We start from the raw sequence: 56,566 nt of genomic DNA, 5'->3' as shown, positions 1-56,566 counted from the left end.
GCAGGCCGTCCTCGGCGAGCGCGATCGTCATGGCGTCGAGGTCGACCGGCAGCGCCGTCTCGCCGCGGCGGGCGACGACATAGGGGATCGCCAGCGCCGAGAAATAGTAGAGCGACCAGAAGGAGGCTGCCGCCCGCCGGTCGACGCCGCCCTGCACCTCGGCGAAGCGGTCGAGCACCCGGTCGAAGCCGTCCCCGGCGAGGAAGTCGCAGAGCGGCACGGCACCGTCGAGATCGGCGGAAAGCCGCATCTTCTCGCCGCACCAGGCGTGCTCGCCGGAGAAGACCGCCCTCAGGCTCCGGGGCCTGAAGGCGGTCTCGCCGCTCTCCGGGGAAAGGCGGGTCAAGCCGTCACCACGTGTATTTCAGGCTGCCGATGACCGTGCGGCCCTGGTCGCGGTAGCAGAAGCCGGCCGAGCAGACGCTGTCGCGCCGGTCGAACAGGTTGGTGGCGTTGACCTGCAGCTTCAGGCCCTCGTAGGCCTTGTCGATCGCCGCGAAGTCGAAGTCGACCGACGCGTCGAAGAAGGCTCGGGCGCTGTTCCTGGCGGTGTTGAAGTCGCTGTCGTAGCTCTGGCCGGTGAAGCGCACGCCGGCGCCGAGGCCGAGGCCGTGCAGCGGGCCGTCCTCCGGCATGGCGTAATGCGCCCAGACCGAGGCCATGTGGCGCGGCACGGAGGAGATGTCGTTGCCGACCGTGCCGGCCGGGCCCTCGATGATCTTCGCCTGCGTGTAGGTGTAGGTGGCGACGAGCGACAGGCCGTTGTCGAGGCTGGTCGACGCCTCCAGCTCCAGCCCGCGCGAGCGCAGCTTGCCGCGCTGCACCTGGATGTTAGCCGGGCCGCTGTCGAGGTTGACGACCTCGTAGTAGAGCCCGTCCGTCTGGTCGATGTTGAAGAGGGCGGCCGTCAGCAGCGTGTTGCTGTCGGGCAGGAGGTATTTCACGCCGACTTCCTGCTGCTCGCTCTCGGTCGGGCGGAAGGGGTTGCCGGTGGCGAGGTTGACGCCCGCGTTCGGCGAGAAGGCGGTCGAATAGCTGGCATAGGGCGTGATGCCCCAGGGCGTCTCGTAGGTGAGGCCGGCGCGCCAGGTAAACGCGTTGTCCCGCTGCTCGACGGTGCCCGTGGTGTTGTTGACGAGGTCGTTGTTCTCGGTGTCGGTCGAGACGTGGTCGTAGCGGCCGCCGAGCGTGAAGGTCCAGGCGTCGTAGCGGATCTGGTCCTGCAGGTAGAGGCCGGCGATGAACTGGTCCTGCACGTCGTCGGTCTGGTAGGGGATCGGCGCGGTGTAGCGGCCGGCCGTCGGGTCGCGCGTGTCGAGCGGCGGCGTGGCGCCGTAGCCGTTGAGCGAGCGCCAGCGGATCTTCGTGAGGTCGAGGCCGGCAAGCAGCGTGTGCTCCAGCGCGCCGGTGTCGAACTCGGCCTGGAGCTGGTTGTCGATCGTGTAGGTCGTCATCCGCTCCTCGAAGGAGCCGGCGCTGCTGTCGAGAAGCAGCGGGTCGACGGCGTTCGGCTGGTAGGCGAAGGCCCAGTCGGCGCGCGTCTTCAGCGTCGAGATGCGGGCGTTCTGGCGGAAGACGAAGGTCTCGTTCAGCCGGTGCTCGAACTCGTAGCCGATGCGGCCCTGGTTCTGGACGGAATCGTTGAAGGCCGGGTTGCCGGCGAAGAAGTCGGCGACCTTCCCGGTGACCGGATCCATGTAGTAGGCCGCGGTGCCGCCCGTCTCGATGCGGGAAGCCTCGCCGAGGATGGTGAGGCGCGTATCCTCGTCCGGCTTCCAGGTGAGCGCCGGGGCGAAATAGAGCCGGTCGTCCGGAACGCCGACCTGCTCGGTGTCGGCGCTGCGCGCCAGCCCTGTCAGGCGGTAGTAGACCGGGTCCTCCTCGTTGAGCGGGCCGGAGAGGTCGAACTGGCCCTGGTAGCGGTCGTGGCTGCCGTGCTGCACCTGCACCTCGCGCAACGCCTCCTCGGTCGGGCGCTTGCTGATGAGGTTGTAGAGGCCGCCCGCGCCGGCCGGGCCGTAGAGCGCGGAGGAGGGGCCGCGCAGGATCGAGACGCCCTCGAGGCCGTAGGGCTCCGTCTTGTAGAGCGAGGAGCCGGCGCCGGGCTGGCGCAGGTTGTCGCGGAAGACGCCGTTATAGGTCATGTCGAAGCCGCGCAGCGTGAAGCTGTCGAAGCGCGGGTCGAAGCCGTAGGCGCCGATGCGGGTACCGGGCGTATAGGCGAGCGTCTCCAGCAGGGTCTGCGGATTGCGGTCTTCGAGCTGGTCCTCGGTGACGGAGGAGATCGATTGCGGCGTCCGGACGAAGGGCGTGTCGGTCTTGGCGCCGGTCGCGCTGCTCTTGCCGACATAGCCGTCGGCGGTGATCACGCCGCCGCTGCCGCCGTCGACGACGATGTCCTCCAGGACGGTCGCTTCCTGGTCCTGCGCATGGGCGGCAATGGCGAGAGCGAGAAGGGAGACGCCGGCAAGGGCGAATCGGCGGGAGAGGCTGGAATGTCCGGGCATGCGGTTGCTTTCTGACGGTCACGGAACGAATAACATGACCGTTTTTATCAGGATTCTTGCCGCGGCGGGACGTTACATGACAATTATCCTCATGTTTCCGCCCGTGTTGCAATGCGGCAACAGCGACCCCGTCAGAAGGCCAGCGTGCCGGCGGTGATGGCGAGCACGACGATGGCGAGGAAGATGAGGAGCGCGATCGCGAACAGCACCTTGGCGATCGTCGCGGTGGCGGAGGAGACGCCGGAAAAGCCGAGGAAGCCGGCGACCAGAGATATGACGAAGAAGATAAGGGCCCATTTCAGCATCTGCGCATCCTCCTGCCTCTGACGGGAAGACGCGCGGCACGGGAAAAGGTTCCGGAAAAGGGGCCGGCGGGGACCCGGTCCGCCGGCCCGGAACCGCTCAGCCGTGGGCGATCATGACGTGGCGGACGGCGGTGTAGTCCTCCAGGGCGTAGATCGACATGTCCTTGCCGTAGCCCGACTGCTTGACGCCGCCGTGCGGCATCTCGTTCGTCAGCATGAAATGGGTGTTGATCCAGGTGCAGCCGTATTGCAGGCGGGCGGCGGCCTTCATCGCCCTGGAGATGTCCTTCGTCCAGACGGAGGAGGCAAGGCCGTAGTCGCTGTCGTTCGCCCAGCCGATCACCTCGTCGGCATCGGAGAAGCGGGTGACGGAGACGACCGGGCCGAAGACCTCGCGGCGGACGATCTCGTCCTCCTGGCGCGCGCCGGCGACGACGGTCGGCTGGAAGAAGAAGCCCGCGTCGCTGCCGGCCCGCCCGCCCGCGGTGATCTCGACGTGCCTGAGGTCGGCGGCCCGCTCGACGAAGCTCGCGACGCGGTCGCGCTGGCGCCTGGAGATCAGCGGGCCGATCTCGTTTAAGGTATCGTCGGCGTCGTTGTAGCGGATGGTGGAGACGGCGGCGGAGAGATCGGCGACGAGCTTCTCGTAGATGCCGTCCTCGGCATAGATGCGGCAGGCGGCGGTGCAGTCCTGGCCGGCATTGTAATAGCCGAAGGTGCGCACACCCTGGACGACGGCGTCGAGGTCGGCGTCGTCGTAGACGATGACCGGGGCCTTGCCGCCGAGCTCCAGATGCGTGCGCTTCACCGTCTTGGCGGCGGCGGCGAGCACCTTCTTGCCGGTGGCGACGTCGCCGGTGATCGAGACCATGTTGATCTTCGGGTGGTTGATGATGGCGTTGCCGACCGTCTCGCCGCGGCCGAGCACGATGTTGATCACGCCCTCCGGCAGGATCTCGGAAAGCAGCTTCGCCATCTTCAGCGCGGTGAGCGGCGTCTGCTCGGAGGGCTTGAAGACGACCGTGTTGCCGCCGGCGAGCGCCGGCGCGAGCTTCCAGGCCATCATCATCAGCGGATAGTTCCACGGCGCGATCGAGCCGACGATGCCGACCGGGTCGCGGCGGATCATCGAGGTGTGGCCGGGCAGGTACTCGGCCGCGACCGGTGCGTGCAGGATGCGGATCGCGCCGGCGAAGAAGCGCCAGCAGTCGACGATGGCCGGCAGCTCGTCGTTGCGCGCCGCGTTGATCGGCTTGCCGCAGTTGAGCGATTCCAGCGCGGCGAAGCCGTCGGCGTCCGCCTCGATCGCGTCGGCGATCTTCAGGAGGTAGCCGGAGCGTTCGGCGGGCGTCGTCTGCGACCAGGAGACGAAGGCTCTCTCGGCGGCATCCACCGCCGCATCGATCTGCGCGTGCGAGGCCTCGGGCAGGTCGACGATCTTCTCGCCGGTCTTCGGGTTGAGGATGTGCTCCTCCGTCTCCGTGCCGGTCTCGAAGCGCGCGCCGATCAGCATTTTCGTGTCCATGGCATGTCCTCCGTTGTTGGGCGGAGCGAATGGCGAATAGCGAATAGCGAATAGGGCTTTCGGACAGGTCGGCTGTTTTCTTCCCTATTCGCTATTCGCTACTCCCTATTCGCTCATGTTTCATTTGCCGCCGCCGGCGACCTGGTCGCCGTCGCGGGTGAGGTAGTAGGCGCCGAGGATCGGCAGGAAGGTGACGAGCACCACGACCATGGCGACGACGTTCGTCACCGGCCGCTGGCGCGGGCGCACCAGCTCCTCCAGCATCCAGATCGGCAGGGTCTGCTGCTGGCCGGCGGTGAAGGTCGTCACGATCACCTCGTCGAAGGAGAGCGCGAAGGCGAGCATGCCGCCGGCGAGCAGCGCCGTGCCGATGTTCGGCAGGATGACGTAGCGGAAGGTCTGGAAGCCGTCGGCACCGAGGTCCATCGAGGCTTCGACCAGCGAGCCGGAGACGCGGCGGAAGCGGGCGACCGCGTTGTTGTAGACCACGACGACGCAGAAGGTGGCGTGGCCGAGGATGATCGTCCAGAAGGAGAAGGGGATCTCCGCAAACGAGAAGGCCGAGCGCAGCGCAATCCCGGTGATGATGCCGGGAAGCGCGATCGGCAGGATGACGAGCAGCGAGATCGTCTCCCGGCCGAAGAAGCGCGAGCCGCTGACGGCCGCCGCGCAGAGCGTGCCGAGCACCAGCGCGATCACCGTCGAGATCGCGGCGACGCGCACCGACAGCCCGAGCGCCGCCCACACGTCCGGCCTGTCCCAGGTGACGGCGAACCATTTCAGCGTCAGGCCGGGCGGCGGGAACTGGTAGCTCTTCTCCTCCGTCGTGAAGGCGTAGAGGAAGATCAAGAGGATCGGCAGGTGCATGAAGAGGAGGCCGCAGCCGGCGGCGATCTTCAGGCCGAGGGGCGCGGCGGTGTTCCTGTCAGAGCGCATCGAAGGCCCCCTGTCGCTTGGCCATCCAGAGGTAGAGGCCCATGATGACGATCGGCACGACGGTGAAGGCGGCGGCGAGCGGGATGTTGCCGGCCGTGCCCTGCTGGGCGTAGACCGCCTGGCCGATGAAGAGCCGCGACGAGCCGATGATCTGCGGGATGATGTAGTCGCCGAGCGTCAGCGAGAAGGTGAAGATCGAGCCGGCGATGATGCCGGGCAGCGCCAGCGGGAAGATGACGTGGCGGAAGGTCTGCGCCGGGTTGCCGCCGAGGTCGGCGGAGGCCTCGATCAGGTTGCCGGGCACGCGCTCCAGCGCCGCCTGGATCGGCAGGATCATGAAGGGCATCCAGACGTAGATGAAGACGATGAAGGTGCCGGTATAGCTGATCGACAGCGAGTTGCCGCCGACGACGGGCAGCGACAGCCAGGCGTCGAGCAGCCAGAGGAGATGCAGCTTGGCGAGCGCCCAGGTGACGATGCCCTCCTTGGCGAGGATCAGCTTCCAGGCGTAGACCTTGACGAGATAGCTCGACCAGAGCGGCAGCATGACGCCGAGATAGAAGACGACCTTCCATTTGCCGCGCGCGTAGCGGGCCGCGTAATAGGCGATGGGGAAGGCGATCGCCGCCGAGGCCAGCGTCACCAGCGCCGCCATGACGACGGTGCGCAGGATGATGTCGAAGTTCGAGGGGATGAGGAGCTGCCGGTAGGTCGACAGCGTGAACTCGTAGTTGATGAGCCCCGAAAAGTCGTCGATCGAGAAGAAGCTCTGGAGCAGCAGCGCGAAGAGCGAGCCCAGATAGATGACGCCGAGCCAGAGCAGCGGCGGCGTCAGCATCAGCAGCAGCAGGATCTTCGGGTTGCGCCAGAAGAAGTCGGAGAGCCGGCCGGCCGGTCCCGCGCGCCCTTCGAGGATGGAGCGTTCGGCGAGCGCGCTCATTGCTCACCGTCCATCGGATGCAGGTCCTCGGGCAGGAAGGAGAGGGTGACGGCCTCGCCCGGCGCCGGCACGCCGGCGGCGGCGGGCAGCATGGCGGCGATGCGGTTGCCGGCCGCCTCGACCGTCACGCGGGTCGCGGCGCCGAGGAAGCTCGCGGCGGCGACGGTGCCGGTGAAGCGCTTGCGGCCCGGGCCGTCGCCGAGCGCGATCGCCTCGGGGCGCAGGCTCGCATAGGTTCTCGGAAAGCCGAGCGAGGCGGCGAAGTCGGGCGTCAGCACGTTGGAGGAGCCGACGAAATCGGCCACGAACCGCGTCTTCGGCCGCTTGTAGACCTCCTCCGGCGTGCCGAGCTGCTGGATTTTTCCGTCGTTGAAGACGGCGATGCGGTCGGCCATCGACAGCGCCTCGCCCTGGTCGTGGGTGACGAAGACGAAGGTGATGCCGAGCGACTTCTGCAGCGACTTCAGCTCCTCCTGCATCTGCTCGCGCAGCTTGAGGTCGAGCGCGCCGAGCGGCTCGTCGAGGAGGAGCACGCGCGGCCGGTTGACGAGCGCGCGCGCAAGCGCCACGCGCTGGCGCTGGCCGCCGGAGAGCTGGCCGGGCCGGCGGGCGCCGTAGCCGGGCAGCTTGACCATGGCGAGCGCCTCTTCCGCCGCCTTCAGCCGCTCGGCCCTGGCGACGCCCTTGACCATCAGCCCGTAGGCGACGTTCTCCAGGATCGAGAGGTGCGGGAAGAGGGCGTAGTCCTGGAAGACGGTGTTGACGTTGCGGCGGTAGGGCGGCACGCCCTCGGCCGTCTCGCCGAAGATCTCGATATGGCCGGCGGTCGGCTGCTCGAAGCCGGCCATCAGGCGCAGGCACGTCGTCTTGCCGGAGCCGGACGGCCCGAGCATCGCAAAGAACTCGCCCTCGGCGATGGCGAGATCCACGTCGTCGACGGCCCTGACGGCACCGAAATGGCGGGATACTTGCTGGAACAGGACGGCGGTCATGGGAAGCTCCCGGTTCTGTCTTGGGCGATGGGCACAGGAAAACGGCGCGGTTTCCCCTTCTCCCCGGCGGGGAGAAGGTGGCCCGAAGGGTCGGATGAGGGGGCAGGGCACGCCTTCGGCGTTCCCCCTCATCCCGCTGCCGCGACCTTCTCCCCGCCGGGGAGAAGGGGAAAAAGGCACGGCCCTCATTTCCCACGCGACAATCCCTCAAGGGGGATCAGACGTATGCCGCGTCGTTCAAATCAACGCCCGCCGATCACGCCGATATAGTCCGACACCCAGCGGTGATAGGGCACGCATTCGCCCTGGCTCTCGCACTTGGTCGTGGGCGTGCGCCAGAAGCGGATCTTCTCGAAGTTGTCGAAGCCGTTGGTCGAGCAGCCCTCGTCGGTGAGGAGCGCATTGCCCTTGCAGGCCGCCGGGACCGAGGGGACCGCGCCGAACCAGGCGGCGGCGTCGCCCTGCACCTTCGGCGAGAGCGAATGCTCCATCCACATGTAGGCGCAGTTCGGATGCTGGCTTTCGGCGTGCAGCATGGTCGTGTCCGACCAGCCGGTGACGCCCTCTTCCGGGAAGGTCGAGGCGATCGGCTGGTTCTCGGCCTTCATCAGGTTGACCTGGAAGGGCCAGGAGCCGGAGGCGACGACGCCCTCGTTCTTGAAGTCGTCGATCTGGATCATCGCGTCGTGCCAGTAGCGGCCGACCAGCGCGCGCTGGCCGCGAAGCAGGTCGAGGGCGGCCTTGTACTGGTCCTCGTTGAGCTCGTACGGGTCCTTGATGCCGAGGTCCGGCTTGTGCGCCATCAGGTAGAGCGCGGCGTCGGCGATGTGGATCGGACCGTCATAGGCCTGCACGCGGCCCTTGTTCGACTTGCCGTCCGGCAGCGTCATCTCCTCGAAGACGACCTTCCAGCTCGTCGGCGCCTCGCCCTTGAAGGCCTCGGTGTTGTACATCAGCACGTTCGGCCCCCAGAGATAGGGCGTGCCGTAGTGGACGCCGCCCACCGTGTGCCAGGGCGCGTTCTGCAGGCGCTCGTCGACGGTCTTCCAGCTCGGGATGAGGTCGGTGTTGATCGGCTGGACGCGCTTGCCCGCGACGAGGCGCAGCGAGGCGTCGCCGGAGGCGGTGACGAGGTCGAAGCCGCCCTCGTTCATCAGCGCCACCATCTCGTCGGACGTGGCGGCGGTCTTCACCGTCACCTTGCAGCTCGTCTTCTCCTCGAACGCGGTGACCCAGTCGTAGGCCTTGTCCGTCTCGCCGCGCTCGATGTAGCCGGCCCAGGCGACGATCGAGACCTCGCCCTCGCCGGGGCCGAGCTCCTTCAGCGGCTCCTGGGCGATGGCGGCGGTGGCGAAGGCGAGCGAAAGGGTCAGCGCGGTGCAGGAATGCAGGGTTCGCTTCATGTCAGTCTCCCGGTTGATCCGCTTGTCTGCGGTATTGTTCCCGGAGGAGAAGGTGCCGCGATTTCGCCGCTTTCGCAAATCCATTAATCAGAAAGACGATATCGGAAAAACCGAATCCGCGGGCTTTCGCTACCGCCCGCGCCCGCTGCGCAGCGCCTCCGCCAGCCCGACGAAGTCGCGCGCGGCCTGCGGCAGGCTGGAGCCCTTGCGCCAGACCATGCCGACCTGCACAACCGGCAGGGCGCCGGAGACGTCGCGGCTCTCGATGCGGTCGCCTTCGAGCGACCACGGCCGGTAGACGAGGTCGGGGAGCAGCGCGATGCCCGCGCCGGTCGCCACCAGGCTGCGCACGGCTTCCACCGAGCGGGTGCGGAAGGCGACGTGCGGGCGGGCGCCGAGTGCTGAAAGCAGCTTTCCCGTGTTCTCCTCGATCTCGTCCACCGTCAGCATGATCAGCGGCTCCCGGGTGATGTCGTCGATGGAGATGATGTCGGCCGAGACCAGCGGATGGCCGAGCGGCAGCCAGAGGCGATAGGGCGAGGTTTCGAGGATTTCCGCCTGCAGCGCCATGCGGTCGCGCAGGTTCGAGATGACCATGACGGCGACGTCGAGCTCGCCGCCGACGAGCAGGTGCTCCAGATAGGAGCCGTTGTCCTCGATGGCGCTGACCTCGATGCCGGGGAAGGCGCGGCGGTAGCGCGAGAGCAGGTCGGAAAGCACGTAGCCGGCGACGAGCGAGGTGACGCCGAGGTTGAGCTGGCCCTTCTCCGCCGTCCGGTCGTCGGCGAAGGAACGGCGGGCGTCGGAGACGCTGGCGAGGATCTTCGTCGCGTGGCGCAGGAACTGGTGGCCGTTGTGCGTGGTGGTGAGCCCGCGCGGGTGGCGCTCGAAGAGCTCGACGCCGAGGTCGCTTTCAAGCTCCTTGATCGCCTCGGTGATCGAGGATTGCGAGATCGACAGGTGATGCGCCGCCCGCGTCACGGACCCCTGTTCCGCGACGGCGACGAAATACTGCAGCTGCCTGAGGGTGAACGCCATGGCGCGACTTAACAGGGCGGCGCGCGCCGAGGCAAGCGCCGAAAATTCGCCGGGGAAAACCGCGCGCCGCGTCGGCGGCGCGGTGCGGCATGCTATGATCGGCCGCACCACCGGGAATGAAGGGAGGAGCCGAATGCTCCGCAAGACGCCATGACCGAACGCCCGATGCCGAGCGAGGCGGGGATCCTCGCCTTCCTGAAGCGCTGCGAGGATTTCTATCCGGCCGACGCCGTCTCGGCCGACATCGCCCGGCAGCGGCGCTGGTACGACGCGCTCTGCGCCGCCTTCGACGCGGCCGCGCCCGCCGGCATGGCGAAGGAGGACGCCCTGGTGGCGGAGCGCATCCCCGTGCGCCGCTACCGGCCCGCGGCCGCCAGCGCCCGCGCGCGCGTCCTCTACATCCACGGCGGCGGCTTCGTCGTCGGCTCGCTCGACAGCCACGACGCGATCTGCGCGGAGCTCGCCGAGGCGGCGGGCGCCGAGCTCGTCTCGGTCGACTACCGCCTGTCGCCGGAGCATGTCTGGCCCGCCGCCTTCGACGATTGCTGGGCGGTGCTGGTCGATCTCCTGCTCGACGGCCGGCCGCTGGTCGTCGCCGGCGACAGCGCCGGCGGCAACCTCGCCGCCGGCATCGTGCTCAAGGCGCGCGACGCGGGTCTTACGGGCATCGTCGGGCAGGCGCTCGTCTATCCGGCGCTCGGCGGCGACCTCGTCTCCGGCTCCTACGTGGAGATGGCCGACGCGCCCGGGCTGTCGACGGCCGACGTCGCCTGGTACCGCGATGTCTACAAGGCGCCGGCCGGCGACGCGCATGCCTTCCCGCTCGGTGCGGAAGACCTCGCCGGCCTGCCGCCCGCCTTCGTCACCGCCGCCCGCTTCGATCCGCTGCGCGACGACGCGCGCGCCTATGCCGCGCGGCTGGCGCTCGCCGGCGTCTCGGTGGAATTCCGCGAGGAGCCGCAGATGGTGCACGCCTGGCTGCGCGCCCGCTTCATGAGCGAGGGGGCGGCCGCCGGCTTTGCGGCGCTCTGCAATGCCGTCGCCCGGATGGCCGCGTCGTGAGCGGCGGCACCGATCTCGACGCGCTGCTCGCTTCCATGGAGCCGGCGCTGGCGGACGGCGTCTTCGTCTTTGCGAGCGTGCCGGCGGACGATCTCCCGGTCTCTCCGATGCGCGAGGCCATCGGCTTCTTTCGGGAGGCGGAGGGCGTGACGCTGATCCTGCCGGCGGACGCGGCCGAGGGGCTTGCGATAAGCCCGCCGATGCGGCTGATCACGCTCACCGTCCATTCCTCGCTGGAGGCCGTCGGGCTCACGGCCGCCTTCGCGACCGCCTTGACCGGGGCGGGTATCAGCGCCAACGTGGTGGCCGGTTTCTACCACGACCACATCTTCGTGCCCGAGCGCGAGGCCATCCGGGCACTGGAGGTCCTGAGGGCGCTGTCGCTCGAACGGAGGAGGACGGCATGAAACGGTTCCTGCATCTTTCCGGCCTGCTCGCCGCATTCGGCCTCCCGCCGGCCGGAGCGGCGGAGACGGCCGCCCCCATTCCCGCCTGCGCGCTAACCGGCGCGCAGAGCGTCTTCATCGGCGGCGCGCCGGCGCTCAGGCTCTCCGACGTCGTCAACTGCCCGCCAGAGCTCTACGAGATCGTGCCGAGCATCATGATCGAGGGTCAGCCGCTGGTGAAGTTCCGCAGCGGCGCCGGCGAGACGGGCAATTGCGTCGCGCGCGGCGACGACACGGTAGTCGCGGAGGGCGAGGCGGCAAGCCGGCTCGGAGACGTGCGCTGCACGCAGGAGTGAGGGTGAGGCGCGGCATCGTCGGCGCGTCGAGGCCCGGCCCGCTCGCGGAGACTGCCCCTCATCCCGCTGCCGCGCCCTTCTCCCCGCAAGCGGGGAGAAGGGGTATGCCGCGCCGTTTTCCGAAGAAAGCCGTCGCCGCTCGTTTCCTTCTCCCTGCTTGCGGGGAGAAGGTGCCGGCAGGCGGACGAGGGGCATCTTCGCCCCTCGGCTGCGCAGGGCACCCCCACCTCTCCTTTGATGAGGAGACCGCCGCGAAGCGGCGGGTGAGGGTGAGCCGCGGACGCTGAGCTTGCCGCTTCACCCCACCGTCGAGGCCCGGTCCCTCGCGGAGGCTGCCCCTCATCCCGCTGCCGCGACCTTCTCCCCGCAAGCGGGGAGAAGGGGTATGCCGGGCCGTTTTCCGAAGGAAGCCGTCGCCGCTCGTTTCCTTCTCCCCGCTTGCGGGGAGAAGGTGCCGGCAGGCGGATGAGGGGCATCTTCGCTCCTCGGTTGCGTGGGGCACCCCATCTCCCCTTGATGGAGGCGGTCGCCGCGCAGCGGCGGGCGGGGGATGCGTATGCCGCTTCACTCCACCCCCCGGAGCTCCGCTCCGATCTTCCCCATCGAGGGGAGGGTAAGGCGCCTCAGTTGCCCGCGCTCTCCATCCGCCGGGTTTCCAGCACCCGTTCCAGCCAACCGATCTCCATTTCCGGCACCGACTTCAGCAGCAGGTCGGTATAGTCGTCGAAGGGCGGCGACAGCACCTTCGACTTCGGGCCGAAGCGCACCAGCCGGCCGCGGTGCATCACCGCGACGCTGTCGGCGATGGCGCGGACGATGGCGATGTCGTGGGTGATGAAGACATAGGAGACCTGCGTCTCCTCCTGCAGCTTGTGGAGGAGATTGAGGATGCCCTCCGCCACCAGCGGGTCGAGCGCGGAGGTCGGCTCGTCGCAGAGGATGAGCTCGGGCGAGGCCGCAAGAGCGCGGGCGATCGCCACCCGCTGCTTCTGGCCGCCGGAAAGCTCGGCCGGGTAGCGGTCGGCGAAGCGGCCGCCCATCTCGATCTGCTCCAGGAGCTCCTTCACCCGGGCGGTCTTCTTCTCGCCGCGCAGGCCGTAGTAGAAGGTGAGCGGCCGGCCGATGATGTCGCGCACCGTCTGGCGCGGGTTCATCGCCGTGTCGGCCATCTGGTAGATCATCTGGATGCGGCGCAGCTCGTCGTTGCTGCGGCCCTTCAGCGCCTTCGGCAGCGGCTTGCCGTCGAAGGTGATCCTGCCCTCCTGCGGCGGCAGCAGGCCGGTGATGACGCGGGCGAGCGTCGACTTGCCCGAGCCGGATTCGCCCACCACCGCGAGCGTCTGGCCCTTCGGCAGGTGCAGCGAGACGTCCTGCAGCACCCGCAGCATGCCGTAGCCGGCCGTGACGTTCTCGACCCTGAGGAGCGCGCCCGACTGGTCGGCGGCCTCCTCGCGCTTGGTGCCGCGCACGTTGACGAGCGCCCGGGTGTAGTCCTCGCGCGGCGCCTCGATGATCTGCTTCACCGGGCCGTATTCCACCATCTTGCCGTGGCGCAGCACGAGGATGTCGTCGGTGATCTGCGCGACCACGGCGAGGTCGTGGGTGATGTAGAGAGCGGCCGTATGCGTCTCCTCGATGGCGTGCTTGATCGCGGCGAGCACGTCGATCTGCGTCGTCACGTCGAGCGCCGTCGTCGGCTCGTCGAAGACGATCAGCTCGGGGTTCGGGCAGAGCGCCATGGCGGTCATGGCGCGCTGGAGCTGGCCGCCCGAGACCTGGTGCGGGTAGCGCTGCCCGAACGTCTCCGGGTTCGGCAGGCCGAGCACGCCGAAGAGGTGGACGGCGCGCTTCTCCGCTTCCGCGCGGCTCATGATGCCGTGCTTCAGCGAGGCCTCGATCACCTGCTCGCCGAGCCGGTGGGCCGGGTTGAAGGCGGCCGCCGCCGACTGCGCGACGTAGCAGACCTTGCAGCCCCGCACCTTGCGGATGCCGGCCGGCGAGAGCTTCAGGATGTCCTCGCCGTCGAGCAGCACCTCGCCGCCGGTGATCCTGACCCCGCCGCGCCCGTAGGCGAGCGAGGTGAGGCCGATGGTCGACTTGCCGGCGCCGGATTCGCCGATGAGGCCGAGCACCTTGCCCTTCTCGACGTCGAAGGAGACGCCCTCGACGAGGGTGACGGTGCGCGGCGGCTCGCCCGGCGGATAGCTCGTCGCCTCTATCTTCAGGTTCTTGACGGAAAGAAGGCTAGCCATCGCCGCGCCCTCCCTTCAGGCTGGAGGTGCGTTTCATCAGCCAGTCGACGACGAGGTTGACGCAGATGGCGAGGCCGGCGATCGCGCCGCCCGGGATGAGGGCGGCGGAGATGCCGAAGATGATCCCGTCCTTGTTGTCCTTGACCATGCCGCCCCAGTCGGCCGCCGGCGGCTGGATGCCGAGGCCGAGGAAGGAGAGGGTCGACAGGAACAGGATCGAGAAGGCGAAGCGCAGGCCGAACTCGGCAAGCAGCGGCGAGAGCGTGTTGGGCAGGATCTCGCGGAAGATGATCCAGCCCGTGCCTTCGCCGCGAAGCCGCGCGGCTTCCACGAATTCCATCACCGCCACGTCGAGCGCGACGGCCCGGCCGATGCGGTAGACGCGCGTCGAGTCGAGCACGGCCATGACGAGGATGAGGATCCACAGCTGCTGCGGCAGCACCGCCAGCACGACGAGGGCGAAGATCAGCGTCGGGATCGCCATCATCAGGTCGTTGAAGCGCGAGAACACCTGGTCGACGAAGCCGCCCGTCACCGCCGCCGTGAAGGAGAGCAGCATGCCGAGCGAGAAGGACAGGATCGTCGCGGCGAGCGCCACGAAGATCGTCGTGCGTGCGCCGAAGATCAGCCGCGAGAACAGGTCGCGGCCGAGATTGTCGGTGCCGAGCAGGTGCTCGCCGCCCATCGGCTGCCAGATGGCGCCGACGATCTGGCTTTCGCCGTAGGGGGCGAGAAGCGGGGCGAAGAGGGCGCAGATGACGGAGAGCGCGATGCCCGCCATGCCGATCCATGCGCTGATGGGGATGGTGGACAGTCTCATCGCGGATGCCTCAATCTCGGGTTCGCGACGATCGCGATGATGTCGGCGACCATGTTGAGGAAGATGTAGAAGGCGGCGAAGATCAGGCCGCAGGCCTGCACCACCGGCATGTCGCGCACCGTCACGGCGTCGACCATGTACTGGCCCATGCCGGGATAGACGAAGACCACCTCGACCACGACGACGCCGACGACGAGATAGGCGAGGTTGAGGGCGATGACGTTGACGACCGGCGCCACGGCATTGGGGGCCGCGTGCCTGGCGATGATGCGCAGGCCTGAGAGGCCCTTGAGCTCCGCCGTCTCGACATAGGCCGAGGACATGACGTTGAGGATCGCCGCCCGCGTCATGCGCATCATGTGGGCGAGCACGACGAGGACGAGGGTGGCGGTCGGCAGCGCGATGGCCGAGAGCCTTTGGCCGAAGGTCATCGAATCGTAGACCGTCGCCGGGAAGGTGGCGACGCCGAGCTGCACGGCGAAGAACAGGATCAGCAGGTAGCCGACGAAGAATTCCGGCAGCGAGATCGCCGCAAGCGAGATCACGTTGATGATCTTGTCCGGCAGGCGGTTCCTGTACTGCACCGCCAGCATGCCGAGGCCGACGGCGAGCGGCACGGAGATGGCGGCGGCGAAGAAGGCGAGGAACAGCGAGTTGCCGAGCCGCTTGCCGATCTGCTCGCTCACCGACTGCTTGGAGGCCCAGGACCTGCCGAAATCGCCCTGGAGCGCGCCGCCCAGCCATTCGAAGTAGCGTGTGGCGGCCGGCCGGTCGAGGCCGAGGTCCTTGCGGATGTTCTCGACCGCCTGCGGCGTCGCCGACTGGCCGAGATAGGTCGAGGCGAAATCGCCGGGAAGCGCTTCCACGCCCCCGAAGATCATCAGGGACACGGCGAAGAGCAGCATGACGCTGAGCGCGAGACGCTGGATGACGAGGGCCGCCAGCGGGCTCTTCTTCTTGAAGCCCGCCCAGGCCGAAGGCTTGCCTTCGCTGCCCGGGGAGCCCGCTCCAGTGGACGCAATCGACCCGGCGGCGCCGGACGGCTGCAAGGCTTCGCCTGCAACCGCCGCCGTCGTCAGTTCCGGACCGTGCGCCGGTCCGCCCGCCGCCATCAGGCGTCGAGCCACACGCGGGTTGCGACGTAGCCGTTCGACATGTCGTTGCCGATGTCGTGGACGTAGCCCTTCACGTTCTTGCCGCAGGCGTTCACGAAGTCGTTGAACATCGGCAGGATCAGGCCGCCCTCGTCGCGCACCATCATCGCCATCGTGCGGTACATGTCCTTGCGCTTGGCCTCGTCCAGCTCGGAGCGGGCCTCGAGCAGGAGCTTGTCGAAGTCCTCGCGCAGGAAACGGGTGTCGTTCCAGTCCGCCGTCGAGAGATAGGCGGTGGAATACATCTGGTCCTGCGTCGGCCGGCCGCCCCAGTAGGAGGTGGAGAAGGGCTGGACGTTCCAGACGTTCGACCAGTAGCCGTCGCCGGGCTCGCGCTTGACCTCGATCTCGATGCCGGCCTTCTTGGCGCTCTCCTGGTAGAGCACGGCGGCGTCGACGGCGCCCGGGAAGGCGACGTCGGAGGTGCGCAGCAGCACCGAGCCGCTGTGGCCGGACTTCTTGTAGTGGAAGGCCGCCTTGTCCGGATCGTAGGCGCGCTGCTCGATGCCTTCCGGGAAGAGCGCGTAGGTCTCGTTGATCGGGAAGTCGTTGCCGATCTTGCCGTAGCCGCCGAGCACCTTGTCGAGCATCGTCTCGCGGTCCATCGCGTATTTCAGCGCGAGGCGCAGGTCGACGTTGTCGAAGGGCGCGGTGTTGCAATGCATGATGAAGACGTAGTGGCCGCGGCCGGAGGTCGAGAGGATCTCGACAGTCGGCGCGCGCTTCAAGAGGTCCACGGTCTTCGGGTCGACGCGGTTGATGTAGTGCACCTGGCCGGAGGAGAGCGCGGCGATGCGGGCGGTCGCGTCGTTCATCGCGATCATCTCGACAGAGTCGACGAAGCCGCGGTCCTGGCGCCAGTCGTCCTGGTTGCGCTCGAAGGTGGCGCGCACGCCCGGCTCGAAGCTCGTCACCTTGTAGGGACCGGTGCCGATCATCGCGTCGGGATTGTCGAGGCCGCCGTTCGGCTGGATGACGAGGTGGTAGTCGGTCAGAAGCAGCGGCAGGTCGGCATTGCCCTCGGTCAGCACGAGGACCAGCTTGTCGCCGTCGGCGCGGATCTCCTTGATCGACTTCATGACGCCGAGCGCGCCGGATTCCGACTTCTCGTCGGTGTGGCGCTGCAGCGTCTTGATGACGTCGTCGACGGTCAGCTCCTTGCCGTCGTGGAACTTCACGCCCTTGCGGATGGTGAAGGTCCAGGTCGCGGCGTCGGCGGACGGCTCCCAGGATTCGGCGAGTGCCGGCACCGGCTGGCCGGTCAGCGGCTCGGATTCGACGAGCATGTCGCCCCAGTTGCGGCCGACGACGAACATAAACTGCGAGAGCGCCTTGGCGGGATCGCGCGAGTCGGTGGCCGACGCGCCCTCGAGGCCGAGCTTCAGGTGGCCGCCGCGCTTCGGTTCCTGCGCCCTGGCGGCGGTCTCGAACATGGTGCCGGCGACGGCGAGCGTGATGCCGAAGGCGGCCGCGCGGCCCATGAACTCGCGGCGGCTCATGCGGCCGAGCGCGACCTCTGTGGTGAGATATTTGGTGTAATCAGTCATTCCCCTGTTCCCTTTACTGGCCCTTGAGTGGGCAATTGTCGTTATGGTTGGCAGAATTTCCGGTTTTGGCCGCCGTGGCAACCTCTTGACCGACATTTATGCCGGCCGCGGCTCGATTCCTCCCGTCGCGTCCTCCTTTCCGTCCCCGCTCAGCGGCCCTTCCAGACCGGGTCGCGCTTCTCCGCGAAGGCGCGCGCGCCCTCCAGTTGGTCCTCGCTTGAATAGAGCACGTCCACCGTGCGGAACTGCCGGCGGGTGATGCGGTTCATCGTCGTCTGGAACGTCTCGCCCTCGGCGGCGCGCACGACCTCCTTGATCGCGGCGTAGACGAGCGGCGGGCCGCTTTCGAGGAGCCGCGCCAGCTCCCAGGCGCGTTCCATCAGCCTGTCCGCCGGGAGGATCTCGTTGACGAAGCCCCAGCGATGCGCCTCCGCGACGTCGAGCCAGCGGCCGGTGAGCAGCATGTCCATGGCGATGTGATAGGGGATGCGCTTCGGCAGCTTGATCGAGGCGGCGTCGGCCACCGTGCCGGAGCGGATCTCCGGCAGCGCGAAGGTCGCGTGCTCGGCGGCGAGGATGAGGTCGGTGGAGAGCGCGATCTCCAGCCCGCCGCCGCAGCAGATGCCGTTGACGGCGCAGATGATCGGCTTGTTGAGGTCGCGCAGCTCCTGCATGCCGCCGAAGCCGCCGACCCCGTAGTCGCCGTCGACCGCGTCGCCGGCGGCGGCCGCCTTGAGATCCCAGCCGGGACAAAAGAACTTCTCGCCCGCGCCGGTGACGATGGCGACGCGCAGCGTGTCGTCGTCACGGAAATCGCGGAAGACCTCGCCCATGATGCGGCTCGTCGCAAGGTCGATGGCGTTCGCCTTGGGACGGTCGATGGTGACTTCGAGGATGCCGCCTTCGCGGCGCTGGCGGATCGGTCCGGACATGGGCTCACTTCCTCAGACGGATCAGTGCATCGGCGGCGACGACGCCGTCGCCCTCCGGCAGCACCATTATGGGATTAACGTCAAGTTCTTCGACAATTGAAGCGTTTGAAACGACATAGGATGCCGCCGATGCGACGGCGGCGACGAGCGCGTCCATGTCGCCCTTCGCTCCGCCGCGATAGCCGGCGAGCAGCTTCGCCACCTTGAGGCCCGAGACCGCCGCGCGGATCGACGCCTCGTCCGTCGGCAGCGTCAGGATGGCGGAATCCTCCAGCAGCTCAACGAGGATGCCGCCGGCGCCGACGGTCAGGACGGGGCCGGCGACCGGATCGCGCATCGCCCCGACGATCAGCTCGGCGACCGGCCTTCCCACCATGCGCTCCACGAGGAAGCCCGAGGCGACGCCAGCCATGGCTTCCGCCGCGTCGAGCACGGCCCGGCGGCTCGCAAGGTTGAGCTTCACCGCGCCGGCTTCCGTCTTGTGGGCGACGCCGAGGCCCTTCAGCACCACCGGGAAGCCGAGTCTTTCCGCCGCGTCGGCGGCGGCCTCGGCGGTTTCGGCGGTCATCCCTTCCGGCACCGGCAGGCCGTGGGCGGCAAGCGCCCGCTTGGCCTCGTGCTCGGTGAGCGTGACGGGCCCGCCCTCCGCCGCTGCCGCCTTGAGGAGGGGGGCGGGCGCGGGCCTCGCCCAGGCCTCGCCGATGGCGGCCGCCGTCTCCGCGGCGGCCAGCGCCTCCTCGATGCCGAGGAAGGGCACGACGCCCTCCGCCATCAGGGCGTCGGCGGTCTCTTCCGGCATGTTCTCGGCCATGCTGGCAACGATGCCGGCCTTCGCGCCGGTCACTTTCGCGGCGTCGACGAGGGCGTGGCAGGTGGTCAGCCAGTCGGTCGCGTCGCAGCGGTCGAGGCGGGGGAAGTCGAGCACGACGAGGTTCAGCGCATAGCCGCCCCGCAGCATCGTCGTGAAGGCGTCGGCGAGCTTCTCGCGGTTGCCCCAGACGAAGGTGTGGTAGTCGAGCGGGTTGGCGAGCGTCACCATCTGGCCGAGCGTGTCGCGCAACGGCCGGCGCTGTTCGTCCCTCAGCGCGCGGTAGACGATCTTCCGCCTGACGCCGGCATCCGCCATCAGCGAGGCCTCGCCGCCCGAGCAGCTCATCGAGGAGATGTCGCGGCTCTCAAGGGGGCCTGCGACATGCAGCAGCTTCAGCGTCTCGAGCAGTTCCGGCAGCGTCTCCACCCGGCCGATGCCGAGGCGGGCAAGCAGCGCCGAGGAGACGGCGTCGTTGCCGGCGAGCGAGGCGGTGTGCGAGACGGTCGCGAGCTGCGCCTGTTCCGACTTGCCGACCTTCAGCACCACGACGGGCTTCTTCAGCGCGCGGGCGCGAAGACCGAGGCGTTCCAGCGATTCGAGGCTGTCGAAGCCCTCGACATGCAGGCCGACGGCGGTGACGCGCGGGTCCTCCAGCGCCGTCAGCGCAAGGTCGGCGAGGCCGGTCTGCGCCTGGTTGCCGGCCGTCAGAATATAGGCGAGCGGCAGGCCGCGCCGCTGCATCGAGACGTTGCAGGCGATGTTGGAGGACTGGGTGAGCACGGCGACGCCGCGCTCCGTGCGGACCATGCCGTGCTGGTCCGGCCAGAGCAGGGCGCCGTCCAGCATGTTGATGAAGCCGTAGCAGTTCGGCCCGAGGATCGGCATGTCGCCGGCAGCCTCCACCAGCGCGGCCTGCAGGTCGTCGCCGTCGGCAAGCTCGCTCACCGCCTCGCGGAAGCCCGACGCGTAGCAGACCGCGCCGCCGGCGCCGCGCGCGGAAAGCGCGCGGATGATCTCGACGGTGAGCCCACGGTTGACGCCGACGAAGGAGGCGTCGGGGGCGGCCGGCAGGTCGGCGACGGAGCGGTAGCACTTGCGGCCGAGGATTTCTTCCTCGCGCGGATGCACCGGCCAGATCTCGCCGGCAAAGCCCATCTTGTCGCATTGCTCGACGACGCGCCGCGCTTCCTTGCCGCCGAAGACGGCGATGGATCTCGGGCGGATGAGACGGTCGAGGGGGCGGGTCATGCGGATACCCCCCTCTGCCCTGCCGGGCATCTCTCCCTCAAGACAGGGCAATCTCCTCCGGAATCATGAGAGTGTCTCCTTCCCCTTCTCCCCGGCGGGGAGAAGGTCGCGGCAGCGGGATGAGGAGGTGAGCGAAGCGAAATACGGCGCGCTTGCCCCCTCATCCGACCCTTCGGGTCACCTTCTCCTTCTCCCCGGCGGGGAGAAGGGGAAAACGGCAGCGTTGCGTCATCTGCGATAGCCCTGCCCCCGAGGGGGAGATGCCCGGCAGGGCAGAGGGGGGTAGCGCCGGTTCCCATCCTCATGCCCCCAGCGGCCGCAGCAGGTCGCGGCTGATGATGTGGCGCTGGATCTCCGAGGTGCCGTCCCAGATACGCTCGACGCGCGCGTCGCGCCAGAAGCGGGCGAGCGGCAGGTCGTCCATCAGGCCCATGCCGCCGAAAATCTGGATCGCCTCGTCGGTGACGCGGGCGAGCATTTCCGTGGCGAAGACTTTTGCCGAGGCGATCTCGCGGTTCGCGGGAAGACCCTGGTCGAGCCGCCAGGCGGCGGACAGCGTCAAGAGGTCGGCGGCGTCGATCTCGGTGATCATGTCGGCGAGCTTGAAGGAGACGCCCTGGTTGGCGCCGATCGGCTTGCCGAACTGTTTTCGCTCCGCCGCGTAATTCAGCGCGTAGTCGAAGGCGCGCCGCGCCCGGCCGACGGAGGTGGCGGCGACGGTGAGCCGCGTGGCGTAGAGCCAGTCGTTGGCGATGTCGAAGCCCTTGTGCAGCTCGCCGAGGATCTGGGAGGAGGGGAGCCGGCAATCGTCGAAGGAGAGGATGCAGTTCTTGTAGCCGCGGTGCGAGACGGAATTGTAGCCCTCGCGGATCGTGAAGCCCGGCGTGCCGCGGTCGACGAGGAAGCAGGTGATCAGCTTCTTCTTCCCGCGCGGCGTCTCCTCCTCGCCGGTGGCGATGAAGACGATGACGAAATCGGCGATGTCGGCGTGGCTGATGAAGTGCTTGGTGCCGTTGACGACCCAGTCGTCGCCGTCCTTTCGCGCGAAGCATTTCATGCCGCGCACGTCGGAGCCGGCGTCGGGCTCGGTCATGGCGAGCGCGTCGAACCGCTCGCCGCGGACGGCGGGCAGCAGGTAGCGCTCGCGCTGCTCGCCCTCGCAGGCCATCAGGATGCCGGAGGGGCGGCCGAAGAAGACGGTGAGCGCCATCGAGCCGCGGCCGAGCTCGCGCTCGACCAGCGTGAAGGACGTGTGGTCGAGCCCGGCGCCGCCGACCTCCTCGGGGAAGTTGCAGGCGAAGAAGCCGAGCTCCCTGCATTTCCGCGCGATCTCGCGGCCGAGCTCCGGCGGCACATGGCCGGTGCGTTCGACCTCGTTCTCGTGCGGATAGATTTCCGTCTCGACGAAGGCGCGGACCGTGTCCACGATCATCTGCTGTTCGTCGGTCAATCCGAAATTCATCGATGGCTCCTCCCGTTTCTCATTGCCCCTCAACCGGCTGCCGCCACCTCTCCCCGCAGGCGGGGAGAAGGGATATGCCGCGCCGGTTTCCTCCATCCCGCACCCTGCGTTTGGCAGGTCCCCTCTCCCCGCTTGCGGGGAGAGGGTTAGGGTGAGGGGCCGCTTCCGTTCAGCCTTCGCTGTGTTTTTTCTGCCCCACGCTGCGCCCCGCCCCCTCCGGCAGCGGCAGTTTCGTATGCGCTTCCGCGATCGGCGCGATCCTCGCCAGCACCTCGGCCGGTGCGGAGACGCTCTTCCCAGCCTTGCTGTCCACATGCAGCATCATCTGCTCCGCCGTGGCGATGACCTCACCGGTCGCCGCGTCGTGAATGCGGGTGAAGAAGTGCAGGCGCTTGTCGTCGGAGGCGAGAAGCTGGAGCGTCGTGTAGAGTGCCTGCCCGAGCTTCGCCTCGCCGAGATGGCGGATGTGGGTCTCCACCGTGTAGTAGCTGTGGCCGGCCTCGACATAGGCGAAGTCGACGCCGATCAGGCGGAGCAGCGCGTCAGACGTGTCGCCGAAGAGCTGGAGATAGCGGTGCTCGGTCATGTGGCCGTTGTAGTCGACCCAGGCGGCGTTGACCCTGGTGTCGACGAGGCGGAGCGGCCCGGCCGCGGAGACGTCGACCTTCGCCTTGCCGGCCTTCGCCCAGAGCCCTTCCTCGAATTCGGCGAGCAGCTTGCCGGCACCCCAGCCGCGGCCGTCGTCGCCGGCCTTCAGCGCGTGCATGATGCCGACGAGGTTCTGGTCGCGGATGCGCTCCAGCTCGCGGATGCCGCGCGCGCCGGACTGGGCGTCGGACTGCTCGGCGATCTTCTCCACCAGCGCGTTGTTGAGGTCGACGACGTTGGTGAGCTTCGTCCAGGGCCAGGAGAGGCAGGGGCCGAACTGGGCGAGGAAGTGGCGCATGCCGGCCTCGCCGCCGGCAATGCGGTAGGTCTCGAACATGCCCATCTGCGCCCAGCGCAGGCCGAAGGAATAGCGGATGACGTCGTCCAGCGTCTCGGTGTCGCAGATGTCGTCCTTGATGAGCCAGAGACCCTCGCGCCAGACGGCCTCCAGCAGGCGATCGCCGACGAAGGCCTCGATCTCCTTGTTGATGATCACGCCCTTCATGCCGATGGGGGCGAGCTTGGCCTTGGCCTCCTCCAGCACGGCGCGCGACGTCTTCTCGCCGCCGACGAGCTCGGCGAGCGGCAGGAGATAGACCGGGTTGTAGGGATGTGCGACGAACAGGCGCTCGGGATGCTTCATGTCGCGCTGCAGGTCGCTCGGCATCAGGCCGGAGGTGGAGGAGCCGATCAGCGCCTTGGGGTCGGCGGCGGCGGCGATCGCGGTGATGACGCCGCGCTTCAGCTCCAGCCGCTCGGGCACGCTTTCCTGAATCCAGTCAACGCCTTCGACGGCCTCTTCGAGGCTCTTGCAGAAGATGAGCTTTCCCTTCGGCGGCAGGGGCGCCATGGTCAGCATGCCGTAGGCGCGCTCGGCGTTCGCCATGACCTCGCCGATGATGCGCTCGGCCTGCGGATGCGGGTCGAAGATGTTGACATCGATGCCGGCGAGCGCGAAGCGGGCCGCCCAGGCCCCGCCGATGACGCCGCCGCCGATGCAGGCGGCCTTGGTGATACTGGTCATTGTGGTTCCCCTGTCATTCTTCCATGGCGTCTCCGCCCCCTCATCCGCCTGCCGGCACCTTCTCCCCGGTGGGGAGAAGGGGACTTGCAGCGCCGCCGGTATTCCCTTCTCCCCACCGGGGAGAAGGTGCCCGAAGGGCGGATGAAGGGGCTTTGCTCAGCGCTTCGTCAGCTTCAATTTCTCGCGCACCTCGGCCGGGCCGATGACGCGGGCGCCCATGTTCTCGACGATGGAGACGGCCTTCTCGACGAGCTGCGCGTTTGTGGCGAGCTGGCCCTTGGCGATGTAGAGGTTGTCCTCCAGCCCGACGCGGACGTTGCCGCCGGCGAGCACGGCGGCCGCCGGGTAGGCCATGGCGTTGCGGCCGATGGAGAAGGCGGAGAAGGTCCAGTTCGCCGGCACGTTGTTGACCATCGCCATGTAGGTGTTGAGATCGTCCGGCGCGCCCCACGGGATGCCCATGCAGAGCTGGATGAGGACCGGGTCCTCGATGATGCCTTCCTCGGCGAGCTGCTTGGCGAACCAGAGATGACCGGTGTCGAAGGCCTCGATCTCGGGGCGGACGCCGAGCTCGGTCATCTTGCGCGCCATGGCGCGCAGCATCGACGGCGTGTTGGTCATCACGTAGTCGCCGAGCGAGAAGTTCATCGTGCCGCAGTCGAGCGTACAGATCTCCGGAAGGCACTCGGCGACATGGGAGACGCGCTCGGTGGCGCCGGCCATGTCGGTGCCCTCGGGCTTCAGCGGCAGCGGGCTCTCGACGTCGCCGAAGATCATGTCGCCGCCCATGCCGGCCGTCAGGTTCAAGACGACGTCGACCTCCGCCTGGCGGATGCGGTCGGTCACCTCCCTGTAGAGATCGTTGCGGCGGCTCGGCGCCCCGGTCTCGGGATCGCGGACGTGGCAGTGGACGATCGCCGCGCCGGCCTTGGCCGCGTCGATCGCCGCCTCGGCGATCGCCTTGGGCGAGCGCGGCACATGCGGCGACTTGCCGGCGGTGTCACCGGAGCCGGTGACGGCGCAGGTGATGAAGACGTCGCGGTTCATGGCTAGCGGCATGGGTTCCTCCCGAATTCCAGTCGCCCCATTACGGACCACGGCGGCGCGGCGTGCTTTCACTTTTCGGCACTATCCTTGACAATTCAGGCGGCCGACGCGCATGCTCCCGCCATGCTCGACCCGTCCTCCGAAAGCCTCGACATCGACATCCTGGTGCTGCCGGAGACGAACCTGATCCTCGCCGCCTCGGTGATCGAGCCGCTTCGCGCGGCGAACCGCATCTCCGGCCGCGAACTCTACCGCTGGCGCATCTTCTCGCCGGACGGGCTGCCGGTGGCGACGCAGAGCCGCATCCCCGTGCCGGTCGACGGGCCGTTCCGGCCGGACAAGGAGGAGGCGCCGCTCTTCGTGCTCGCGAGCTACCAGTGGCAGAAAAGCGCCACGGCGGCGCTGCGCATGCAGCTTTCCCGCACCGCGCGCCACCGCAGCCTGATGGCCGGCATCGAATCGGGAAGCTGGCTGCTCGCCGCCGCGAGCCTGCTCGACGGCCATTCCGTCACGGTCCACTGGGAGGACAGGGAGGAGTTCGCAAGCCGCCATCCGCAGATCGCGGTCATCGGCGAGCGCTACGTCATCGACGGCAAGCGCATCACCACCGGCGGCTCGCTGCCGACGCTCGACCTGATGCTGGAGATCATCCGCCGGCGGCAGGGCTATTCGCTGGCGCTGGAGGTGTCGCGGCTCTTCATCTACGAGCACGAGCGCAGCGGCGGGCTCTTGCCGGTGCCGGCGCTCGGCAACATGCGCGTCGCCGACCAGCGGGTGAGCCAGGCGGTGCGGCTGATGGAGGAGACGGTGGACGCGCCGCTGACGCTTGCGAAACTGTCGCGGCGCGTCGGCGTCAGCCCGCGCCACCTGCAGGACCTCTTCCGCGAGACGATGGACGTGGCGCCGCACCAGCATTACCTGGCGCTCCGGCTCAACGCGGCGCGGCGCAAGGTGATCGAGACGCGGCTCGACTTCGCCGACATCGCGGCGCTCACCGGCTTCAACTCCTCCTCCGCCTTCTCGCGCAGCTACCGCGCGCATTACCGAGAGAGCCCGACGGAGACCCGCCGGCGGCTGCGCGCGGCGGCGGCAAAGGGTTGAAAAGACTCAAGCCGCGTAAACCTTGCATTTAACATTTGGCGCTAACCTTCCGTTAGCAATTCCGTTCGCGGCCTTCCGCGGCGGGGCGTCGTCTTTGTCTTGCGTGCGAGTGCCCATGCGTCTGTTGGTCCTGTCTGTGGCCCTGCTTGCCTGTGTTTCGATGGCCGGCTGTGCGTCGAATTCCAATCCCGTGGCGGCCCTGTCGATCAAGCCGTCGGCGGAGACGACGAGCTCGGTCTCCAAGTCGGCGCCGGTTCCTGCCGTCGAGGTGGGCGAAAGCGCGATCAAGGGCGGGCAGGAGACGCTCGCCTGGGCGGGCGCCATGCCCGCGACGCACGCCTTCGACGCGATGACGGAGACGCAGGCCGTCGTGCCGGAGGAAAAGCCCGCGCGCGGCCTCCTCAACATGTCCAGGCCGCTGCCGAAGCGCTCGCGCGTCTACAGCCAGCAGTTCCGCGACGCCCATCCGATCAATTTCGGCAAGCGCGCGCCGAAGCACTACCAGGTGCACGGCGTCGACGTGTCGCGCTGGCAGGGCAATATCGACTGGGCCCGGCTGCGCACGCAGGGCGCCAACTTCGCCTATATCAAGGCGACGGACGGCGGGGACCACATCGACCCGATGTTCCGCAAGAACTGGGACGGGGCGAAGGCGGCCGGCCTGAAGCGCGGCGCCTACCATTTCTTCTACTGGTGCCGCACCGGCGCCGAGCAGGCCGACTGGTTCATCCGCAACGTGCCGCGCGATCCCGACGCTCTGCCGCCGGTGATCGACGTCGAGTGGAACGGCCAGTCGAAGTGCAAGAAGCGGCCGTCGCGCGCCGTCGTGCTCGAGAAGATGAAGGCCTTCATGGACAAGCTGGAGCGCCACTACGGCAAGCGGCCGATCATCTACACGGCGCCGGACTTCTACGAGGACAACCTGACCGGCGAGCTCAAGGACTATCCGTTCTGGCTGCGCTCGGTCGCCGCCCATCCCTCGGTGCGCTACCCGAACCGCCGCTGGGTGTTCTGGCAATATTCCGGCTCCGGCCTGTCGCACGGCGTCGACGGCAGGATCGACCTCAACGTCTTCGCCGGCAGCGAGGACGAGTGGCACAACTGGCTCGCCGGCCAGTCGAGCTGACGCCCGCCGCCGCCACCCGTGTCGCGGCGGCCACGCCCGCGCGACTTCGGCCGTGCGATGCCGAAGATGTGATCCCCTCCGCCTTGCCAGCATGCAGGACCCTTGGCTAGCCATCGGGTCCTCTATCGCTTGCAGGAATGGGTGTCGGAATGCGTGAGTCCGGTCTTTTGTCGCGAAGGGCGTTCGCCCTCGGTTCGTTCGCAGTGCTTGCCGGGTGTACGACCGGCACGGATTCGTCGCTGAAGCGGCCGCCGATCCCGCAGAGGGTCAGCTATCCGATCGTGCCGCCGACGGCGGAGGAGCTGGAGGCGCGCTATGCGGCGCTGGAGGACGGCGGCCATCTCATCCCCGCCGTGCCCTATACGAGGATGGACCCGAAATACTACCGCCAGCGGGTGAAGGACCCGACGGGCGAGCCCGCGGGCACCGTCGTGGTCGACACGCCCGGCCGCTTCCTCTACGTGGTCGAGCCCGGCGGCACGGCGATGCGCTACGGCGTCGGCATCGGCCGCGACGGCTTCGCCTGGGAAGGCGAGGGCATCATCCACTGGCGCCAGCCCTGGCCGCGCTGGAAGCCGCCGGCCGACATGATCGCCCGCCAGCCGGGCCTTGCGCGCTATTCCGTCGAGAACGGCGGCATGGAGCCCGGCATCAAGAACCCGCTCGGCGCCCGCGCCCTCTACATCTTCCAGGACGGCAAGGATACGCTCTACCGCCTGCACGGCACGCCGGAATGGGACTCGATCGGCAAGGCGACCTCGTCGGGCTGCGTGCGGCTCGTCAACCAGGACGTCATCGACCTCTACAAGCGCGTGTCGTATCACGCCCGCATCGTCGTCCATCAGGGGGCGCTCGGTGCCTGAAGCCCTCAGGCGGCCTTGAAGCGGGCCATCACCTCGGCGCGGGCGGGGTCCGTCAGCGTCACGGCCGCGCCGAATTCCAGCGGCGTCAGCGCCGCCTCGTCGGGATAGACGATCCTGTTGCCGGTGATCTCGGCCGGCAGCAGGGCGACGACGCGGCTGTCGGTCGCCGGCGCGCCGTTGGCGACGTGCTCGCGCACGGCGTTCTGCGGGTCCATCAGGAAGTCGAGCAGCGCGTAGCCGGCCGGCTTGTTCGTGGCACTCGCCGGGATGGCGTAGAAGTCCGACCAGATCTCGCCGCCGTCGGTGCCGAGCGTGAACTCGATCTCCGGCATGTCGCGGTTGAGCTGCGCGCCGTCGTTGGTCCAGCACATGGTCATCCAGGCGTCGGTCGCGCGCATGGCGGGCTGGTAGTCGCTGTCGATGGCGTAGAGATGCGGCTTGACGCCGACCAGCAGGTCCTCGGCCTTGGCGAGCTCCTCGGGCTTCACCGAATTGAAGGAGAAGCCGAGCGCGACCAGCGCGTTGCCGATGGTGGTGAGCTGGTAGTCGTGCACCATGGCGCGGCCGTCCGCCTCGGTGGCGGCGAGCTCGAAGAACTGCTTCCAGCTCGTCACCCTGGTGCCGATCTTGTCGGAATTGACGGCGATGCCGGTCGTGCCCCAGTTCTTCGGCAGCGCGTAGGTCTTGCCGTCGACGATGCCCTCGTTGGTGAAGCGGGTGTTCTGCGTCGCCGGATCGAAGTTCGGCACCTGGGAGAGGTCGAGCGGGTCGATCAGGCCGAGGCCGGCATAGGTGGAGATCGTGTAGTTGGTGGGCACGAACAGGTCCCAGGCGGCCGTCCCGGAGCGGAGCTCCTCCAGGAACGCCTCGTTCGAGCCGAAGACGCTCACCTCGATGGCCACCCCGGTCGCCGCGGTGAAGGCCTCGAAGCTCATCGGGTCGTGATAGTTCGGCCAGGTGGCGAGCGCCATGGCGGAGCCCAGGTCCCTGCCGGCAAGGGCGGGCGAGGCGAAGCCCGGCCGGCCGGCGAGGGCGGCGGCGGCGAGCCCCAGGCCGGTGATGCCGAGGAAATGGCGCCGCGTGACGGAGCCGCGCTTGAGGCGCATGAACTCCTCGGTCAGCCGGCGGGCGCAGATCGGCGCGTTGTCCCAATGACGCTTCGACATGATGGGCCTCCCCTCCCTCGCCATCCGGTCCGCCGCCGGGGCGCAGGGCCGGGCGGCGATCCGCTCGCGGCGATGATACGCAGCAGCCCCCTCCGGCGCAACGCGCTCGCCGGGATAAGATCAGTCGCGGATGATCAGCAGGTCGCCGGCGGTGAAGCGCAGCGTCACCGTCTCGCCGACGGCCGGCGGCACGAGGCCGGGGCTGTTGAACATGTCGAAGGAGATGACGCTCTCCCCGACCTTCATGCGCGTGCGGATGACCGAGCCCAGGAAGTTCGAGGAGACGACCTCGCCGGTGAGCGCCGTCTCGCCCTTGGCGTCGGGGGCGATCGAGCCCGCCTCCGGGCGCAGCGCCAGCGAGATCGTGTCGCCGGCCTTGGCGGGGGCAACGGGCTCGCGCAGCGTCACGCCCTGGTCGCCGATGGCGATGCGGTTTTCCCCGGGGTCGATCACCTTGGCGTCGATAAGGTTCAGCGTGCCGACGAAATTGGCGACGAAGCGCGTCGACGGGCGGTTGTAGATCTCGGCGGGCGTGCCGATCTGGTCGGCGCGGCCGGCGTTCATGACGACGATGCGGTCGGAGATCGACAGCGCCTCCTCCTGGTCGTGGGTGACGAAGACGGTGGTGATGCCGAGTTGCTGCTGGATCTGGCGGATCTCCTCGCGCAGCGACACGCGGATCTTGGCGTCGAGCGCCGAGAGCGGCTCGTCGAGGAGCAGCACCTGCGGTTTCGGCGCGAGCGCGCGGGCGAGCGCCACGCGCTGCTGCTGGCCGCCGGACATCTGGTAGGGGTAACGCTCGGCGAGATGGCCGAGATGGATGAGGCCGAGCATCTCCTTCACCCGCGCATCGATCTCCGCCTTCGGCTTGCCGGCGACCTTGAGGCCGAAGGCGACGTTCTCGGCGACGTTCATGTTGGGAAACAGCGCATAGGCCTGGAAGACCATGCCGATGTTGCGCTGGTTCGGCTTGAGGCTCGTCTGGTCGCGCCCGGCGACGGTGATCGTTCCGCCGGTCGGCGTCTCGAAGCCGGCGATCATGCGCAGCACCGTCGTCTTGCCGCAGCCCGACGGCCCGAGGAAGGAGACGAACTCGCCCTTTTCGATGGCCATGTCGAAGTCCTTCACGACCTGCACCGGGCCGAAGGACTTCTGGATGTTGCTGAGAGTGAGAAACGACATGTAGGGGAGATCCTCAGGCTTTCGCGGGCGCGGTTTTCTGGAAGCGGGAGACGAGCTGGAGCAGCCCGATGCTGAGCCAGGTGATGGCAAACGCGATGATGGCGAGCGCCGAGGGCTCGTAGGCCTTGTTGGCGCCGACGAGCTGGAGATAGGGGCCGAAGGCCGGGCGGTTGAGGAGCGCGGCCATGGTGAACTCGCCCATGACGATGGCAAAGGTAATGAAGGCGCCGGAGAGCACGCCGCTCATCACGTTCGGGAAGATGCAGCGGAACATGATGGTCGGCCATTTCGCGCCGAGGCTCTCGGCCGCCTCCGTCAGCGTCGCCACGTCGATCGCCCGCATGGCGGTGTCGACCGCGCGGTACATGTAGGGCAGCGACAGCGTCATGTAGGAGAACATCAGGAGCAGGTTGGTGCCGTTGGTGGAGTTGGTGAGCGGCAGCCAGGAGGAGGAGTTGTAGAGGCGCAGATAGCCGAAGACGATGACGATCGCCGGGATGACGAGCGGAAGCAGCGTCAGGAACTCGACCACGGGGCGAAGCTGCGGCAGGCGCAGGCGCACCCAGTAGGCGGTCGGCACGACGAGCAGCATGCCGAAGATGATGGTGAGAAAGCCCATCAGCATCGAATAGCCGAAGGTGGCGCGGAACTGCAGGTCGGAGAAGACCGACTGGTAGGCGTCGAAGGAATATTCGCCGCGGCGCATGCGCAGCGAGAACTCGAAGGTGCCGATCAGCGGCACGATGAAATAGAGGGCGCCGATGGCGATGGCGATCCAGGCGAGAAGGCGCGACGACTTCATTTCTGCCACCGTTCCGCGCGCGAGCGCAGCCAGAGATAGACGACGTTGGAAAGGCCGGTGATGACGATCATGCCGAGCGCCAGCGCATAGCCGAGGTTCGGATTGTGCAGCACGTCGCCGCGGATCTGCGCATAGAGCAGGATCGGCACGATGTTGAGCGAGGAGCCCGTCAGCGCATAGGCCGTGGCGATGGCGCCGAAGGCGTTGGCGAAGAGCAGCAGCGTCGTGCCCATCAGGCTCGGCCAGAGGATCGGCAGGCCGACCAGGCGCCAGTACTGCCAGGTTGAGGCGCCGAGGATCTCCGAGGCCTCGCGCCATTCCTTCTTCATCCCGTCGAGCGCAGGCGTCAGGATCAGCACCATCAGCGGGATCTGGAAGAACATGTAGGTGATGGTGAGCCCGAAGAAGGAGAGGAGGTTGAAGCCGGTCGAGTAGAGGTTGAAGCCGAACCAGTCGCGGAGCAGCACGGTGACGAGGCCGGTGCGCCCGAGCGTGGCGATAAAGGCGAAGGCGAGCGGCACGCCGGCGAAGTTGGAGGCGACGCCGGAGAAGGTGAGCAGCCCCGAGCGGATCCAGCGCGGCAGGCCGCCCAGCACCACGGCCCAGGCGAGGAAGAAGCCGATGACCGCGCCGCCGAGCGAGGAGGCGACCGAGACCTTGATCGACACCCAGTAGGCGCTGAGGATCGTCGGATGGGTGAGGTCGGCGATGTTCTTCAAGGTGAACTCGCCCTGCGGATTGAAGAAGGCGCCCGTCACCAGGTAGAGCGTCGGCAGGAGGAGGAACATGATCGCGAAGATCATGAACGGGGCGATGCCGAGCCAGTCGACGACTTTTCGGCGGTCTATGAGGGATGCGGTGCTCATATGGGGCGACGGTTCCGGCCTCGGGCGAAGGATTACTGAAAACGCAAAATCCCTCCCGCCGCAAGGCGAAGCTATCGCATATGGAATTGCGAGGGCGTCTCCTGCCCCTTCTCCCCGGCGGGAGAAGGGAAGCGGCAGCGGGATGAGGGGGGACGCCGCAGGCGAAATCGCCAACGGCGCGGTCACCCCCTCATCCGGCCCTCCGGGCCACCTTCTCCCCGGCGGGGAGAAGGGAAGCGGCGATGTCGCATTCCATATGCAATCGCCCTCCGCCGCAGGGCGGGAGGGAAGGGGCGGACGCCGTTACTGGACGTTGGCGCCGACGACGCTGTCCCAGTTGGCGGTGATCGCTTCCTTGCCGGCGGCCTGCTCCTCGAGCGTCGGGAAGACGGCCTTCTCGTAGGCTTCCGCCGGCGGCAACTTGTCGAGCAGCTCCTGCGGGATCTTGCCGTTCTTGGCGAGGTCGTTGAAGCGGATCGGGTGGCAATAGCCCTTCAGCCAGCCGAGCTGGCCTTCGTCGGAATAGAGATGCTCCATCCACAGCTTGGCGGCGTTCGGGTGCGGCGCATAGGCCGAGATCGCCTGGACGTAGACGCCGGCGACAACGCCGGAGGCCGGCACGACGACCTCGTAGGGCGGGTTGCCGTTCAGGCTCTCACCCCAGGACATGCCGTTGTAGTCCCAGGCGATGATGATCGGCGTGGAGCCCTGCGCGAGCGAGGCGGCCTTGCCGATGACCGGCACGAAGTTGCCCTTCTCGTTCAGCTCCTTGAAGAACTGCAGGCCCGCTTCGCCGGCCTTGGCGGCATCCCCGCCGGCGCGCGACAGGCCCGAGGCGTAGACGCCCTGCACGGCCTGGTTGGCGGTGCGCGGGTCGCCGGCGAGCGCGACCGCGTTCGCGTATTCCGGCTTCAGCAGGTCTTCCCAGTCCTTCGGCGATTCCTGGACGATGTCCTTGTTCACGAGGAAGGCGAGAACGCCGTAGTAGTCGCCGTACCAGTAGCCCTCGGCATCCTTGGCACTGTCGGGGATCGAATCCCAGGTGGAGACCTTGTAGGGCTGCAGCAGGCCTTCGGCCTTGGCCGACGGGCCGAAGGACAGGCCGACGTCGATCACGTCGGGCGCCTGGTCGCCGGTGTTGCCCTTGTTGGCCTTGATCGCCTCGATCTCGTCGCCGGAGCCGGCGTCGGGGTTGAGCTCGTTGATCTGGATTTCCGGATACTTGGCCTTGAAGGCGGCGATCACCTCGCCGTAACCGCACCAGCTGTGCGGAAGGGCGATGGTGGTCAGCTTGCCTTCCGCCTTGGCGGCGGCGATCAGCTCCTCGCTCGGCTCGGCAAGCGCGAACGAGGAGGAGGCCACCACCAGGGCGGTGGACAGCGAAAGCAGGCGTCGCGTATGTGACATCACGGGCGTTCTCCTTTTGTGAGTCATTCAGCTTCGGCGAAGCTGATACTGGCGGCTGATGAACCTTATGTGACAGTATCCATTTCGTTTTTTCGATCGTGTCAGGTCTTGCCCGGGGCCTCCTGTCGTGGTTTTCGGAAGAGGCGGCTGGCTTCGAAGAGACCCTCCAGCGTCTTCAGACGGTCGCTGGTCTCCGCCCAGCCCGAACTCTGCACGGCCTCGATGAGCGCCTCGACGATGAACAGCGTCACGACGGAGGAATCCCAGGCCGAGGGCGCCTCGATATGGACCCGGAAGACGTGCGCGGCCGCCTTGGCGACGGGCGACGCCCAGGGATCGGTGAAGAGCACGATCACCACGCCGCGCTCGCGGGCGGCACGGGCGAGCGTCTCCATCTCCTGCTCGTAGCGGCGGATGTCGAAGATCACCAGCACGTCGCCGGCCTGCATGTTCAGCACGTAGTGCGGCCAGGAGCTCGGATTGGCGGAGATCTGCGTGACGCTCGGGCGGATGACCTGGAGATGGGTGAAGAGGTAGTCGGCGAGCGCCTTCGTGATGCGCCCGCCGATGATGTAGATGGTGCGCCTGCGGTCGGCGAGCAGCGCGGCCACGCGGTCGAAGTCGGCCGTCTCCATCTGCGCGAGCGTCTGGCGCAGGTTCGTCATGATCGCGTCGGCGAAGCGGTTGAGGATGTGGGTGCCGGGTGCGTTGGCGGCCCAGCGGTCGTGCTTGGCGATCGGGTTGGAAAGCGTCGCCTCCAGCTCGTGGTGCAGGCGGGCCTGGAAATCGGGGAAGCCGCGGAAGCCGAGCTTCTGCACCATGCGCGCGACCGTCGGCGTCGAGACACCCGCGTTCTCGGCGACAGTGGTGATGCTGCCGAGGCCGGAAACGGGATAGTTGTCGAGCAGCGATCCCGCCAGCTGCTTCTCCGCGCGGGTCAGCGCATCGAAATGGGCGGCGATCACATCCGACACGGTCATGGATGCCTGGTTCAAGGTCGAATTGTTCCCCTGCGCTCCGGTCTGCGCCGGAGTATCGGAAAATTAAACATCGCCGTCACATTTCGAGTCAAATGGTTTTTTGAAGAGATTTGTTCATTCCCCGGTTGACACCGGAATGCGGGTGAAGAATTCTTTTCAGCAATAAAAAGCCGGTCGAGGGGATCAGGCAAGTGCAGATTCTGAGTACGGAGGAGGGCGACCCGGTCGCCCTGGAGAATGTCGTTGCGCGCGGACGGGCGATCGTCGTCTGCGAACACGCTTCGCGCGTGATGCCGAAGGCGCTCGGCACGCTCGGCCTTTCCGAGGAGGCGCTCGCAAGCCACATCGCCTGGGATCCCGGCGCGCTCGCCGTGGCGCGGCTGATCGCCGGAAGCCTCGACGCGACCCTCGTCCACCAGCGCTTCTCCCGCCTCGTCTACGATTGCAACCGCCCGCCGGACTCGCCGGCCGCCATGCCGGAGAAGAGCGAGGTCTTCGACATCCCCGGCAACCGCGGGCTCGACCGGACCGCGCGCGACGCGCGCACCGCGGCGCTCTACGAGCCGTTCCGCGACGCCCTCGCCGGGCTGGTGCGCGAGCGCATCGCCGCGGGCCGCGCGCCGGTCGTCGTCACGGTCCACAGTTTCACGCCGGTCTATTTCGGCAGGCCGCGCGCCGTCGAGATCGGCATCCTGCACGATGCCGACAGCCGGCTCGCCGACGCCATGCTGGCGGCGGCCGCGCGCGACGGCCGCTATGACGCACGCCGCAACGAGCCCTACGGGCCCGAGGACGGCGTCACGCACACGCTGAAGGAGCACGGGATCGCGAACGGGCTCGCCAACGTGATGATCGAGGTGCGCAACGACCTGGTGCGGGACGAGGCCGGCGAGCGCGCCGTGGCCGAGTACCTCACCGGTCTTCTTCGCGAAGGCCTGGCGTCGCTGGAACAGGGTTAGGAACTGGAGAGACCCCGGGCGCCGCGGCGCCGCAAGAGGCAGGGGATAAGCAGAGGGACAATCGGATGTTTGCGGTGCAATACGAGAGAGCCGGCTCGGTTCCGGCAGGCGGGGACCGGCGCCATGCCTGACGTCGTCAAGCGCTACGTTCACTTCGTCGACACGTTCAACCGGCGGGTCGGCATCTTCGCCATGTACCTGATCTTCGCGATGTTCGCGATCCTGCTCTATTCCTCCACCTCGAAGGCCTTCAAGCTGCCGGCGAACTGGACGCTGGAATCGGCGCAGTTCACCATGGCGGCCTATTACATGCTGGGCGGCGCGTTTGCGATGCAGACCGGCGACCACGTGCGCATGGACCTGTTCTACGGCACCTGGTCGGCGAGGAAGCGGGCGATCTTCGACCTCGTCACGGCGGTCGCGCTCGTCGTCTTCCTGGGCTTCATGCTCTATGGCGGCATCACCAGCACGACCTACGCCATCCAGTTCAAGGAAAAGAGCTTTACCGCCTGGGCGCCCTACATGGCGCCGATCAAGATCGTCATGACCTTCGGCGTCCTGATGATGCTGGCGCAGGCTTTCTCGTCCCTCTTCAAGGACATAGCCGTGCTCAGGGGAAGGCCGATCGCATGAGTTACGAGTTCATCGCAATCACGATGTTTTCCGGGATGATGGTGCTGCTGCTCACGGGTCAGCGCGTCTTCGCGGTGATCGGCTTCGTCGGCGTCGTCTCCGCCTTCCTGCTCTGGGGCACGGGCGGCTCGGAGATGGGCTTCGCCTCGGCCATGAAGCTCGTCAAATGGTATCCGATGCTGACGGTGCCGATGTTCGTGTTCATGGGCTACATGCTGTCGGAATCCGGCATCGCGGAGGACATGTACAAGGCGATCCACGTCTCGATGGGGCCGATCAACGGCGGGCTTGCGCTCGGCACCGTCGGGATCATGGTCATCATCTCGGCGATGAACGGGCTTTCGGTCGCCGGCATGGCGATCGGCGCCACCATCGCGCTGCCGGAGCTCCTGAAGCGCGGCTACGACAAGGTGATGATGACCGGCGTGGTGCAGGGCGGCTCCACGCTCGGCATCCTGCTGCCGCCGAGCATCGTGCTCGTGCTCTACGGCATGATCGCCCGCGTTCCGGTCGGCCAGCTCTGGCTCGCCGGCGTGCTTCCCGGCCTGATGATGGCGGCGATCATGGCGGCCTACGTCTATGTCCGCTGCCGCATCAACCCATCGCTCGGGCCCGCGCTGCCGGCCTCGGAGCGCAACGTGCCGGGTGCGGAGAAGGTGCGGCTGATCATGGCCGGCGTCGTGCCGCTCGGCATCTTCGCGCTGATGATGTGGCTGTTCCTGAGCGGCATCGCCAGCCTCGTGGAGAGCTCGGCCGTCGGCGCGATCTGCTCGGCGCTCGTCGCCTGGCAGCGCGGCCGCCTCACGAAATACGTCTGGAACGACGTGCTGCAGAAGACGCTCGGCATCTCCTGCATGTTCATGTGGATCCTGATCGCCTCGCTCTGCTTCGGCGCCGTCTTCGACGGGCTCGGCGCGGTCAAGTCGATCGAGCGCTTCTTCCTGGGCGACCTCGGCCTCGGGCCGTGGCAGGTGCTGATCCTGATGCAGGTCTCGTTCCTGATCATGGGCATGTTCCTCGACGACACGGCGATGCTCGTCATCGTCGCGCCGCTCTACATCCCGCTGGTGGCGAAGCTGGACCTCGGCATGGACCCCGCCACCGTGCTGGTCTGGTACGGCGTGCTCTACACGATCACCTGCCAGATCGCCTACATCACCCCGCCCTTCGGCTACAACCTGTTCATGATGCGCGCCATGGCACCGCCCGGCATCGGCATGCGCGACATCTACCGCTCGATCTGGCCCTTCGTCGGCATCATGCTGGCGAGCCTGATCATCATCGGCGTGTTCCCGGAGATCGCGACCTGGCTGCCGAACCATTTCTACGCCAAATGAACGGATCGCCCGCAGGACGATCCCATCGACGAGGCCGGAAGAAGACGAGAGAAAGACCGGGGCCAACGGCCGGCCCCGGCGATCGGATGAACCGAAACAGAGGGAAAGAGACATGACCAACAGACGGCAATTCCTCACGGGGGCAGGGGCGGTGACGCTCGGCACGCTCGGCGCGCCGGCCATCGTGAAAGCCCAGACCGCCATCAAGTGGCGCTTCCAGACCTATGCGGGCGCGGCCCTCGGCGAGCACGTCACCAAGCCGATCGTCGACGCGATCAACGCGGCGGCCAAGGGCGAGCTGGAGATCGAGCTCTATTTCGCCGACCAGATCGTGCCGACCGGCGAGCTCTTCCGCGCGCTGCAGGCCGGCACCATCGACGCCGTGCATTCGGACGACGACTCCATGGCCTCGCCGGCGGAGGTCGCCACCTTCGGCGGCTATTTCCCGCTCGCCACCAAGCAGATCCTCGACGTGCCGGTGCTGTTCAAGCAATACGGGCTCGCCGACATCTGGCGCTCGGCCTATGAGAAGGTCGGCGGCGTCGTGTGGCTCTCCTCCTCCGGCCAGGACCCGTGCCACTTCAACACCAAGAAGGCGATCAACTCGCTCGCCGACCTCGACGGGTTGCGTCTCTACACCTTCCCGACGGCCGGCCGCTTCCTCACCCAGTTCGGCGTCGTGCCGGTGACGATCCCCTACGAGGACGCGCAGGTCGCCGTGCAGACCGGCGAGCTCGACGGCATGGCCTGGTCGGGCATCACCGAGGACTACACCGTCGGCTGGGCGGACGTGACCGACCACTTCCTCACCAACAACATCTCGGGCGCCTGGATCGGCTCCTTCTTCGTCAACGAGCAGAAGTGGGCGGAGCTGCCGGAGCACCTGAAGAAGCTGGTGATGACCGCCATCGAGGCCGGCAACAACTACCGCGACCAGTGGTACTGGGGCGGCGAGGCGAAGCTGCGCGCCGAGGGCACCAAGCTCAAGCTCACCAGCATCCCGGCGGCGGAGTGGAAGCCGGTCGAGGACGCCGCCAAGGTGTTCTGGAAGGAGATCGCCGAGCAGAGCGAGACGGCGGCCAAGATCGTCAAGATCTTCGAGGACTACAACGCCATCATCAGCAAGGCCGGACCGCCCTACGTCAACGGCTGACGCGACGAAACGGCGGACCGGGCAAACGCGCCCGGTCCGCCTGACACGACACTCCTCCAGGACCGCCCCCAAATGACCGTGACCTACAGCTTTGACGACCTGAAGAAGGATGTGGCCGAGGGCCGCATCGACACCGTGCTCGCATGCCTCGTCGACATGCAGGGGCGCCTGATGGGCAAGCGCTTCCATGCGCAGTATTTCATCGAGAGCGGCCACGAGGAGACGCACAGCTGCAACTACCTGCTGGCGACCGACATCGAGATGGAGACCGTGCCCGGCTACAAGTCGACGAGCTGGGAGGCGGGCTACGGCGACTACACGATGAAGCCGGACCTTGCGACGCTGCGCAGGCTTCCCTGGCTCGAAGGCACCGCGCTCGTGCTCTGCGACGTGCTCGACCACCACACGCATGCCGAGGTGCCGCATTCGCCGCGCGCCATCCTGAAGAAGCAGGTGAAGCGCCTGGAGGCGATGGGCCTCAAGGCCTACATGGCGAGCGAGCTCGAGTTCTTCCTGTTCGATCAGACCTATGACGACGCGCGCGAGAGCGGCTACCGGGACCTGAGGCCCGCCAGCGGCTACAATGAGGACTATCACATCTTCCAGACCACCAAGGAGGAGGACGTGATGCGGGCGCTGCGCAACGGCCTGCAGGGCGCCGGCATCCCGGTCGAGAACTCCAAGGGCGAGGCCTCCGCCGGCCAGGAGGAGATCAACGTGCGCTATGCCGACGCACTTGCCATGGCCGACCGGCACGTCATCATCAAGAACGCCACCAAGGAGATCGCCTGGCAGCGCGGCAAGGCCGTGACCTTCCTCGCCAAGTGGAACTACAATGCCGCCGGCTCCTCCTCGCACATCCACCAGTCGCTCTGGAGCCTCGACGGCAAGGAGCCGAAGTTCTTCGACAGGCAAGCCCAGTACGGCATGTCCGAGCTGATGCGCAACTACGTGGCGGGGCTCTTGTCGCATGCCGGCGAGATCACCTATTTCCTCGCGCCCTACATCAATTCCTACAAGCGCTTCGTCGCCGGCACCTTCGCGCCGACCAAGGCGATCTGGAGCAAGGACAACCGCACGGCCGGCTACCGCCTGTGCGGCGAGGGCTCCAAGGCGATCCGCATCGAATGCCGCGTCGGCGGCTCCGACCTCAACCCCTATCTCGCCATGGCGGCGCTGATCGCCGCCGGCATCGCCGGCATCGAGCAGAAGCTGGAGCTGGAGCCGCCCTTCGTCGGCGACGCCTATGGCGGCAAGAACATCCGCGAGATCCCGAAGACGCTGCGCGGCGCCGCGGCGGCGCTGAAGGACTCGCAGATGCTGCGCGAGGCCTTCGGCGACGACGTGGTCGACCACTATGTCCGCGCCGCCGAATGGGAGCAGGAGGAGTACGATCGCCGCATCACCGACTGGGAGGTGGCGCGCGGCTTCGAGAGGGCGTAGAAGCGTTCCGGAAATTGCCCCTCACCCTAACCCTCTCCCCGCAAGCGGGGAGAGGGGACCTGCCCTGCGAACGGGTACTGGTTGGGGAAAGCCGTGCGGCATATCCCTTCGCCCCGCTTGCGGGGAGAAGGTGCCGGCAGGCGGATGAGGGGCAGCCAGAGCGTCGTAACTGAAATTCCGATAGAACCAACAGGACGTCGATCATGACCGTGATCAAGTGCATATCCCCCGTGGACGGCTCGGTTTACGCCGAGCGTGAGGCGATGCCGCTCGAAGTGGCGCAGGCCATCGTGGCGCGCGCGAAGAAGGCGCAGAAGGCGTGGGCGAAGCGGCCGCTCGACGAGCGCGTGCAGCTCGTGCTGAAGGGCGTCGCCCGCCTCAACGAGATGGCCGACGAGGTCGTGCCGGAGATCGCCTGGCAGATGGGCCGGCCGGTGCGCTACGGCGGTGAGTTCAAGGGCTTCAACGAGCGCTCCAACTACGTCGCCGAGATCGCCGGCTCGTCGCTGGCGCCCATCGTCGTCGAGGCGAGCGACCGCTTCGAGCGCCGCATCGAGCGCGAGCCGCACGGCGTCGTCTTCGTCATCGCGCCGTGGAACTATCCCTACATGACGGCGATCAACACGGTGGCGCCGGCACTGATGGCCGGCAACACCGTCATCATCAAGCATGCCGCGCAGACGCTGCTCGTCGGCGAGCGCCTCGTGCGCGCCTTCAACGAGGCGGGCGTGCCGGAGGACGTGTTCCAGAACGTGTTCCTCGACCACGACACGACCTCGGCGCTGATCTCGGGCAACAGCTTCGACTTCATCAACTTCACCGGCTCCGTCGAGGGGGGACGCGCCATCGAGCGCGCCGCCGCCGGCACCTTCACGCCGGTCGGGCTGGAACTCGGCGGCAAGGACCCCGGCTACGTCATGGAGGACGCCGACCTCGACGCCGCCGTCGACACGCTGATGGACGGCGCCACCTACAATTCCGGCCAGTGCTGCTGCGGCATCGAGCGCATCTACGTCAACGAGAAGCTCTACGACACCTTCGTCGAGAAGTCGGTCGCCTGGGTCTCGAACTACAAGCTCGGCAACCCGCTCGATCCCGAAACGACGCTCGGGCCGATGGCGCACAAGCGCTTCGCCGCGACGGTGCGGTCGCAGATCGCCGATGCGGTCGCGAAGGGCGCGAAGGCGCTGGTCGATCCGAAACTGTTCCCGGCCGACGACGGCGGCGCCTATGTCGCCCCGCAGGTCCTCGTCGACGTCGATCATTCGATGGAGTTCATGACGGAAGAAACCTTCGGCCCGGCCGTCGGCATCATGAAGGTCAAGAGCGACGAAGAGGCGCTCGCGCTGATGAACGACTGCAAGTACGGCCTCACCGTCTCGCTGTGGACCAAGGACGCCGAGCGCGCCGCCCGCCTCGGCCGCGATCTGGAGACCGGCACGGTCTTCATGAACCGCGCCGACTATCTCGACCCGGCGCTGTGCTGGACCGGCGTCAAGGAAACGGGCCGCGGCGGCTCGCTCTCCGTCATCGGCTTCCACAACCTCACGCGTCCGAAGTCCTACCATCTCAGGAAAGCTTGAAGAGCATGACCATCACCGCCAACTGGAGCTACCCGACCGCCATCAAGTTCGGCGCCGGCCGCATCAAGGAACTCGCCGACCACTGCAAGGCCGTCGGCATGAGGAAGCCGCTGCTCGTCACCGACCGCGGCCTCTCGACGATGGCGATCACCCAAGGGGCGCTCGACATCCTCGACGCCGCCGGCCTCGGCCGGGCGATCTTCGCCGACGTCGACCCGAACCCGAACGACAGGAACCTCGACGCGGGCGTGAAGGCCTTCAAGGACGGCGGCCATGACGGCGTCGTCGCCTTCGGCGGCGGCTCCGGCCTCGACCTCGGCAAGGCCGTCGCCTTCATGGCCGGCCAGACGCGGCCGGTCTGGGACTTCGAGGACATCGGCGACTGGTGGACGCGCGCCAACTCCGACGGCATCGCCCCGATCGTCGCCGTGCCGACGACGGCCGGCACCGGCTCGGAGGTCGGCCGCGCCTCGGTCATCACCAATTCCGAAACGCATACGAAGAAGGTGATCTTCCATCCGAAGTTCCTGCCGTCCGTGACGATCTGCGACCCGGAGCTGACGGTCGGCATGCCGAAGGCGATCACCGCCGGCACCGGCATGGACGCCTTCGCCCATTGCCTGGAAGCCTATTCCTCGCCCTTCTACCACCCGATGAGCCAGGGCATCGCGCTCGAAGGCATGCGCCTCGTCAAGGAATTTTTGCCGCGCGCCTACAGGGACGGCACGGACATCGAGGCGCGGGCCCACATGATGTCGGCCGCGGCCATGGGCGCGGTCGCCTTCCAGAAGGGGCTCGGGGCGATCCACTCGCTGTCGCATCCGGTCGGCGCGATCTACAACACCCATCACGGCATGACCAACGCCGTGGTGATGCCGCCGGTCTTGACCTTCAACCGCCCGGCGATCGAGGCGCGGATCGCCGGTGCCGCCGCCTATCTCGGCATCGACGGCGGCTTCGACGGCTTCTTCGAATACGTGCTCAGGCTGCGCGAGGAGCTCGGCGTGCCGGACAAGCTTGCCGCGCTCGGCGTCGGCATCGACCGGATCGACGAGATGGCGGAAATGGCGATCGTCGACCCGACGGCCGGTGGCAACCCGGTGGAGCTGACGCTCGACGCGGCGAAGACGCTCTTCGTCGAATGCATCTGAATTCTCATCGTTAACAATTGGCAGAGGCCCGGAAACGCCCGTTCTCCGGGCCTTTTCCTTGAGAAAGCGCAAGTTTGCGGCCGCGCCTCGTTAATCTTCGCGAGGCGCGCATTTCCGTTTCGTTAACCATGTTTTGAAAGGTTTCATCAAGCGGGCGCCATTCCCAACCGGGCCGTCTGACGAGAGCGATGACCAGCTCGCAGCATTCACGAGGAAAGACATGCCAGTCATCACATTCGCCAATGCCAAGGGCGGCGCCGGCAAGACCACCGCGGCCCTGATCCTCGCCACGGAGCTCGCAAGCCAGGGCCACCGCGTCACCATCCTCGACGCCGACCCGCAGCGCTGGATCAGCCACTGGCACGAGATCTCCGGCCCGCAGAAGAACATCGCCGTCATCTCGGAGGTCGCGACGGCCTCCCTCCAGTGCCATATCCGCGAGAACCGCGGGACGACGGACTATTTCGTCATCGACCTCGCCGGCGCCCGCGACGCGCTCGTCGCCACGGCCATCGGGCTTTCGGACCACGTGATGATCCCCGTGCAGGGCTGTGCGATGGATGCGCGCGGTGCCGCGCAGATCCTCGAGCTTTTGAAGCAGCTCGACGAGAGGGCCGGCATCCGCATCGCCCATTCCGTCGTTCTCACCCGCGTGAGCTCGCTGGTGACGACCCGCGCCATGGCGGCCATCAAGGCGCTGCTTTCCGCGCGCGGCGTCACCGTGCTCGACACGCCGATCGGCGAGCGCACCGCCTTCCGCGACATCTTCGACTGCGGCGGCACGCTGCGCTCGATGGACCCGGCCAGGGTGAGCAACCTCGACAAGGCCTGCGAGAACGCACGCCTCTTCGCCGAGGAGGTGCTGCGCCTCCTGCCGCTGCGCAATCGCGAGAGAGCCGGGCGAGGCTTCTTCCAGACGATCCGCCGGGCCGCCTGACGCGCTTGGAATTGACGGAAAGCAGGAACGGCCGCGTCTTCGGACGCGGCCGTTTTTCGTGACGGAACGCAAGTTGGTAACGAACAATTTACCCTGGCTAACCTAATGATATCGCGTCAGAAAGCTTTCCGTGGAGGCCCCGCGCCTTCGGCAGGACCCATGAGGGGTTGCGGGGTGGCGTGGTGCTTGCGGTGCCACCCCCTCGAAGGACAGTGCCCGCTTTCCTCCCGTTCTCTCGAGCCGTCAGGAAACCGCCAGAATGAAGCACACCCCGCAGACCGCCAGCCAGAACCACGATATCGCGCGCCGTCTGGACTATCTCGGCCTGGACGAGGCCGCGCTGAAGCGGCTGCGCAGCCTGAAGCCCTTCATCGACAAGGAGCTCGGCCCGGCGCTCGACAAGTTCTACGCGATCGTGCGCAAGAGCCCGGAGGTCAACCATCTCTTCTCCAGCGACGCGCACATGGAGCGGGCGAAGAACGCGCAGCTCGGCCACTGGGCGAACATCGCTACGGGCGACTTCACCGGCGACTATGCGACGAAGGTGCAGACGATCGGTCACGTGCACGCGCGCATCGGCCTGGAGCCGCGCTGGTACATCGGCGGCTACGCGCTGATCGTCGAGCACCTGCTGACGGAGGCCGTCAAGGCGCTCTGGCCGAAGCAGGGGCTCTTCGCCCGCCAGGGGACGGGACCGGAGGAATTCGCCGCGACCTTCTCCAGCCTGCTCAAGGCGATGTTCCTCGATATGGACCTGTCGATCTCCGTCTACATGGACATGTCCGACCTCGCCAAGCAGCAGGCGGTGCAGGCTGAGGTCGTGGCCGAGGAGCGCCGGATCGTCGGCGATAGTTTTGGCGCGGCCTTGAAGCGTGTCGCCGACGGCGACCTCACGGCGCGCATCGAGGGCCCGCTGCCGTCCGCCTACGAGGCGCTGCGCGAGGACTTCAACCATGCCGTCTCCGCGCTGTCGCAGGCGATCGCCGGCATCGGCGCGGGCGCGGGCTCGATCCATCTGAGTGCCCAGGAGATCGCCGCGGCTTCGGACGACCTCGCCAAGCGCACCGAGCGGCAGGCCGCGAACCTGGAGGAGACGGCGGCCGCCGTCGAGGAGGTGACGACCACCGTGCGCCAGACGGCGCAGAGCGCCAACGAGGCCAACACGCTGGTGATGGCCGCGCGCGGCAATGCCGAGCGCAGCGGCGAGGTGGTCGAGCAGGCGATCACCGCCATGGGCGAGATCCAGCAGTCCTCCGCGGCCATCGCCAATATCATAGAAGTGATCGACGAGATCGCCTTCCAGACGAACCTGCTCGCGCTCAACGCCGGCATCGAGGCGGCGCGCGCCGGCGAGGCGGGCCGCGGCTTCGCCGTCGTCGCCTCCGAGGTCAGGGCGCTGGCGCAGCGCTGCGCCGACGCGGCGAAGGACATCCAGAACCTCATCGCCAAGTCGCACGGCCAGGTCGAGGGCGGCGTGCGCTCGGTCAACGAGGTCGCCCAGTCGCTGCGCCAGATCGTCGCCCAGGTCGTGGAGGTGAGCTCGGTCTTCACGGCGATCCGCGCCTCGACCGCCGAGCAGGCGACCGGGCTGCAGGCCGTCAACCAGGCGATCAACGCCATGGACCAGATCACCCAGCAGAACGCCGCGATGGTCGAGGAGGCGAATGCCGCAAGCCAGGCGCTCACCCAGGAGGCCGCCTCCATCGCCGATCAGCTCCGCGCCTTCCGCACCGGCGGCACGGCGCAAGCGGCGCGCGGCTCGGGGTATGTCAGGGCGGCTTGAGGCAGGGAGCTGTCGCCGATGAAACGCGGCGTTGCGATTTTCTCCTTCTCCCCGGCGGGGAGAAGGTGGCCCGAAGGGTCGGGTGAGGGGGTGGGGCGCGCCGTTGCAGGCATGAATTCGCCTGCGGCGTCCCCCTCATCCCGCTGCCGCGACCTCTCCCCGCCGGGGAGAAGGAGTAAACGGCACGCTCCTCGTTCCCAATGCGATGGCCTTCGGGCCGGAGAGGGTAAGTCCTCCCGGACTCCCTAGTCCACGAACTCCACCGTCACCCCCGGGCTCGTCATCTTGGCAAGCTCCGTCGCGTCCCAGTTAGTGAGGCGGATGCAGCCGTGGCTCTGGGTCTTGCCGATCTTGGAGGGCTCCGGCGTGCCGTGGATGCCGTAGGTGGGCTTGGAGAGGGCGATCCAGACGGTGCCGACCGGGCCGTTCGGACCGGGCTGGAGCGTCAGCACCTTGTCGTTGTTGCCCTGCTTGAAGTTGATCTTCGGATTGTAGGTGTAGCCCGGATTGAGCGCGACGCGCTCGACCGTCACGAGGCCGGAGGGCGAGGGCGTGTCGGCGGAGCCGATGCTCGCCGGATAGGCGGCGATCAGGTTGCCGGCCTCGTCATAGGCGAGCACCTGCTTGCGGCCCTTGTCGGCGAGGATCTTCGCCACCTTGCCGGTCTTGGCCGCACCGATGTCGACGACCTTGACGATCGTGCCGGGGATGGTGAAGTCGACGCCCGGGTTGATCTCGCGGAGATAGGCCTCGTCCATGTGGAACTTCTCCGCCAGCATCTCCACGGTGGAGGTATAGGAGAGGTGCGGCAGCGCGGCCTTCTCGGCATAGTCGTCGGGGATGGCGGCCACGTAGGGGCCGGCGGCGTCGGCGGCGGTGATCTCGTAGGTGGTGAAGGCCATGCCGCCCGAAAGCCGCAGCCGCTCGAGGATGTCGTCGGTGTCGTTCGGATCGAGCGTCTCGCCGGTCGCCTTCTGCCAGGCCTCGATGGCCTTCACGACGTTGGAACCCTTCTTGCCGTCGATCACGCCCGGCGAGAAGCCCTCGCGGTCCAGAAACACCTGCAGCGCCGTGATCTCGGCCGAGGTCTTCTTGCCGATGGCGATCGCCGCGTCGAACGTCGGGCCGGGCACGAACTCGCTGTCGGCCGCCGTGCCGCCGTCGGCGGGAAGTGCCGCCATGTCGTCGCCGGTCGAATAGTCGGGCAGCGGCTGGCGCTCGATCCCGCCGGGCAGCGCCTCGCGCAGCTCCGGCACGGAGCCGGTCGTCAGCTCGTCGCCGTAGCCGTAGCCGTCGTCCGGTGCCGGCGGGAAATAGCCGGCGTCGCCGTCCGGATAGCCGGTGACGGGGCGGTAGCGGTCGCGGCGCGGGTTGTAGCGCTCGGAGCGGGCATAACGGCGGTCGGCGGGCTCGGCGATCGCGATGACGTCGCCCCAGGCGTCGACATAGACGGTGCGGCCGCGGCTGTCGCGCATCACGCGGGCGTCGTCGGGGATGTAGTCGAGCACGTAGCCTTCGGGCGAGACGAGGATCGTGTCGCGGCGGCCGTAACGCTGCTGGGCGTCGGCGGGCAGCGCCGCAAGGCTTGCCGCCGTTGCCGCCATGAGCAGCGAAATGCTTGTTCTGACTATGGAATTCACGATACCCGACCCGTCATATTGCATATTGCGCGCGGACGAAACACCGCAAATCCGACCTTAATATGGAAAAGCTGAATCGATGGTGAACGATCGGTCAACGCGGCATGCGAAAAGCTGCCGCCGGCCTCCGGCAAAAATGTGGGCGGAGCGTCGCTGCCCCATGGCATTGCCGTTGCCGCCGCTCTAGCATGGCGCCCGCAAATCGCCCCGCGGAGCCCCGGAATGACCCTCGCCCTGACCGCCGACACGCCCGAACAGTCCTTTCGCCTCGAACTGACGCCGCAGTCCGTCCTCGACATCGGCAGCGCCGTCTTCCACGGCGTCGAGCTGGCGCCGGGCACGGCGATCCCGTCCGACGGCGATCCGCGCATCGACCGGGCGCTGCCGGGCTTCCTCTTCTCCTGCGGGCCGGACCATATCCGCCATCCCGAGACGGTGGAGGGCGCGGCGGACGGGCGCCGCTATCCGCTGCACGGCTCGCTCTCCTCGCATGAGGCGCGCGACGTCGTCACCGAGGAGGATGCGCGCGCGGCGATCTGCGAGGGGCGCGTTCCCGTCGCGCTCGCGAACGGCGGCAGGGCGGAACTCTTCCGCCGCTGGCGCGCCGACCGCACGACCGGCCACATCGCCCTCGACGACCGGGTGACGAACACGGGCGAGGGCGCCTGGCCGGCCTTCGCCATGTATCACATGAACATCGGCACGGGGCTCTTCGACGGGGACACGCGGCTTTCGGGCGCGATGCTGCCCGGCGGCAGCCTGCCCTGGCGCTTCGACGAGGGCGACGTGCGGATCTTCTGCGTGCCGGCGGCGGAGACCGCGGAGCACGGCTGGGCGGAGGTGGCAATCGGGCCGATCGCGGCGCTCGGCGGGCGCAGCCTCTCCGTGCGCTTCCGGGTGGACACGCTGCCCTTCCTCCAGGTCTGGCGCAACCAGTCGCCGGGCTGCGCCGTCATGGGCATCGAGCCGGTGAGCCACCGGCTCGCCCCGCGCGCGGAACTGATCGCCGCCGGCGAGGCGCCGGCGCTTTCGCCCGGCGCCAGCGTCGGCTACGGGCTTTCCTTCGAGGTCCGCTGATTGACGCTCGCCCCGCGCGGGCTTAAACGGTTTGCGCACCAATTCGGAAAGGATCATCCATGGACATCCGCGCGATCAACGACGAATATTCCGTCGCCGGCCAGATTTCCGTCGAGGACCTCGACGCCATCGCCGCCATGGGGTTCAAGTCGATCGTCTGCCACCGGCCCGACCACGAGCAGCCCGGCCAGCCGGAATTCTCCGAGATCGCCGCGCGCGCGAAGGCGCTCGGCATCGAGGTCGCCCACGTTCCCGTCGGCGCGATGGGCGTGACGGCGGAGGCCGTGCGCGGCATGGTCGACGCGCTCGACGAACTGCCGCGCCCGATGCTCGGCTACTGCCGCTCCGGCGCGCGCTCGACGAAGATTTACGAGCAGACGCGGCATATCAGGGGGTAGGGGCGGAGCTGCCCCTCATCCGCCTGCCGGCACCTTCTCCCCGCAAACGGGGAGAAGGAAGACGTGGCGATGGTTTCCTGAAATCCGGAAAACGGGCCGGCATATCCCTCTCCCCGCTTGCGGGGAGAAGGTGGCGGCAGCGGGATGAGGGGCAAGGCCCGCCCGCCTACTTCCCTTCCCGGATGTCCGACAGCGTGCGCGTCGGCGTGATCGCCTCGGGGTCGAGCCTGATCTCGATGATCGCCGGCTTGCCGCTCTCCCTTGCCCGCAGGAAGGCGGGGGCGAAGTCCTCGGTCTTCTCCACCGTCTCGCCGTGGCCGCCATAGGCGACGGCAAGGGCCGCGAAATCCGGATTGGTGAGGTCGGTCGCGCTGACGCGGCCCGGATATTCCCGCTCCTGGTGCATGCGGATCGTGCCGTAGATGCCGTTGTTGACGACGACGGTGATGATCGGCAGCTTGTAGCGCACCGCCGTCGCGAATTCCTGGCCGTGCATCATGAAGCAGCCGTCGCCGGCAAAGCAGATCACCTCTCGCTCCGGGAAGAGCTGCTTGGCGGCGACCGCCGCCGGCAGGCCGTAGCCCATTGAGCCGGAGGTGGGCGCTGCCTGCGTGGCGAAGCGGCGGAAACGGTGGAAGCGGTGCACCCAGGTCGCGTAGTTGCCGGCGCCGTTGGTGAAGATCGTATCCCCGGCCGTGTTTTCCTCCAGCCATTCCATGATCGGGCCCATCTGCACGCCGCCCGGGCCGGTCGCGGGCGGGACGGACCATTTCAGGTAGGATGCATGCATCGCCGCCGTGCGCGCCGCCCAGCCAGGGGCGGCCTTTGGCGCGACGCCGTCCAGCGCCTCCACGAACTCCGCGGGTGCCGCGGCGATCGCCAGCGTCGGCCGGTAGACGCGGCCGAGCTCGGAGGGATCGGGATGGACGTGGACGAGGGTCTGCGCGGGGTAGGGGCTTTCGAGCAGGCTGTAGGTGGCGGACGGCATTTCCGAATAGCGCCCGCCGACGAGCAGCACGAGGTCGGATTCGCGGATCTCCCTGCCCAGCGCCGGGTTGATGCCGATGCCGGAATCGCCCGCATAGTTCGGGTGCAGGTGGTCGAACAGCATCTGCCGGCGGAAGGAGCAGGCGACGGGCAGCGACCAGCGTTCGGCAAACGCGGTGAAGCCCGCCACGCTCTCCTCCGTCCAGCGCGTGCCGCCGAGGATGACGATAGGGCGGTCCGCCTTCTCCAGCAGCGTTTCGAGCGCCGCGATCTGGCTTGCGCCGGGATGCGCCTCGACCGGCATGTAGGGCAGCGGCACGGGCGCCTCGACCGTATCCGTCAGCATGTCCTCCGGCAGCGCCAGCACGACCGGGCCGGGCCGGCCGGAGGTGGCCACCGCGAAGGCGCGGGTCACGAATTCCGGGATGCGGCGGGCGTCGTCGATCTCGGCCACCCATTTGGCGACCTCGGTGAAGGCGCGGCGGTATTCGATCTCCTGGAAGGCCTCGCGCTCGCGCGCGTCGCGCTGCACCTGGCCGATGAAGAGGATCATCGGGATCGAATCCTGCCGCGCGATGTGCAGGCCGGCCGACGCATTGGTGGCGCCGGGGCCGCGCGTCACCATGCAGATGCCGGGCTCGCCGGTGAGCCTTCCCCAGCAATCCGCCATCATCGCCGCACCGCCTTCCTGGCGGCAGACGAGGACGTCGATATCGGTGTCGTGCAGCGCGTCGAGCACGGCGAGGTAGCTTTCGCCCGGCACGCAGGCGATGCGCTTCACGCCGTTGGCGACGAGGGCGTCGACGATGAGCTGGCCGCCGGTCTTCATGCGGTTTTCTTTCCTGTTTCGAGGGTTTCGAGTTCCGAGAGCACCGCCTGCGTGTGCTCGCCGAGCCGCGGGCTCGGCCGGTCGTAGGCAAGCGGCGTGCCGGAGAAGACGATCGGCGTGCGCACGCCGGGGATCAGGTTGCCGTCGGCGTCGGGCAGGTCGATGCGCAGCCCCCGTGCCTTCACCTGCGGGTCGGCGAAGGTCTCGGCGATGGAGTTGATGGGACCGGCCGGCACGCCCTCGCGCTCGCAGGCGGCAAGCAGGTCGGCCTTGGCCCAGCCCGCCGTCTTCTCCGTCACGAGCCGGCGCAGCTCGATGCGGTTGGCGACGCGGGCGCGGTTGGTCGAGAAGCGCTCGTCCTCGCCGGTGCCGGCAAGGCCGAGAATGGCGCAGAACTTGCGGAACTGGCCGTCGTTGCCGACGGCGAGGATGACGTGGCCGTCGGCCGCCGGCACCACCTCGTAGGGCGAGATGTTGGGATGCGCGTTGCCGAGCCTGACGGGGGCGACGCCGGAGGCGAGGAAGTTCATGTTCTGGTTCGCCATCACCGCCGACTGCACGTCGAGCAGCGCCATGTCGACATGCTGGCCGCGGCCGGTCTTCATGACGTGGATGAGGGCCGCCTGGATCGCCGCCACGGCATAGATGCCGGTGAAGATGTCGGCGATGGCCACGCCCGCCTTCATCGGCTCGCCGTCCGGCGCGCCCGTCACCGACATGAAGCCGGACATGCCCTGGACGATGTAGTCGTAGCCGGCGCGCGCCGCATAGGGCCCGTCCTGGCCGAAGCCGGTGATCGAGCAGTAGACGAGGCGCGGATGGTCCTTCGCGAGGCTCGCGTAGTCGAGGCCGTACTTGACGAGGCCGCCGACCTTGAAGTTCTCGATCACCACGTCGGCCGTGGCGATCAGCCGGCGCACGGTCTCGCGGCCTTCCTCCGTCTTGAGGTCGACGGCGATCGAGCGCTTGCCGCGGTTGGTGGCGTGGTAGTAGGCGGCCGAGAGGTTCCCGCCGTCCCTGCCGGTGACGAAGGGCGGGCCCCAGGCGCGGGTGTCGTCGCCGCCGTCGGGGTTCTCGACCTTGATGACGTCGGCGCCCATGTCGGCGAGCATCTGGCCCGCCCAGGGACCGGCGAGAACCCGCGCCAGCTCGACGACCCTGATGCCGGAAAGCGGCAGGTCCTTCTTTTCCATCGCGCTTGCCTCCCCGAGGGATGTCTTCGCCGTCTGGATAACAAAAAGCCCGGGATGGCGATAGCCGAAGGCACGGCCGAGATCATGACGCCTTCGACTGAGGTTATGCGCGTGCGGGAGAACTCAGACGGGCGGGGTCACGGTCGGGATCGTCGCCACCTTGTTGATCTTGCGCTCGCGCCAGATGACGTAGAGGCCGGAGGCGATGATGATGGCGATGCCGAGCCACTTCAGCCCGTTCGGGAAATGGCCGAAGACCCACCAGCCGAAGGCCGTGGCCGAGACGATTTCCAGATATTGCAGCGGCGCCAGCGTCGAGGCGGGGGCGGCGCGATAGGCATAGACGCCGAGCACGCCGGAAACCGTCGCCGCCGCGCCGGCGCCGGCGAGGTAGAGTCCGTTCTTGAGGTCGGGCAGGACGGGCTGGAGCATGGCGATGCCGCTGCCGTGGCCGAAGGCGAGCAGGAGCCCGGTGATCAGCGCGCCCCAGAGGCCGGCATGGACCTGCATCGACCAGGGATCCTCCGTGCGCGCCACCTGCCGCGTGATCAGGAAGAAGACGGCGAGCGTGAAGGCGGAGACCACCGGCAGGAGCGCGATCGGCCCCACCTCGTTCAGGCTCGGCTGGATGACGAGCAGTGCGCCGAAGAAGCCGACGCCGCAGGCCGTGTAGCGCCGCCAGCCGATCGTCTCCTTCAGCACGACCGAGCCGAGGATCGTCAGGATGATCGGCTCGACGAAGAAGATGGCGATGGCGTCGGCGACCTCCATGACGGCGAGCGGGGTGACGAAGGCGATCATGGTGACGGCGACGAGCAGGCCGCGGGCGGCGTGAAGCCCGGTCTTGCGCCAGGTGAGGTCGAACAGCGTGCCGCGCATCAGCACGATGGGCGTGAGCGCCAGCGCCTGGAAGAGGAGGCGGAAGAAGGTGATCTCGACGGCGGGAACCGAGGTTACCGCGAGCTTGGAGAAGATGTCGATGATCGGCGAGACGAGGACCGACAGCACGCCGAGCAGGAGGCCGTGGGCGATCTGGTCGTGGGGGGATGCGCTTGCCGCCCTGGTCATGTCCGCTCCGTGACGCGCCGGCACCAGCCGGCGAAGGCATCGATCGCCGGTGCGCCGAGGGAGGGGATCTCCTTCAGCGTCTCGTGGCGCATGCCGCGATAGACGATTGCCGTGACGTCCTCAAGCCCGGATTTTCGCAGCCGTTCGGCGAAGCGGCGGATCGCCCGGCCGCCGTCCGTCGCCGGATCCTCCGCGCCGCCGACGAGATGGACCGGCAGGCGCTTCGGCAGCCGCGCGAGACCTTCGGCCGACGCGCCGGAAAAGGTGGCGGCGAAGAGGTCGATCCACAGCGACACGGTCGGCGCGATGCCGCAGAGCGGGTCGGCGACATAGGCGTCGACCTCCGCCGCATCGTGCGAGAGCCAGTCGAAGCCGGTGCGGGCGTCGCCGACCGCCCTGGCCCAGGCCTCGAAGGTGAGGCGGGCGAGAAGGCCGCTCGGCACGTCGGAACCCTTCAGCATGCGCTCGACGGCGAGGATCGCCTGCGCCGCGCGGCCGGCAAGGCCGGGCACGTGGTTGCCGTTCCACAGCGCCAGCGCGTCGATCGCGGCCGGATGCGCCTCGGCGAAGGCGAGCGCCATCAGCGCGCCCATGGAATGGCCGAACAGCACGACCGGCAGGCCCGGGTGGCGGCCCGCGGCGCGATCTCGCACCGCGCGAAGATCCTCCACCACGCGGGCGACGCCATCGCGGCGGGCGAAGCGGCCGGGCGGGGCGTCCGGCGCCTGCGTGCGGCCGTGGCCGCGGTGGTCGTGGGCGTAGACGTGGAAACCCTCGGCCGCCATGCGCGCCGCGAACGCCGCGTAGCGGCCGCCATGCTCGGCGAGACCGTGGCTGATCAGCAGCACGCCGCGCGCGACGCCCGTCGCCGGCTGCCCGCGCAGCGCGAGCCGCGCGCCGCTCGGGCTCTCGACCGTCCGCCAATCCGAAAACATGCCGTCCCTCCGTGCCGCGCTCCATCAAAGCGATTTGCCGGCGAAAGGCAATCCGCCGCCGGTGTGAGAAGATTCTTTTGATTCAGGGTTGCAATTTTCCGATTTTCGGTTGTAAATGATCACGTTTTGTTCTTTCGCGGAGGCTCGCCATGATGTCGAATGCCGCATTGACCGTTCTTGCCGCCTGCCTGTCCCTCCTTCTCCCCGCCCTGCCCGCCGCGGCCCAGGCCGCCAGGGCGGACGCCCCCGCCGCGACGCGCACGGTCCTCTCCGTGAGCTGGCAGGCCGGCTATTGCGCCGCGCGGCCGAAGAGCCGCGGCTGCGCGGATTTTTCCGCCGCCGCATCCGAGGCGCGGCAATTCTCGCTGCATTCGCTCTGGCAGCCGCGCCGCAGCTATTGCGGCGTGGAGGCGTCGCTCAAGCAGCAGGCGCGCAAGGGCAAGTGGATCGACCTGCCGGAACTGGCGCTCGCCGACGGCACGAAAGCGCGGCTCGCCGCGGCGATGCCGGCCGTGCGCGTCGGGCTCGACCGCCAGCAATGGCTGCGCAGCGGCAGCTGCGTCGCCGCCTCGCCGGAGGCCTATTACGGCCGCTCGCTCGACCTGCTCGACGAGCTCAACGCCTCGGCGGTGCCGGCGCTCCTTGCCGGCAAGGCGGGCGGCGAGGTGACGCTTTCCGAGGTGCGCGCCGCCTTCGACGCGGCCTTCGGCAACGGGACGGGCGAGCGGGTGCGGCTTTCCTGCCGCAAGGCGGGCGAGCGTCAGATGGTCGTCGGCCTCACCATCGGGCTGGGGCCGGGCGAGGGCGGGCTTGCGGCGCTCGCCGCGGCCTCCCCGCCGACGCGCTCGCGCTGCACGGCCGGTTTCACGGCGGCCGCGCAGGGCGGATAGCGGGCGGCGGCTTCGCGCATTGCCGCGTGCGGAGATTTCGCCTACATAGCGCGCAAATCCTTATCCTGCGGAGCATGCTTCATGGCGCGTCAGTTCATCTATCACATGTCGGGACTCAACAAGGCCTACGGCAACAAGAAGATCCTCGAGAACATCCACCTGTCCTTCTATCCCGACGCGAAGATCGGCATCCTCGGTCCGAACGGCGCGGGCAAGTCGACGGTGCTGCGCATCATGGCGGGGCTCGACAAGGAGTTCACCGGCGAGGCCTGGCTCGCCGAGGGCGCGACGCTCGGCTACCTGCCGCAGGAGCCGCAGCTCGACGGGTCCAAGACCGTGCTGGAAAACGTCATGGAGGGCGTGGCCGACAAGAAGGCGATCCTCGACCGCTACAACGAGCTGATGATGAACTATTCCGACGAGACGGCGGAGGAGGGGGCGAAGCTCCAGGACGTCATCGACAGCCAGAACCTCTGGGACCTCGACAGCCAGGTCGAGATGGCGATGGACGCGCTGCGCTGCCCGCCGGGCGACGCCGACGTGACGACGCTGTCGGGCGGCGAGAAGCGCCGCGTCGCGCTCTGCAAGCTGCTGCTGTCGCAGCCCGACCTGCTTCTCCTCGACGAGCCGACCAACCATCTCGACGCCGAGACGATCGCCTGGCTCGAAAAGCACCTGCGCGAATATCCGGGCGCCGTGCTGATGATCACCCACGACCGCTACTTCCTCGACAACGTCACGGGCTGGATCCTCGAGCTAGACCGCGGCCGCGGCATCCCCTACGAGGGCAACTACTCCGCCTATCTGCAGGCCAAGTCCAAGCGCATGATGCAGGAAGGCCGCGAGGAGGCCACGCGCCAGAAGGCGCTCGCCCGCGAGCAGGAGTGGATCGCCTCCAGCCCCAAGGCGCGCCAGGCGAAGTCGAAGGCGCGCATCCGCGCCTATGACGAGCTGGTGCAGGCGGCGGCCGAGCGGCGGCCCGGCGACGCGCAGATCGTCATCCCGGTCGGCGAGCGGCTCGGCAACGTCGTCATCGAGGCGGAGAACCTCACCAAGGCCTATGGCGACCGCGTGCTGATCGAGAACCTCTCGTTCAAGCTGCCGCCCGGCGGCATCGTCGGCGTCATCGGCCCGAACGGCGCCGGCAAGACGACGCTGTTCCGCATGATCACCGGCCAGGAGACGCCCGATTCGGGCACGATCACCGTCGGCGAGACGGTCGACCTCGGCTATGTCGACCAGAGCCGCGACGCGCTCGACGGCAACAAGACCGTCTGGGAGGAGATCTCCGGCGGCAACGACGTCATCAAGCTCGGCAAGCACGAGATGAACAGCCGCGCCTATTGCGGCGCCTTCAACTTCAAGGGCGGCGACCAGCAGCAGAAGGTCGGCACGCTCTCGGGCGGCCAGCGCAACCGCGTGCATCTCGCCAAGATGCTGAAGGCCGGCGGCAACGTCATCCTGCTCGACGAGCCGACCAACGACCTCGACACCGAGACGCTGGCCGCGCTCGAGGACGCGCTGGAGAATTTCGCCGGCTGCGCCGTCATCATCAGCCACGACCGCATGTTCCTCGACCGGCTCGCCACCCACATCCTCTCCTTCGAGGGCGACAGCCACGTCGAATGGTTCGAGGGCAACTTCGAGGACTACGAGAAGGACAAGATCCGCCGCCTCGGCCCGGACGCCGTCAACCCCAAGCGCGTCACCTACAAGCGCCTGACGCGATAATTGGTGCGAAATTGGATATTAACGACAAGAGGCGCAAGCAAGCCCACCTTTGGGCACGGGATACTCTTGATTGGTATGTCGAACCCCATGAGTGCTCTCGGGCGCTGTTTCGCGTTGAGGAGTTTCAAGGAACTATTTGGGACCCTGCGTGCGGATTCGGACGGATTGTCCAGCAGGCGAGGTCTTTAGATAAAATCGCCATAGGCTCAGACATTGTTAAAAGGGGCGATATATGCGACTTTACCGCTGATTTTTTTTCTATGGAGAGCTTTCCAGATTTTGAAAACATTATTACGAATCCACCCTTTGGGCGTGCTGAGGAATTTGTTCGCCGTGCTTTAGAGATAATACCGCCGCATGGAAAAGTTGCAGCGATTCTTCCTATTGTCTGGCTCGCCGGCTTTTCCACAAAGAGACATTGGTTGCCGAAATCTCCACTTTGTAAGGTTTACCCAATCTCTCCGCGCCCTTCGATGCCTCCTGGGCTAGTGATCGAAGCAGGTATTAAGCCAGGTAACGGAACTAAAGACTATTGCTGGTTAGTTTGGAAGCGTGACTATATAGGTAAGGCGGAGGTTATTTTTTTAAATACAAAGCATGCAAGAGAAGAAGTTGACTTTTTGGGTTTCTAATAGGGGTGGTAGATGAGGGCGTCGAGAAGCGGTAGAATTTTAAATAATAGTGATGCTGCTTTAGTTAAGGGCATGATTGCTCGTGGCGATCGGCAGCACGACATCGCGGCGTATTTTGGCGTAAATGGTGGTAGAATAGGCGAAGCTTCTACGGGGGAGAATTTTTCCGGTGTGGCCGCTGCTACGACTAATTTACCTCCGCCTAGCCCTTATCTTGTTGTTCCTGCAGATATGCGAGTGAGAGCAGAGAGAATTTTAGGTCCTGTTGACAAAGTATGGCAGCCATATCTTTGCGGCTGCCAGGGCGAGGAATGCCGAG

49 protein-coding genes and 1 pseudogene (1 of these 50 cut by a window edge) are annotated in these 56,566 nt (G+C 67.6%); 21 read left to right on the top strand and 29 right to left on the bottom strand.

What is annotated here, in order from left to right:
* The 9 genes from fhuF to NNZ72_RS11420 form a co-directional block, all read right to left on the bottom strand.
* A protein-coding gene (gene fhuF, locus NNZ72_RS11460; protein WP_257315530.1) for a siderophore-iron reductase FhuF crosses the window boundary here: on the bottom strand, positions 1 to 250 show its start. The gene continues 413 nt to the left of window position 1, outside the view; only the first 250 of its 663 coding nucleotides appear in the window; the start codon lies at positions 248 to 250; its stop codon lies off the left edge, out of view.
* Positions 251 to 350: 100 nt separating this feature from the next.
* Positions 351 to 2,507, bottom strand: a complete 2,157-nt coding sequence (locus NNZ72_RS11455; RefSeq protein WP_257315447.1) for a TonB-dependent siderophore receptor — start codon at positions 2,505 to 2,507, stop codon at positions 351 to 353.
* A gap of 131 nt (positions 2,508 to 2,638) precedes the next feature.
* Positions 2,639 to 2,812 carry a DUF1328 domain-containing protein gene (locus NNZ72_RS11450; protein ID WP_257315446.1) on the bottom strand — a complete coding sequence of 58 codons (174 nt, stop codon included), beginning with the start codon at positions 2,810 to 2,812 and terminating at the stop codon, positions 2,639 to 2,641.
* 97 nt (positions 2,813 to 2,909) lie between these two features.
* On the bottom strand, positions 2,910 to 4,337 hold the full coding sequence (locus tag NNZ72_RS11445; RefSeq protein ID WP_257315445.1) for a gamma-aminobutyraldehyde dehydrogenase: 1,428 nt from the start codon (positions 4,335 to 4,337) through the stop codon (positions 2,910 to 2,912).
* 120 nt (positions 4,338 to 4,457) lie between these two features.
* Positions 4,458 to 5,273 (bottom strand): ABC transporter permease, encoded by an 816-nt coding sequence (locus NNZ72_RS11440; RefSeq protein WP_257315444.1) that lies wholly within the window; start codon positions 5,271 to 5,273, stop codon positions 4,458 to 4,460.
* Entirely contained in the window at positions 5,263 to 6,213 is a 951-nt protein-coding gene (locus NNZ72_RS11435) for an ABC transporter permease (RefSeq protein ID WP_257315443.1), read from the bottom strand. Before NNZ72_RS11435 ends, NNZ72_RS11440 begins: the two co-directional genes overlap by 11 nt.
* On the bottom strand, positions 6,210 to 7,205 hold the full coding sequence (locus NNZ72_RS11430; protein WP_257315442.1) for an ABC transporter ATP-binding protein: 996 nt from the start codon (positions 7,203 to 7,205) through the stop codon (positions 6,210 to 6,212). Before NNZ72_RS11430 ends, NNZ72_RS11435 begins: the two co-directional genes overlap by 4 nt.
* Before the next feature lie 242 nt (positions 7,206 to 7,447).
* On the bottom strand, positions 7,448 to 8,608 hold the full coding sequence (locus NNZ72_RS11425) for an ABC transporter substrate-binding protein (RefSeq protein WP_257315441.1): 1,161 nt from the start codon (positions 8,606 to 8,608) through the stop codon (positions 7,448 to 7,450).
* Positions 8,609 to 8,737: 129 nt separating this feature from the next.
* A complete protein-coding gene (locus NNZ72_RS11420; protein ID WP_257315440.1) occupies positions 8,738 to 9,646 on the bottom strand; it encodes a LysR family transcriptional regulator in 909 nt (302 codons plus the stop codon).
* 150 nt (positions 9,647 to 9,796) lie between these two features.
* Between NNZ72_RS11420 and NNZ72_RS11415 the strand changes: the two genes are divergently transcribed.
* Genes NNZ72_RS11415 through NNZ72_RS11405 form a run of 3 tightly spaced genes read left to right on the top strand, consistent with a single transcriptional unit; the run spans position 9,797 to position 11,450 of the window.
* The gene (locus tag NNZ72_RS11415; protein ID WP_257315439.1) at positions 9,797 to 10,708 is read left to right on the top strand and encodes an alpha/beta hydrolase; all 912 of its coding nucleotides are present in this window, start codon (positions 9,797 to 9,799) and stop codon (positions 10,706 to 10,708) included.
* Positions 10,705 to 11,115 (top strand): ACT domain-containing protein, encoded by a 411-nt coding sequence (locus NNZ72_RS11410; protein WP_257315438.1) that lies wholly within the window; start codon positions 10,705 to 10,707, stop codon positions 11,113 to 11,115. Before NNZ72_RS11415 ends, NNZ72_RS11410 begins: the two co-directional genes overlap by 4 nt.
* Positions 11,112 to 11,450, top strand: a complete 339-nt coding sequence (locus NNZ72_RS11405; protein WP_257315437.1) for a PAAR domain-containing protein — start codon at positions 11,112 to 11,114, stop codon at positions 11,448 to 11,450. The genes NNZ72_RS11410 and NNZ72_RS11405 overlap by 4 nt, the downstream gene beginning before the upstream one ends.
* A 623-nt stretch (positions 11,451 to 12,073) precedes the next feature.
* Here NNZ72_RS11405 and NNZ72_RS11400 read toward each other — a convergent pair.
* The 9 genes from NNZ72_RS11400 to bcoG all read right to left on the bottom strand — a co-directional run bounded on the left by NNZ72_RS11400 (position 12,074) and on the right by bcoG (position 24,407).
* Positions 12,074 to 13,702, bottom strand: coding sequence for an ABC transporter ATP-binding protein (locus NNZ72_RS11400; RefSeq protein WP_257315436.1), 1,629 nt, complete (start codon positions 13,700 to 13,702; stop codon positions 12,074 to 12,076).
* Positions 13,695 to 14,522, bottom strand: coding sequence for an ABC transporter permease (locus NNZ72_RS11395; RefSeq protein WP_257315435.1), 828 nt, complete (start codon positions 14,520 to 14,522; stop codon positions 13,695 to 13,697). Before NNZ72_RS11395 ends, NNZ72_RS11400 begins: the two co-directional genes overlap by 8 nt.
* Positions 14,519 to 15,649 (bottom strand): ABC transporter permease, encoded by a 1,131-nt coding sequence (locus NNZ72_RS11390; protein ID WP_257315434.1) that lies wholly within the window; start codon positions 15,647 to 15,649, stop codon positions 14,519 to 14,521. The genes NNZ72_RS11395 and NNZ72_RS11390 overlap by 4 nt, the downstream gene beginning before the upstream one ends.
* Positions 15,634 to 17,223 (bottom strand): ABC transporter substrate-binding protein, encoded by a 1,590-nt coding sequence (locus NNZ72_RS11385; protein ID WP_257315432.1) that lies wholly within the window; start codon positions 17,221 to 17,223, stop codon positions 15,634 to 15,636. Before NNZ72_RS11385 ends, NNZ72_RS11390 begins: the two co-directional genes overlap by 16 nt.
* A 149-nt stretch (positions 17,224 to 17,372) precedes the next feature.
* Entirely contained in the window at positions 17,373 to 18,155 is a 783-nt protein-coding gene (locus NNZ72_RS11380; RefSeq protein WP_257315431.1) for a carnitinyl-CoA dehydratase, read from the bottom strand.
* Between the two features lie 4 nt (positions 18,156 to 18,159).
* Positions 18,160 to 20,214: an acetate--CoA ligase family protein gene (locus tag NNZ72_RS11375; RefSeq protein ID WP_257315430.1), complete on the bottom strand. Its 2,055-nt coding sequence runs from the start codon at positions 20,212 to 20,214 to the stop codon at positions 18,160 to 18,162.
* A gap of 301 nt (positions 20,215 to 20,515) precedes the next feature.
* Entirely contained in the window at positions 20,516 to 21,676 is a 1,161-nt protein-coding gene (locus NNZ72_RS11370; RefSeq protein ID WP_257315429.1) for an acyl-CoA dehydrogenase family protein, read from the bottom strand.
* Between the two features lie 169 nt (positions 21,677 to 21,845).
* Positions 21,846 to 23,348, bottom strand: a complete 1,503-nt coding sequence (locus NNZ72_RS11365; RefSeq protein WP_257315428.1) for a carnitine 3-dehydrogenase — start codon at positions 23,346 to 23,348, stop codon at positions 21,846 to 21,848.
* Positions 23,349 to 23,504: 156 nt separating this feature from the next.
* The gene (bcoG, locus tag NNZ72_RS11360; protein ID WP_257315427.1) at positions 23,505 to 24,407 is read right to left on the bottom strand and encodes a 3-dehydrocarnitine:acetyl-CoA trimethylamine transferase BcoG; all 903 of its coding nucleotides are present in this window, start codon (positions 24,405 to 24,407) and stop codon (positions 23,505 to 23,507) included.
* Between the two features lie 111 nt (positions 24,408 to 24,518).
* On the opposite strand from bcoG, the gene NNZ72_RS11355 reads away from it, so the two are divergent.
* The 3 genes from NNZ72_RS11355 to NNZ72_RS11345 all read left to right on the top strand — a co-directional run bounded on the left by NNZ72_RS11355 (position 24,519) and on the right by NNZ72_RS11345 (position 27,485).
* Complete coding sequence (locus NNZ72_RS11355) at positions 24,519 to 25,496, top strand: GlxA family transcriptional regulator (RefSeq protein ID WP_257315529.1); 978 nt, start codon at positions 24,519 to 24,521, stop codon at positions 25,494 to 25,496.
* Positions 25,497 to 25,611: 115 nt separating this feature from the next.
* The gene (locus NNZ72_RS11350) at positions 25,612 to 26,622 is read left to right on the top strand and encodes a glycoside hydrolase family 25 protein (protein ID WP_371747750.1); all 1,011 of its coding nucleotides are present in this window, start codon (positions 25,612 to 25,614) and stop codon (positions 26,620 to 26,622) included.
* A gap of 149 nt (positions 26,623 to 26,771) precedes the next feature.
* Complete coding sequence (locus NNZ72_RS11345; RefSeq protein ID WP_257315426.1) at positions 26,772 to 27,485, top strand: L,D-transpeptidase; 714 nt, start codon at positions 26,772 to 26,774, stop codon at positions 27,483 to 27,485.
* 5 nt (positions 27,486 to 27,490) lie between these two features.
* Here NNZ72_RS11345 and NNZ72_RS11340 read toward each other — a convergent pair whose 3' ends face one another.
* From NNZ72_RS11340 to NNZ72_RS11315, 6 genes are all read right to left on the bottom strand, one after another.
* Positions 27,491 to 28,651, bottom strand: a complete 1,161-nt coding sequence (locus tag NNZ72_RS11340; RefSeq protein WP_257315425.1) for a polyamine ABC transporter substrate-binding protein — start codon at positions 28,649 to 28,651, stop codon at positions 27,491 to 27,493.
* 120 nt (positions 28,652 to 28,771) lie between these two features.
* Entirely contained in the window at positions 28,772 to 29,833 is a 1,062-nt protein-coding gene (locus tag NNZ72_RS11335; RefSeq protein ID WP_257315424.1) for an ABC transporter ATP-binding protein, read from the bottom strand.
* 13 nt (positions 29,834 to 29,846) lie between these two features.
* A complete protein-coding gene (locus tag NNZ72_RS11330) occupies positions 29,847 to 30,635 on the bottom strand; it encodes an ABC transporter permease (protein WP_257315423.1) in 789 nt (262 codons plus the stop codon).
* The gene (locus tag NNZ72_RS11325) at positions 30,632 to 31,501 is read right to left on the bottom strand and encodes an ABC transporter permease (RefSeq protein WP_257315422.1); all 870 of its coding nucleotides are present in this window, start codon (positions 31,499 to 31,501) and stop codon (positions 30,632 to 30,634) included. The genes NNZ72_RS11330 and NNZ72_RS11325 overlap by 4 nt, the downstream gene beginning before the upstream one ends.
* Positions 31,502 to 31,804: 303 nt before the next feature.
* A complete protein-coding gene (locus NNZ72_RS11320; RefSeq protein ID WP_371747749.1) occupies positions 31,805 to 32,908 on the bottom strand; it encodes an ABC transporter substrate-binding protein in 1,104 nt (367 codons plus the stop codon).
* 101 nt (positions 32,909 to 33,009) lie between these two features.
* A complete protein-coding gene (locus NNZ72_RS11315) occupies positions 33,010 to 33,903 on the bottom strand; it encodes a MurR/RpiR family transcriptional regulator (RefSeq protein WP_257315420.1) in 894 nt (297 codons plus the stop codon).
* A 176-nt stretch (positions 33,904 to 34,079) separates the two neighbouring features.
* Here NNZ72_RS11315 and NNZ72_RS11310 point away from each other — a divergent pair, with 176 nt between their 5' ends.
* The 9 genes from NNZ72_RS11310 to NNZ72_RS11270 all read left to right on the top strand — a co-directional run bounded on the left by NNZ72_RS11310 (position 34,080) and on the right by NNZ72_RS11270 (position 44,867).
* Positions 34,080 to 34,847, top strand: coding sequence for an N-formylglutamate amidohydrolase (locus NNZ72_RS11310; RefSeq protein WP_257315419.1), 768 nt, complete (start codon positions 34,080 to 34,082; stop codon positions 34,845 to 34,847).
* Between the two features lie 123 nt (positions 34,848 to 34,970).
* On the top strand, positions 34,971 to 35,480 hold the full coding sequence (locus NNZ72_RS11305; RefSeq protein ID WP_257315418.1) for a TRAP transporter small permease subunit: 510 nt from the start codon (positions 34,971 to 34,973) through the stop codon (positions 35,478 to 35,480).
* The gene (locus tag NNZ72_RS11300) at positions 35,477 to 36,817 is read left to right on the top strand and encodes a TRAP transporter large permease (RefSeq protein ID WP_257315417.1); all 1,341 of its coding nucleotides are present in this window, start codon (positions 35,477 to 35,479) and stop codon (positions 36,815 to 36,817) included. Before NNZ72_RS11305 ends, NNZ72_RS11300 begins: the two co-directional genes overlap by 4 nt.
* A 112-nt stretch (positions 36,818 to 36,929) precedes the next feature.
* Entirely contained in the window at positions 36,930 to 37,970 is a 1,041-nt protein-coding gene (locus tag NNZ72_RS11295; RefSeq protein ID WP_257315416.1) for a TRAP transporter substrate-binding protein, read from the top strand.
* A gap of 78 nt (positions 37,971 to 38,048) precedes the next feature.
* Entirely contained in the window at positions 38,049 to 39,413 is a 1,365-nt protein-coding gene (locus tag NNZ72_RS11290; protein WP_257315527.1) for a glutamine synthetase family protein, read from the top strand.
* Positions 39,414 to 39,616: 203 nt separating this feature from the next.
* Positions 39,617 to 40,996 carry an aldehyde dehydrogenase family protein gene (locus tag NNZ72_RS11285; protein ID WP_257315415.1) on the top strand — a complete coding sequence of 460 codons (1,380 nt, stop codon included), beginning with the start codon at positions 39,617 to 39,619 and terminating at the stop codon, positions 40,994 to 40,996.
* A gap of 5 nt (positions 40,997 to 41,001) precedes the next feature.
* A complete protein-coding gene (locus NNZ72_RS11280) occupies positions 41,002 to 42,147 on the top strand; it encodes an iron-containing alcohol dehydrogenase (RefSeq protein WP_257315413.1) in 1,146 nt (381 codons plus the stop codon).
* A 220-nt stretch (positions 42,148 to 42,367) separates the two neighbouring features.
* Complete coding sequence (locus tag NNZ72_RS11275) at positions 42,368 to 43,084, top strand: AAA family ATPase (RefSeq protein WP_257315412.1); 717 nt, start codon at positions 42,368 to 42,370, stop codon at positions 43,082 to 43,084.
* Between the two features lie 259 nt (positions 43,085 to 43,343).
* Positions 43,344 to 44,867 (top strand): globin-coupled sensor protein, encoded by a 1,524-nt coding sequence (locus tag NNZ72_RS11270; protein WP_257315411.1) that lies wholly within the window; start codon positions 43,344 to 43,346, stop codon positions 44,865 to 44,867.
* A gap of 245 nt (positions 44,868 to 45,112) precedes the next feature.
* Here NNZ72_RS11270 and NNZ72_RS11265 read toward each other — a convergent pair whose 3' ends face one another.
* Positions 45,113 to 46,471, bottom strand: coding sequence for a L,D-transpeptidase family protein (locus tag NNZ72_RS11265; RefSeq protein WP_257315410.1), 1,359 nt, complete (start codon positions 46,469 to 46,471; stop codon positions 45,113 to 45,115).
* A gap of 258 nt (positions 46,472 to 46,729) precedes the next feature.
* Here NNZ72_RS11265 and NNZ72_RS11260 point away from each other — a divergent pair, with 258 nt between their 5' ends.
* Entirely contained in the window at positions 46,730 to 47,584 is an 855-nt protein-coding gene (locus NNZ72_RS11260; RefSeq protein WP_257315409.1) for a DUF4432 family protein, read from the top strand.
* A 59-nt stretch (positions 47,585 to 47,643) separates the two neighbouring features.
* The gene (locus NNZ72_RS11255; protein ID WP_257315408.1) at positions 47,644 to 47,982 is read left to right on the top strand and encodes a protein tyrosine phosphatase family protein; all 339 of its coding nucleotides are present in this window, start codon (positions 47,644 to 47,646) and stop codon (positions 47,980 to 47,982) included.
* Between the two features lie 166 nt (positions 47,983 to 48,148).
* On the opposite strand, the gene NNZ72_RS11250 is transcribed toward NNZ72_RS11255, so the two are convergent.
* From NNZ72_RS11250 to NNZ72_RS11235, 4 genes are all read right to left on the bottom strand, one after another.
* The gene (locus NNZ72_RS11250; RefSeq protein ID WP_257315407.1) at positions 48,149 to 49,798 is read right to left on the bottom strand and encodes a thiamine pyrophosphate-binding protein; all 1,650 of its coding nucleotides are present in this window, start codon (positions 49,796 to 49,798) and stop codon (positions 48,149 to 48,151) included.
* A complete protein-coding gene (gene caiB, locus NNZ72_RS11245) occupies positions 49,795 to 50,991 on the bottom strand; it encodes a succinate--glutarate CoA-transferase (RefSeq protein ID WP_257315406.1) in 1,197 nt (398 codons plus the stop codon). The genes NNZ72_RS11250 and caiB overlap by 4 nt, the downstream gene beginning before the upstream one ends.
* Positions 50,992 to 51,114: 123 nt before the next feature.
* On the bottom strand, positions 51,115 to 52,059 hold the full coding sequence (locus NNZ72_RS11240; protein ID WP_257315405.1) for a DMT family transporter: 945 nt from the start codon (positions 52,057 to 52,059) through the stop codon (positions 51,115 to 51,117).
* A complete protein-coding gene (locus NNZ72_RS11235) occupies positions 52,056 to 52,994 on the bottom strand; it encodes an alpha/beta fold hydrolase (protein ID WP_257315404.1) in 939 nt (312 codons plus the stop codon). Before NNZ72_RS11235 ends, NNZ72_RS11240 begins: the two co-directional genes overlap by 4 nt.
* Before the next feature lie 149 nt (positions 52,995 to 53,143).
* Between NNZ72_RS11235 and NNZ72_RS11230 the strand changes: the two genes are divergently transcribed.
* From NNZ72_RS11230 to NNZ72_RS11215, 4 genes and pseudogenes are all read left to right on the top strand, one after another.
* A complete protein-coding gene (locus NNZ72_RS11230) occupies positions 53,144 to 53,884 on the top strand; it encodes a ribonuclease T2 family protein (protein ID WP_257315403.1) in 741 nt (246 codons plus the stop codon).
* A gap of 81 nt (positions 53,885 to 53,965) precedes the next feature.
* Positions 53,966 to 55,615, top strand: a complete 1,650-nt coding sequence (ettA, locus tag NNZ72_RS11225; protein ID WP_257315402.1) for an energy-dependent translational throttle protein EttA — start codon at positions 53,966 to 53,968, stop codon at positions 55,613 to 55,615.
* Positions 55,616 to 55,626: 11 nt separating this feature from the next.
* Positions 55,627 to 56,247, top strand: coding sequence for a TRM11 family methyltransferase (locus NNZ72_RS11220; RefSeq protein WP_257315401.1), 621 nt, complete (start codon positions 55,627 to 55,629; stop codon positions 56,245 to 56,247).
* 12 nt (positions 56,248 to 56,259) lie between these two features.
* Positions 56,260 to 56,566 (top strand): annotated as a pseudogene (locus tag NNZ72_RS11215) (hypothetical protein); the annotation flags it as partial.

This window comes from Shinella pollutisoli, assembly GCF_024609765.1.
In the GTDB taxonomy this organism is placed as follows: domain Bacteria; phylum Pseudomonadota; class Alphaproteobacteria; order Rhizobiales; family Rhizobiaceae; genus Shinella; species Shinella pollutisoli.
The sequence above is the reverse complement of the archived record's forward strand: the minus strand, read 5'-3'. Positions and strand labels throughout refer to the sequence as shown.

Bases quoted from the DNA above. Each gene is read 5' to 3' on its own strand.
- NNZ72_RS11235 (WP_257315404.1), bottom strand. From the start codon at position 52,994: ATGTTTTCGGATTGGCGGACGGTCGAGAGCCCGAGCGGCGCGCGGCTC.
- NNZ72_RS11450 (WP_257315446.1), bottom strand. From the start codon at position 2,812: ATGCTGAAATGGGCCCTTATCTTCTTCGTCATATCTCTGGTCGCCGGC.
- NNZ72_RS11300 (WP_257315417.1), top strand. From the start codon at position 35,477: ATGAGTTACGAGTTCATCGCAATCACGATGTTTTCCGGGATGATGGTG.
- NNZ72_RS11370 (WP_257315429.1), bottom strand. From the start codon at position 21,676: ATGAATTTCGGATTGACCGACGAACAGCAGATGATCGTGGACACGGTC.
- NNZ72_RS11325 (WP_257315422.1), bottom strand. From the start codon at position 31,501: ATGAGCACCGCATCCCTCATAGACCGCCGAAAAGTCGTCGACTGGCTC.
- NNZ72_RS11250 (WP_257315407.1), bottom strand. From the start codon at position 49,798: ATGAAGACCGGCGGCCAGCTCATCGTCGACGCCCTCGTCGCCAACGGC.
- NNZ72_RS11275 (WP_257315412.1), top strand. From the start codon at position 42,368: ATGCCAGTCATCACATTCGCCAATGCCAAGGGCGGCGCCGGCAAGACC.
- NNZ72_RS11295 (WP_257315416.1), top strand. From the start codon at position 36,930: ATGACCAACAGACGGCAATTCCTCACGGGGGCAGGGGCGGTGACGCTC.
- NNZ72_RS11330 (WP_257315423.1), bottom strand. From the start codon at position 30,635: ATGAAGTCGTCGCGCCTTCTCGCCTGGATCGCCATCGCCATCGGCGCC.
- NNZ72_RS11355 (WP_257315529.1), top strand. From the start codon at position 24,519: ATGCTCGACCCGTCCTCCGAAAGCCTCGACATCGACATCCTGGTGCTG.
- NNZ72_RS11365 (WP_257315428.1), bottom strand. From the start codon at position 23,348: ATGACCAGTATCACCAAGGCCGCCTGCATCGGCGGCGGCGTCATCGGC.
- NNZ72_RS11265 (WP_257315410.1), bottom strand. From the start codon at position 46,471: ATGGCGGCAACGGCGGCAAGCCTTGCGGCGCTGCCCGCCGACGCCCAG.
- NNZ72_RS11240 (WP_257315405.1), bottom strand. From the start codon at position 52,059: ATGACCAGGGCGGCAAGCGCATCCCCCCACGACCAGATCGCCCACGGC.
- NNZ72_RS11420 (WP_257315440.1), bottom strand. From the start codon at position 9,646: ATGGCGTTCACCCTCAGGCAGCTGCAGTATTTCGTCGCCGTCGCGGAA.
- NNZ72_RS11335 (WP_257315424.1), bottom strand. From the start codon at position 29,833: ATGTCGTTTCTCACTCTCAGCAACATCCAGAAGTCCTTCGGCCCGGTG.
- NNZ72_RS11230 (WP_257315403.1), top strand. From the start codon at position 53,144: ATGATGTCGAATGCCGCATTGACCGTTCTTGCCGCCTGCCTGTCCCTC.
- NNZ72_RS11270 (WP_257315411.1), top strand. From the start codon at position 43,344: ATGAAGCACACCCCGCAGACCGCCAGCCAGAACCACGATATCGCGCGC.
- NNZ72_RS11440 (WP_257315444.1), bottom strand. From the start codon at position 5,273: ATGCGCTCTGACAGGAACACCGCCGCGCCCCTCGGCCTGAAGATCGCC.
- NNZ72_RS11350 (WP_371747750.1), top strand. From the start codon at position 25,612: ATGCGTCTGTTGGTCCTGTCTGTGGCCCTGCTTGCCTGTGTTTCGATG.
- bcoG (WP_257315427.1), bottom strand. From the start codon at position 24,407: ATGCCGCTAGCCATGAACCGCGACGTCTTCATCACCTGCGCCGTCACC.
- NNZ72_RS11405 (WP_257315437.1), top strand. From the start codon at position 11,112: ATGAAACGGTTCCTGCATCTTTCCGGCCTGCTCGCCGCATTCGGCCTC.
- NNZ72_RS11455 (WP_257315447.1), bottom strand. From the start codon at position 2,507: ATGCCCGGACATTCCAGCCTCTCCCGCCGATTCGCCCTTGCCGGCGTC.
- NNZ72_RS11255 (WP_257315408.1), top strand. From the start codon at position 47,644: ATGGACATCCGCGCGATCAACGACGAATATTCCGTCGCCGGCCAGATT.
- NNZ72_RS11385 (WP_257315432.1), bottom strand. From the start codon at position 17,223: ATGACTGATTACACCAAATATCTCACCACAGAGGTCGCGCTCGGCCGC.
- NNZ72_RS11380 (WP_257315431.1), bottom strand. From the start codon at position 18,155: ATGTCCGGACCGATCCGCCAGCGCCGCGAAGGCGGCATCCTCGAAGTC.
- NNZ72_RS11435 (WP_257315443.1), bottom strand. From the start codon at position 6,213: ATGAGCGCGCTCGCCGAACGCTCCATCCTCGAAGGGCGCGCGGGACCG.
- NNZ72_RS11425 (WP_257315441.1), bottom strand. From the start codon at position 8,608: ATGAAGCGAACCCTGCATTCCTGCACCGCGCTGACCCTTTCGCTCGCC.
- NNZ72_RS11430 (WP_257315442.1), bottom strand. From the start codon at position 7,205: ATGACCGCCGTCCTGTTCCAGCAAGTATCCCGCCATTTCGGTGCCGTC.
- NNZ72_RS11395 (WP_257315435.1), bottom strand. From the start codon at position 14,522: ATGAGACTGTCCACCATCCCCATCAGCGCATGGATCGGCATGGCGGGC.
- caiB (WP_257315406.1), bottom strand. From the start codon at position 50,991: ATGGAAAAGAAGGACCTGCCGCTTTCCGGCATCAGGGTCGTCGAGCTG.
- NNZ72_RS11260 (WP_257315409.1), top strand. From the start codon at position 46,730: ATGACCCTCGCCCTGACCGCCGACACGCCCGAACAGTCCTTTCGCCTC.
- NNZ72_RS11320 (WP_371747749.1), bottom strand. From the start codon at position 32,908: ATGTCACATACGCGACGCCTGCTTTCGCTGTCCACCGCCCTGGTGGTG.
- NNZ72_RS11400 (WP_257315436.1), bottom strand. From the start codon at position 13,702: ATGGCTAGCCTTCTTTCCGTCAAGAACCTGAAGATAGAGGCGACGAGC.
- NNZ72_RS11285 (WP_257315415.1), top strand. From the start codon at position 39,617: ATGACCGTGATCAAGTGCATATCCCCCGTGGACGGCTCGGTTTACGCC.
- NNZ72_RS11280 (WP_257315413.1), top strand. From the start codon at position 41,002: ATGACCATCACCGCCAACTGGAGCTACCCGACCGCCATCAAGTTCGGC.
- NNZ72_RS11445 (WP_257315445.1), bottom strand. From the start codon at position 4,337: ATGGACACGAAAATGCTGATCGGCGCGCGCTTCGAGACCGGCACGGAG.
- ettA (WP_257315402.1), top strand. From the start codon at position 53,966: ATGGCGCGTCAGTTCATCTATCACATGTCGGGACTCAACAAGGCCTAC.
- NNZ72_RS11340 (WP_257315425.1), bottom strand. From the start codon at position 28,651: ATGTCGAAGCGTCATTGGGACAACGCGCCGATCTGCGCCCGCCGGCTG.
- NNZ72_RS11345 (WP_257315426.1), top strand. From the start codon at position 26,772: ATGCGTGAGTCCGGTCTTTTGTCGCGAAGGGCGTTCGCCCTCGGTTCG.
- NNZ72_RS11375 (WP_257315430.1), bottom strand. From the start codon at position 20,214: ATGACCCGCCCCCTCGACCGTCTCATCCGCCCGAGATCCATCGCCGTC.
- NNZ72_RS11305 (WP_257315418.1), top strand. From the start codon at position 34,971: ATGCCTGACGTCGTCAAGCGCTACGTTCACTTCGTCGACACGTTCAAC.
- NNZ72_RS11415 (WP_257315439.1), top strand. From the start codon at position 9,797: ATGACCGAACGCCCGATGCCGAGCGAGGCGGGGATCCTCGCCTTCCTG.